This is a genomic window from Enterococcus sp. AZ179 (genome assembly GCF_050498885.1).
Classification (GTDB): domain Bacteria; phylum Bacillota; class Bacilli; order Lactobacillales; family Enterococcaceae; genus Enterococcus_D; species Enterococcus_D entomosocium.
The window spans coordinates 3,331,102-3,388,378 of sequence record NZ_JBMHEO010000001.1; the positions used below are offsets into that span (position 1 = coordinate 3,331,102).

Genomic DNA, 57,277 nt, shown 5'->3' on the forward strand with positions numbered 1-57,277 from the left:
TCAAGAAAGTGAGAACAATGCACCGATCGCTTTTCTAAAGGCGATCAAAGCGGAGAAAAACAGTTTCATGACGGATTCAGAACAATGGCTGATCAAGAGCCTTGTCGAACGGTCACCATTGACTAATAGTGTGATCAATGTTCTGGTTCATTATGTCTTGGTGGTCCAAAACAATGCCGCTTTGTCAGGGAATTATGTGAACAATATCGCCGCCCAATGGTCAGAATTAAAAATCGGCACGGCAGAAGATGCCATCAAACATGTTCGGAGCCTTGTTCGAAGTGCCAAGGAAAAACGCAGCCGACCACAAACTAGCGGCAAAAAAATCATTCGCGAAGAAAAGCTGCCTTCTTGGGCTGAAAAACCAGTGGAAGAGACAGCCTTAACACCAGAGCGACAAGCAGAATTAGATAAAAAACTGCAAAACTACTTGCATAAGAAAGCTGGTGACAAGTAATGGAAGATGTAGGGAAAAACTTAGGAAAACTATTGGATAAACGCAATTACCGTGATCAGTTTTCAGCAATGATGGCAGAGGTTTTACAAGATCCTGATGTCAAAGCGTTTATTGCCGAAAATGAAGAGGTATTGACCGAAGCAGATATTCAAAAAAGCTATGCGAAACTGTATGAGTTCGTCCAAGAAAAGCGGAAATTCCGCATCAATGATCCATCCATGATCGCACCGGGCTATGAGCCGCGCTTAGCATTAAATTTTCATTTTATTGACGTCACCTATGTACCAACGAAAGAACTACTGGCATATCAAAAACAAGAAGAAATTCGCAGTCGCATCAAAGCGATGGATATGCCTAAAGATATACAAGAAGCAAGTTTTGCAGATTATCAGCAAACGCCTGGCCGAATGGAGGCCATCGCAGCTGCCGTTGATTTTATTAGTGAGTTGACAGCCAATCCACAGGAGTTTCATAAAGGACTTTACTTTGTGGGAAGTTTTGGGATCGGAAAAACCTATCTGCTTGGCGCGATCGCCAGAGATTTAGCGGAGGCAGGCTACACGACGACATTGGTTCACTTCCCGACATTTGCAGTAGAGATGAAGCAAGCAATCGGCAAAGATCAGGTGGGGGATAAGCTGAACGCAGTGAAAAAAGCCCCAATCTTAATGATGGACGATATCGGTGCTGATGCGATGAGCAGCTGGATTCGCGACGAAGTCTTCGGTGTCATATTGCAATACCGCATGCAAGAACAACTGCCGACCTTCTTTACTTCGAATTTTACTATGCATGAGTTGGAACAGCATCTTTCGGTGACGCAACGAGGTGAATCCGAACCATTAAAAGCCAAGCGCATTATGGAACGTATCCGTTATTTGACACAAGAAATTCAAATGACTGGTAAAAACCGACGAAATGATGGCCAATAACTGACTATTACTGGAGGAAGAAGATGATGACAAAACAGGTAATAATAGGATTATCCTTTGCAGCAATGCTGCTTTTAACAGCTTGCGGCAATCAGGGAAACAGCGCTGCAAATGGGGAGACTGGAACTTCTGAAACTAGCGAGCAGACCAGTTCCGTATCAAATAGTACATCAGAAACGGAAACAGCCGCAATTTTTACTGGTGTTATCCAAGAAGATGCGATAGCAGGATCGGATGATACCTTTTCACTCTTTTTGAAAGAGGTGGCGGCAGTGGAAGATGACGATCAAGTCGTCCAAAGTTTTCAAAATGATGGGGTCATCCTACATGTCCCAGTCGAGGCTTATTCAGGAGATCTGGAGGAATTGACGGAAGGTGCTACCGTCCAGGTGACGTTGCAAGGCATACCGATCATGACGATGTCGATCCCACCGCAAATTCCCGGTAACTCGATTCAAAAGGTTGAATTAGTGAACGATTAATGCAATGTGCGCCTTGGCAATGGCACCACAGTCAAGACGCACATTTTTTTCTATTTATGGAAAGCGTGTTATACTACAAAAGAAGGAGTGACAATATGAACGAACATGCATTATCGGATCGTTTGGCTTGCGTGGGCGAACAAATTCCCGACCAAGCACGTTTCGCCGACATCGGTTCCGACCATGCTTACTTGCCTGTTGCATTGATGCTGCAGAACAAAATCTCTTATGCTGTAGCTGGAGAAGTTGTTCAAGGACCTTATGATTCTGCCAGCAAACAAGTGCGTAAGAACGGGTTAGCTGATAAAATCGTGGTTCGCTTGGCAGATGGACTGGACGCGATTCAACCTGAAGACAACATCGACACCGTTGTCATTGCTGGAATGGGCGGCACACTGATACGTTCGATTTTAGAAGAAGGTAGCCGGAAAAATCGCTTAGCGGGAGTCAAACGCTTGGTCTTACAACCGAATGTTGGGGAACGGACTTTGCGAGAATGGCTCGTTAGCAACAACTTTATAATCATTCATGAAGTACTTTTAGAAGAAAACGACAAAAACTATGAAATTATCGTTGCCGAAACTGGAAAAACGACGTATACGTCCCAGCAATTATTTTTTGGTCCTTTTTTATTAAAAGAAAAAAATCCAGTTTTCCTTAAAAAATGGCAACATGAATTAAAGCAACGACAACGCGTCATCAAAGAGTTAGAGAAAGCCAAAGAACCACCTGCTGAAAAAATCAATGAATTAAAGGATCAGATCGAATGGATCAAGGAGGTGTTGGCATGATTTCTGGTCAAGAATTTATCAAACGCTTTGAAGCATACTGCCCTTTATGGTTGGCAGAAGAAGGCGATCCTGTTGGTCTACATGTTGGCACATTAAACAAACCGCTCGAGCGAGTCATGATGACTCTTGATGTACGTCCAGAAGTGGTTGCAGAAGCCATCGAGAAAAAGATCGACTTGATCATCGCCAAACACCCACCGATATTTCGGCCTTTGAACCGCTTACTGACAGATGATCCACAACAAAAGATGCTAATGGATCTCGTCAAGCATGATATTGCCGTTTACGCCGCCCACACCAATATGGATATTATTGAAGATGGTTTGAACGATTGGTTTTGTGAACTATTAGAAGTTGAACCCGACACGTATTTGAAGCAAACCCATCAAGTAAAAATGAAGAAGCTAGCTGTTTTTACCCCTGTTGAATCGGCACCAGCGTTACGAAAGGCATTAGGTAAAGCAGGTGCTGGTCAGCAAGGCAATTACCAAAATACCAGCTATTCCTTGATTGGCACCGGTCGCTTTACGCCACAGCAAGCGGCACATCCTGCCATTGGTGAGATTGGAAAAGAAGAACAGGTGCAAGAAGCGAAGATCGAAGTCATTTTTCCAGAAACGATCGAGAATAAAGTGCTTTCGGCAATGATCGCTGCTCATCCTTACGAAGAGCCAGCTTATGATCTGTATGCCTTAGACAATTTGCCGAAAACCTATGGAATCGGACGGGTTGGCAACCTCGCTGAGCCTCTTTCCCTTGATCAGTTTGTCGAACGTGTCAAAGAGCGCTTTGGTTTGACTGCTTTACGCCTCGTCAGCTTTCCTGGTGCACCTGAAAAAATTCAGCGAATCGCCATTTGCGGCGGCAGTGGCCAATCGTTTTATTCGGATGCCTTACGCCATCAAGCGGATGTGTACATCACTGGCGATATCAGTTACCATTTCGCCCATGACATGCAAGCCAATGGGTTGATTGGGATCGATCCAGGGCACAACATCGAAAAGGAATGTATTCCTCGGTTTATTGAGAAATTCAACCAGTGGAAAGCAGAAGAGAACTGGGCTGTGACCTTTGTTCCTTCCACCACTTCAACAAATCCATTTGACTATAGATAGGAGAATCTTTTATGTACGAAAATTTATTGCCTCGCTTTTTGAATTATGTAAAAACAGAAACTCGCTCTGATGCGACAAGCACGACAACACCTTCTACCCAAACACAGGTCGCGTTTGCCAAAGAACTGCAAAAAGAACTTGAAGAATTAGGATTAAGCGATGTTCATTACAATGAATCAAATGGTTTTGTGATCGCAACATTACCAAGTAACGTGGATCATGACGTACGCTCCATCGGTTTTATCGCCCATATGGATACCGCCGATTTTAATGCAGAGAATGTTGATCCGCAGATCATCGAAAATTACGATGGCGAATCAACCATTAAATTAGATAAAGAAGGAAAATACACATTAAACACAAAAGATTTTCCGAATTTAAAAAATTATGCTGGGGAAACCTTGATCACTACTGATGGTACTACTTTATTAGGTTCTGATGATAAGTCAGGTATTGCAGAAATCATGACAGCCATGGAAATTTTACTTAAAAACCCAACGATCAAACATGGGGAAATCAAAGTCGCATTTGGCCCTGATGAAGAAATTGGGGTTGGTGCAGATAAATTCGATGTTGAAGATTTCAATGTTGATTTTGCGTATACAATGGATGGCGGTCCAGTAGGAGAATTGCAATACGAGACCTTTAATGCGGCGCAAGCTGAAATTACGATCCAAGGAAAAAATGTCCACCCAGGAACTGCTAAAGACACCATGATCAACGCTTTGCAACTAGCAGTCGATTTTCAAAATGCGCTACCGGCTGATGAAGTTCCTGAGAAAACCGAAGGGACAGAAGGGTTCTTCCATTTGATGAGTCTCAGCGGCTCAGTAGAAGAAGCGAAAATGGCATACATTATTCGAGACCATGACCGGACCCGTTTTGAAGAAAGAAAAGCACAATTATTAGCGGTTCAAGAAAGCTTGAATGCCCGCTTTGATGAACCAAGAGTACACGTTCATCTATATGATCAATACTACAACATGAAAGAAATCATCGAAAAAGATATGAGTATCATTGATCTAGCAAAAGATGCGATGGAAGCAGTGGGAATCACTCCGATAACAGAACCTGTTCGTGGTGGAACCGATGGCTCGAAAATCTCCTATTTAGGGATTCCAACACCGAATATCTTTGCTGGTGGAGAAAATATGCACGGACGTTATGAGTTCGTCTCACTACAATCAATGATGAAAGCGACCGATGTGATTGTGAAAATCGCCGAACTGAATGCTCAAGCATAAACGTTGATTTTTGATTTGTTGGAATAAATGAAAAACTCTTGGGCTGGGAACTCTTCACGCAGGTCTTGCGTAAGACCCGGCCTTTTTAGGATGTGAATAGGATGAAAATTCTCGTTTTATACAATGATACAGCGGGGAAAAGTGAAGCAAAAGAAACAGCAGAAAAATTCCAAGCCTATGTGAAAGAACAAGGCGAAGAGCATCAAGCGTTCTTGCAGGCCTCAAATCCAGACGTGGATCCCAAAGACGTTCGAGAGGCTGCCGAAAAACACGCAGTCGATACGATTGTGATCATTGGTGGAGATGGGACGATCCATCATGGATTGCAAACCTTTAAAGAAAAGTTAGATGTGTTGAAGGTCGGCATCATTCCTGGTGGAACCGTAAATAATTTTGCCAGAATGTTGGGGATACCGGTGAAGCCCGAAGAGGCCTTCGAGACGATCTTAACGGGGGTTGAGCGATCGATCGACTACGGGACGGTCAATGATCAAGTCATGATCTCGACCATGACCATTGGTCTTCTGGCAGATACCGCCGCAGCTACTTCCCAAGAAGAAAAACAGCAATATGGGCCGTTAGCGTTTATGAAACGGTTCATTCATCTGTTGATCAAAAAGAAACAATACAAATTAGAAGTCATTGCTGACGAACGGAAATGGCAGGGGAAAACTCAATTACTGACGATCGTCATGTCGAATTCAGCAGGTGGGTTTAAGAACTTCGATGAAGAAGCAAAGCCTGATGACGGATTGTTTCATATCATTCTTTTGCCAAAACTGAATATTTTACGATTTATTTTGTATTTACCAAGAATTATTCGTGGTAGAATTGCCAAAGTACCAAGTGTTGAATATTTCACTGCCGCAAAGGTCTCAATAAAGGCCAAAGAAAAAACGGTTCATACTCGAACCGATGGCGACCCAACGGATGATCTACCGATTGAGATGAAAGTTATCAAACATGGTTTGACGATGCTGGTACCTGAAGAAGCACAAGAATCAAAATAATGATCCCTACGATCAATCATATGGAGGAAATGGATGAATGCACTGATTTACAATCCATTGTGGTTTTATTTAATTGCAGTCAATCTTTATCTTTTCTGTCTGATGGGGTATGATAAATATCAGGCAGTGAAACAAGGTTGGCGGGTTCCCGAAGCAAATCTCCTTTTTATGGGGGCGATTGGCGGAGGATTAGGCGGTTTAATTGCGCAACGCGTATTTCGCCACAAAACAAGAAAGAAGAAGTTTCACCTCTTTTTTGCTTTTGGCACCGTTTTTGCTATCCTGCTGATGGTCTTTTTTGCATAAATTCGGTATAACAAGCAAGGAGTTAATATGAAAACTAAAGTGAAGTTCGCCCTTAATTTACTTTTACTAGTAGGGATTCTGGGTGTGATGTATTTTTTTGTCCGTAACTCGATGATGGATATTTTGGCGGGGCTAAGAGAGACCAGCTTTCTCGTCGTCTTACTGGTTATGGGGCTTGGCACATTGTACCTAGTGATTGAAGGACGAACAGTCAAAGAGATTGCCGTGACTTTCCAACCGGAATTCACAACCAAGGCGGGGTTTCTGACCGTCTGTTACAGTGGTTTTTATCGGATTGTGACGTTTGGGGCAGGCACCTTAATCTCAGAGGTGAATTTTTACCGTAAAAATGGCTTGCAGTTGTCACAGGGCGTTGGGGTCACCACCTTACACATGGTGATGTATAAGTTCGCCATATTGACTTATGCAATCGCTGGGTTGATCATTCAATTTTCGCTATTCTATGACAATGCACCCAATATGATTTGGGTAATTTTAGCGGGGATCGTACTCGTTTTTTTGATCATTGCCGCTTTGTTAGCACTTTCGGTCAGCATCAACATCCAAGTCTTTTTCGTGATCGTCAGCAATAAGCTGTTCAAAAGTGCGACATTAAGAGGATTGGTTGACAAATGCAACACCCAAATTTATTCTTTACGAGAAACAGTCAATGCGATTATTACCGACCGCACCGCTTTCTTGCGCATCTATTTGTGGAATCTTTTGAAGATGCTGCCTTGGTATGTGATTCCTTATGTGATTCTTGTTGTGCAGCATCCAGAGATCGATTTCTTGTTGACGTTATCCTTCATCAGTTTTGCCGTCGTCTTGTCCGGGGTGATTCCAACACCGGCAGGGATCGGATCATTTGAATTTATTTATATGCTGCTTTTTGGTCCATTAGTTGGCACGGTCGATGCTGCGTCTTCCATGCTACTGTACCGTTTAGCAACATTCATTTGGCCCTTCATAATTGGTTTTGCTTATGTAATGAAAGAAAAACGCAAAGATATTAGCCAAGAGTTGACTGAATTAAGAAAAGAAAAAGTGGAAAGTTAAAAACACGCTTATCTTCGAATAGAGGATAAGCGTGTTTTTTTTAGTCTTTCAAATCAATGATCCGATCAACAAAGGATTCATAAAACTCGCCTTCATGGGAAACAATCAAAACTGTTCCAGGAAAGGCCGCTAGGGTTTCTTCCAAATTGTTTTTCGTATCTTGATCGATATGGTTGGTCGGTTCATCAAGAATCAAGAAGTTACTTTTGATCAACATCATTTCGGCTAGTTTGACTTTTGTCTGTTCACCACCACTTAATAGCTTCAATTCTTCCTGGGCTAATTGGCTAGGTAAACCTGCCCGAGAAAGTTGCCGTCGCAATTCTTTGTTGGTGGCCTTCGGAAAAAGATCCTCAAGGTATTGAAGAGGGGTCTGCAATGGATATTCCCAGTCAAGGTCTTGAGAAAAGTAATTGAATTTTGTATGCTGTGGGTAAGAAACGGATCCCTCAATTGCTGGGATCACACCAAGAATCGTTTTGATCAATGTTGATTTACCGATCCCATTAAATCCCCGTATAGCAATTTTTTCGCCATAGCGGATCGTTAGGTTGATCGGGGAGAGTAATGGCTTTTGGTCGTATCCAATGACTAGATTGGTGGTTTCCAAGGCCAAGGTGGTAACGATTGGTGCCAAATCAAATCCTAAATGGGGTTTAGGGACATCTTGCGGTGGGGTCAAACGATCAATTTTTGCCAACTGTTTTTCACGACTCTTTGCCATCGTTGAACGAGAACCAGCTTTGTATTTACGAATATAGCTTTCGGTTTTCTTGATATGCTCTTGTTGTGCTTCGTATTGCTTCATATAGCTTTCATTTTGCAGCGTTTTTAGTTTTAATGCTTTGTCCAAATTCCCCGTATACTTAGAAAGCTTGCCAAATTCGATATCAATGATATGGGTCGTGATTTCGTTAAGGAATTGACGATCATGAGAAACGACTAAATAGGTACCGGTAAAGTCCTGTAAAAACTCAACCAGCCATTTGATATGCTCATCATCTAAGTGGTTGGTCGGTTCATCTAAAATCAGCATGTCGGGTTTTTCTAGCAGCATTTTTGCTAAGATTAGTTTTGAGCGTTGACCACCACTTAAGGAAGCGAGGGGGGTATCCATTCCGAGAACCGAAATACCTAATCCTTCTGCTAAATCATCGATCAATGTATCCATTTGGTAGAAATTTCCTTGATCCAATTGATTTTGCAATTCGCCCGCTTTTTCTAAAAGCTTATCGTCGAGGCTTTCGCCATATGCAGTATAAAGATCGGCAATCTGTTGTTCTTTTTCGAAGTCTTCTGCAAAGGCAGAGCGCAAAAAATCACGGATCGATTGCGTTTCATCAACATTGACGTATTGATCCAAATAGCCCATTTTCAAATTTTTCGGAAATTGGACGAAGCCATCATCGGGGAGAATTTCTCCTGTAATGATTTTGATTAAAGTACTTTTGCCAGCGCCGTTCCGTCCAATCAAACCGACTTTTTCACCACGGTTGATTTGAACGGAAACGTCTTCGTAAAGCAATTTGTCGCCAAATTGTTGGCTAATATTCGTTAATGTTAACATCATTTCCTCCATATAAAAAAGCTGTAAACAGTAGACGTTACAGCTAAGTAGATAATCTTACTGAATAAAAATCGCCAAAGAGCGATCAAAACGATCAGGAAAATCGATTGTTCCTGACCAATCATGACCTAGCATACCATTGCTGCTTCCCATCTGTCAATTTTCATGAAAGAATACTGAAAAAAATCTTGATGTTCGAGGGAAATCTTTTGACCATTACTGACCAACGTTGTATAATAAAAGAGTAGAAAAAAGCATACTGCTTGCAGTGTACTTATTTTCTGACTACCATTTTGGGAGGGAAAAGTATGAACCCAGAAAAAATGACGACTACATTACAAAGTGCTATCGCTGAAGCCCAGCAGATTGCCATGACCCGTCACCATCAAGAAATTGATATTCCACATTTATGGAAGATTTTATTGCAAGCCAATCAATTCGGCCGCAATTTTTACACGGACACAGGTCTCGATGTCGATGCTTTTGAAAAAGAAGTTGACCGACTATTAGATGAACTGCCTTCGGTTGAAGGAGGAAATGTTCGTTATGGTCAATCTATGAGTCAAAATCTGTTTCATCTTTTGTCTGAGGCAGATCAATTAAAAAATGAATTTCAAGACGAGTATCTTTCCACAGAAATCGTCCTTTATGCGTTGATGAAATTGAAAAATCATCCATTGACGGTGTATTTAAAGAAACAAGGAATCAGCGCGAAAGAAATCAAGCAAACGATCGAAACATTAAGAGGAGGGGATCGTGTGACCTCACAAAATCAAGAAGAACAATACAAAGCTTTAGAAAAATACGGCGTTGACCTGGTGCAACAAGTCCGCAGCGGAAAAATGGACCCAATTATCGGACGAGACGAAGAAATTCGCGATGTGATTCGCATCCTTTCTCGGAAGACAAAAAACAATCCCGTTTTGATTGGTGAACCAGGGGTTGGTAAAACAGCCATCGTTGAAGGATTGGCACAACGGATCGTGCGAAAAGACGTCCCAGAAAACCTAAAAGACAAAACGATCTTTTCTCTGGATATGGGTGCCTTGATCGCAGGTGCTAAATTCAGAGGTGAATTTGAAGAGCGTTTGAAAGCTGTCTTACAAGAAGTGAAAAAAGCCGATGGACGGATCATTCTCTTTATTGATGAGATCCACAATATTGTAGGTGCTGGTAAGACGGAAGGCAGCATGGATGCTGGAAACTTACTAAAACCAATGCTGGCACGGGGAGAATTGCATACGATTGGCGCAACCACCCTTGATGAATACCGTCAATACATGGAAAAGGATAAAGCTTTGGAACGTCGTTTCCAAAAAGTGCTGGTACAGGAACCAACCGTTCAAGACACGATTTCGATTTTACGTGGCTTGAAAGAACGGTTCGAGATCCATCATGGCGTCAACATCCATGACAACGCGCTTGTTGCTGCGGCGACCTTATCTGATCGGTATATCACGGACCGCTTTTTACCAGATAAAGCCATTGACTTGATCGATGAGGCGAGTGCCACAATTCGGGTGGAAATGAATTCGATGCCTACTGAGCTCGACCAAGTTACCCGTCGTTTGATGCAACTTGAGATCGAAGAAGCCGCATTGAAAAAGGAATCCGATGATGCATCGAAAAAACGCTTAGGCATTTTACAAGAAGAATTGGCGGAATTGCGTGAAGAAGTCAATACCATGAAAATGCAGTGGGAAACGGAAAAAGAAGAAGTCAATGCAGTTTCCAACAAACGGGCAGAGATCGATAAAGCCAAGCATGAGTTGGAAGATGCTGAAAATAACTATGATTTGGAACGGGCAGCTGTTCTTCGTCATGGGACGATTCCACAACTGGAAAAAGAACTAGCTGAACTGGAAGAAAAAAATCAAGATGAAGGCATTCGGATGGTCCAAGAATCAGTGACCGAAAATGAGATTGCCCTAGTCGTTGGACGTTTGACAGGGATTCCTGTTGCGAAATTAGTGGAAGGCGAACGGGAAAAACTGTTGAAATTAAATGAGACCTTGCATCAACGAGTGATCGGACAAGACGAAGCCGTCGATGCCGTCAGTGATGCCGTCATTCGTTCACGAGCTGGCCTGCAAGATCCAAATCGACCATTAGGTTCCTTCTTGTTCTTAGGTCCGACCGGCGTCGGTAAGACCGAATTAGCGAAAGCGTTGGCGGTCAACCTCTTTGATTCAGAAGAGCATATGGTTCGGATCGATATGAGCGAATACATGGAAAAACATTCGGTGTCTCGCTTAGTCGGTGCCCCTCCAGGCTATGTAGGGTTTGAAGAAGGTGGACAATTGACTGAAGCTGTTCGACGCAATCCATACACGATCGTCTTATTGGATGAGATCGAAAAAGCCCATCCTGATGTTTTCAATATCTTATTACAAGTGCTTGATGATGGCCGTTTGACAGATTCAAAAGGGCGAGTCGTTGATTTCAAAAATACAGTCTTGATCATGACTAGCAATATCGGCTCTCAAGTCTTGCTAGATGGCGTGACCGCAGAAGGGACGATCCCAGAAAACGTTGCTGAAAATGTCCGTAATCTCTTGAGAGGGCATTTTAAACCAGAATTTTTAAATCGGATCGACGACACGATTTTGTTCACACCGCTTAGTCTAAACGATGTGACAGGCATCGTCGACAAGATCGTCGCACAGCTTTCACAACGACTGGAAGTCCAAGATATTCTGCTGACGATCACTGAAGAAGCCAAATGTTGGATTGCTGAAAATGCTTATGAGCCAGCATATGGTGCGCGACCTCTCCGTCGGTTTATTACGAGAGAAGTCGAAACCCCATTGGCAAAAGAAATCGTTGCCGGCAGAGTCTTACCAAAGACTCAAGTCACGATCGAATTATTGAACGAACAGCTGGTTTTTGAAAATACGCCAATTACCGAGTAATAAAAAGATAAAAAATGGATAAATGCAAAACGATGGTTGCCGTTTCATTGGCAGCCGTCGTTTTTTTGCCGCTCAACATAAGACAAAATAGTTCCCCTTGCTTGTTGTTTGGAGGAAATTCGCACTTCGATTATACTGTTCTTATGGAGTAGGAGAGGAATGAAAAGATGAATACTTTTTTTGAAACGTTGAATGAGCGAAAAGGGGAATTGCTGACAGCTGTCTTTGAGCATTTGTCATTGTCAATCATTGCGCTGCTGGTGGCGATCGTTATTGCTGTCCCGTTAGCCATTTGGCTGGTTAATCATAAACGGGCAGCGGAAGTCGGCCTACAAATAACGAGTGTATTACAAACGATTCCATCACTGGCACTGTTAGGTTTATTGATTCCATTTGTGGGGATCGGAACGCCGCCTGCGTTGATTGCACTAGTTATTTATGCGTTATTGCCGATCTTTCAAAATACCTATATTGGCCTTTCGGAGATCGATCCATCAATCGAAGAAGCTGCGGCGGCATTTGGCATGTCTCGGATGCGACGATTGATCAAAGTCGAATTGCCGATTGCCTTGCCTGTCATAATTTCTGGGATTCGCACAGCGCTGGTCTTGATCATCGGAACAGCAACCTTGGCCTCTTTGATTGGCGCTGGTGGACTAGGTTCCTTTATTTTACTGGGGATCGATCGAAATGCCCCTGAATTAACCTTGATCGGCGCGATCGGGTCTGCTTTACTGGCTATTATTTTCAGTACGTTGATCCGTTATCTACAACACCTGAAACCGCGCTATACCTTGATTACGCTGGCAGCGATCATCTTGCTGATTGGCGGCGTTTCTTTTTCACAGAGCGGATTTTTCGCGCCGAAAACCATTACCATAGCTGGGAAGTTAGGGTCTGAACCTGATATCTTGATCAACATGTACAAAGAATTAATTGAACAAGAAGATCCTGGTGCACAGGTTGAATTGGAACCTAACTTTGGGAAAACTTCTTTCTTATTCAGTGCTTTAGACAATGACCAAGTCGACATTTATCCAGAGTTTACTGGAACTGTGTTGGAGAGTTTAGTGGATGTACCGGAAAAAACCGCTAGTCAAAAACTTGACTCTGACGAAACCTATACCGAAGCAGTCAATCTGTTAAAGGATCAGTTTGAGATGACCTTGCTTCAGCCGATGGCGTATCAAAATACCTATGCGTTGGCTGTGAAAAAAGAATTTGCTGAGGAAAATGGACTAACCACGATCTCTGATTTGAAGAAAATCGAAAATAAAATCAAAGCCGGCTTTACCCTCGAATTCATTGATCGGACGGACGGTTATGCGGGCATCCAAGAACTCTATGGGCTAGATTTTCCAAGTGTCCAAAGTATGGAACCAGCATTGCGTTATCAAGCCATCAATAATGGCGATATCAATCTACTGGATGCCTATTCCACGGACAGTGAATTGCGTCAATATGGCTTAGTTATTCTAGAAGACGATCAAGAACTATTTCCACCTTATCAAGGAGCGCCTTTGATGAAAGAAGCCTTTGCCAAGGAACATCCAGAAGTCGTCCGTGCATTGGAAAAGTTGGCAGGTAAAATCACCGAAGAACAAATGAGTGAAATGAATTATCAGGTCAATGTCGAAGGAAAAAATCCAGCAGAAGTCGCGCGTACCTTCCTGATAGATGAAGGATTAATTAAGGAGGGACAAGAATGACACGAATTATTGAATTTAAAAACGTCAGTAAAAAGTTTGATCAAAAAATAGTGATCGATCAATTAGATCTGAGCATCAATAAAGGGGAAATCTTTGTTTTGGTCGGTCCTTCTGGGAGTGGGAAAACGACGACTTTGAAGATGATCAACGCGTTGTCAGAACCAACGGATGGCGATATTTACTTCAAAGAAAAACGAATCAAAGAATACAATATCCAAAAAATGCGTTGGCAAATGGGGTATGTTCTCCAACAAATCGCCCTGTTTCCGACAATGGATGTGAAGCAAAATATTGAAGTGATCCCAGAGATGTTAGGGTGGTCGAAAAAAGATCGCTCAGAAGCCGTGGATCGTTTGCTGACACAGGTCAAACTTGACCCAGAGCAATACCGCCATCGAATGCCTAAAGAGTTGTCAGGAGGAGAACAGCAGCGGATCGGGATTTTAAGAGCGTTAGCTGCTAACCCAGAAATTATTCTGATGGACGAGCCCTTTAGTGCTCTTGATCCAATTTCTCGAAATTCCTTACAGGAGTTAGTCCTCGATTTGCACCAAGAGCTTGGGACGACGATTATTTTTGTCACGCATAACATGAAAGAAGCGGTAAAACTAGGTACGCGCATTGCTGTCATGAATCAAGGGAAGATCGTCCAATGTGATACACCGGAAGTGATTGTCTCGCAACCAAAAACTGCTTTTGTGAAAAGTTTTTTTGAAGAGACCGGTGAAGACGAAGCAAAACTGGTCACTGCAGGGGATTTGATGCGGATGAACTTTTTCAGCGATGAAGTCAACCCAGTGGCTCCTCAAATCGCTGCATCTACTACTTTAAATGAGTTGTATACCTTATTTGCAACTCATGACACGGTAGTGATTGAAGAAGAGCAGAAACTCGTAGGGAGTCTAAGTCGAAAAGATGTGTTTGCTTTCTTGAGTCGTGATCGAACGTAAAAGGTTCTTTATGGCCACTAGAAATGTCATATTTTTTTAAAAATCGATGATTTCTCTTGCTCAATGTAAAAATTCCACGTAAGATTGAGGAAGATATCTTTTGTCAGAATGCCAGAAACGAGCTTTGATAATGACAAAAGATGCAGTAAAGGAGCGAAAGAGCAGCTATGGTAAAAATCCTAAAAGAGAATTGGTTACTGCTTTTCTTTATCGTCGCCGTGGTTCTCATCCGTTTGTTTGTCCTGACGCCAGTTCAAGTCAGTGGCCATTCTATGGATCCAACTTTGGCCGATAAGCAGCGTTTGATTGCATCAAAAATTTCTTCATATGACCGCCAAGACATCGTGATATGTGTTGAACCAGATGATCCAAGCAAAATTGCTGTCAAGCGGCTGATTGGTTTACCCGGTGATACGATTGAGATGAAAGATGATGTCCTAACAATCAATGGAGAAGTATACGAAGAACCCTATTTAGATGAGTTTAAAGAGAAATTTGCGGACGATCAATTACAAGACGAATATTCTTATCGCGAAATGTTTCAGCAGATCGCCGCTGGTGCAGAACACTTTACCGACGATTTTACGGTAACTGTTCCTGAAGGCAGCTATTTTGTGATGGGAGACAATCGTTTGATCTCTCGGGACAGTCGTAGTTTCGGGGTCGTAACAGAAGATCAAATGGAGGGGAAAGTGCTGCTGCGTTTTTGGCCTTTGAATCAAATCAAACTTTTCTAACCACAAAAAAACATTCTTGCCAATGCAGCGAAAACGCCGCAACTGGCAAGAATGTTTTTTTAGATGACCCAAGCGACAAATGCAACCATTGAAAAGAACATTGTCCAAACCGCAATAATAGCTGATGCGATAAAAATAATTTTGATTGATAAAGGTTGGACAAATTTTCGGGCATCTTTAGAGAACGCATAGGTGATCGATGAAAAAATCAAGCAGCATAAAATAAAAAACACTGTTAGAACCATAAGCCTCTCCTTTACTGACGCAATGTCAAATGAATAATGTAATTATAACAGACCATGGTTTTTTGGGGAAATAAAAATGATTAAACGAGGGAATTTTCTTGTAGTTGTAACCGTTTTATAGGGAAGTGTAAGAAAGGTCGAACCTTGTTAGACAGCGAAATTATAAAAATAAGCCGTGTTATTTAAGTGTTTTTATAAATTTTTCTTTATCAATAAAAGAACAAAAGAAAAAAGCTTGTTGAAAAACGATGGTTTCAACAAGCTTTTAAAGGTTGGTTATGATAATTTTTTAATCCGATAACTTTCAAAGTAATCAGGTTTGCCTCGTCCTTGAACATACGCGATCACGCCCATCAAAGCAGCACCAATCGTGTTGGTTAGTAAATCGCCCATCGTATCCATCAATGCTTCACGACCAATAAACGGGGTGCCATCTAAGGTTGCATAACGTTGGAGATTCATTCCACCAACAGAGTCGCAGATGAATTCCCAAAACTCCCAGAAAACACCACACGAGCCAGCAAAAGCAAAGCCCATCAGTAAAAATAACCAAGGCGAAACTTTTGAAACGGGCACTTCTTTTAGTAAGAGACAGATCAATCCATAGCCTACAGCCGTCAAGACCATTGGGCTTACCGCATGCAGAATTTTATCCCAGAAAGCAATGGTTTCGATCAAATGTAAGATCGTCCCCATGAATACGGAGATCAGCAAGAAAAACCAATAAAAGTAGACGGTGGCATTTGGTAGCTGGATTTTTAAGAACTTTTTACTCATTTCTGGGACAAAGATCAATAAAATCCCAAGTAAGGCTTGACCCAAGAAAATCAGTCCTTGTGTTTGCGGATAGACGCCACGGAAAAATTCCCACAAAGAAAAACAAAACACGAGAATACCGAAAATAGTGAATACCTTTTGCAGTCGCTGATAATTTTGCCCCATTTAGTTGTCCTCCGAAAGATAGTCTGCTAAGCCAGCTACAAGTGCTGCTTCAGAGGAATAAATCTCACCGTTTAGCTTGATCAAACCCACCGTATAAAGATTGACATAGTGGAACTGATTTTCCGCAACGGTTTGTAATGCTGCCAGCTTTTGCTGATTATCGGAACCTTGTTGGCGACTATCCGTATAAAGCCCTAAAACAGGAATGCCTTTTGCATAGGCGACGCCAATCTCAGAGGCAACCCCAGCATCGATGGTCAAACCATCCAGCAAAGCGATCATCAAATCGCTTTCCAGTACTTTTTCGGTATCTGCCAACGCAATCATTTTGCTATCCGCGTAGGCGGACTTATCATTGATCGCGGCATTTTCTTGAGGTAAATAAATCTCCAGCTGCGGATACTGCTGGCGAATCGACGCAACAAGTTCGGCGTTGTAGCGAAGGTCACTAGCAGCAAACAGGGGAGCAGCAAAATATAGTTTCATTCAAAAACACTCCTTAATCATTCATAGTTGTACGTTTTGTTGATTCGTTGTTTAGAAATAATCACTGAAATAGGCTTCCATATCAGGGATGATCGATTCTAGTAATGCCAGTGTTTCTGAATCGGTATTTAGCCGTTCCACACGCTCTAAGTAAGCTGGACGGCGGTAATTCATCAACAGACACGACAATGTCTGAATATCCAACTGGACCGCTTTTCCGATGGCTTCTCTTGAAACCACGATCTCCCCGTGATTGTATTGGACACCGAAGATTCCGTTGTTCCAATCGGCAACTGGGTCAGAAACAACAAAGTGAAAGGGTGTTTGAAAGGCTTCAAATGGGAAGTTTTTCAAAAACTGTTCAACATCGACGATCCGCGCCATGTAATAAGGCTCAATGGTTTCTTTGATTTGGCTATCATCCAGGTAGAAGGACAGGGGTTCATTTGAATAAATGTCTCCTTTGACCCAATAGACCATTGAGAAATGAGCAGAGATAAAATTCCAAAGACCATTGCGGGCTTCTTGATTTAAGTAGAACATTTCCTTTACATGGAAGACTTCTTCGGCTACCCAATAAAAAAGTACACCAGTCGGATGACCACTGGCATTGTAATAGACAGCCGCGGTGCGCTCTTCTTCATTTTCATAGCGCCAATACTCTTCCCAGTGAAAAGAGGTCCGCTGCAAGGCGCCATGGTTTTCCCGGGAGAATTGGTTATAGACAGTAAAGACATCAGGGTCATCCACTTCTTTGCGCTCTACGATCCCAGGGACTTCTTTGGTTTTCGGAAGCTGGGTATCACGAATTTTGAAGGTCAGCTTGTCGGACATAATCTCCCAGCCTTTGCGACGATAGTAAGGCACATTGTATGGATAAAGGTAGGAGATCCATTGCTGATCTTCCCGCATGGTTTCTAAGGCAAGCTTGATCAAGTCTTTCATCAGGCCATGTCCGGCATATTCAGGGTAGGTCCCAACACCGGTCACTCCGCCCATTTTGATCAATTTGCCGTGTATATTGACTTCACAAGGATAAACGGCGATTTGCGAGATCAACTTGTCTTCATTGAACCAGCCAAAGACCTTGGAAAGCTCTAAGATCGGGCGCTTAGATTTAATCATTTCCCGTTTGCTCTCATAGCCGCTTTCTTCAATATCCGATTCAGTGATCTGAAAAACGTAGCTTAACAGTTCATTGAACTGATCAACGTCTTTTTCATCCACTGCTCGAATATGTAGATTTTGATGAAAATTATTGTCCATTCTTTCAACTCCAATTTATTTGCTAGCTCTAGTATAGCAAAACCTGAATGAATATGTCTAAATAACGGTTAAGAAAAATACTTTAACTATTGGCGTTTCGTTGGTATAATAGAAAAGCTGACTAAAAGAAATGAGGAACGTATCCATGAACATAGAAGAAATGAAAAAACGACAGGAGAAGATTCGTAATTTCTCCATTATCGCCCATATCGACCATGGGAAATCAACACTGGCGGACCGTATTTTGGAACAAACCCATACGGTGACGTCTCGGGAAATGCAAAACCAATTATTAGACTCCATGGATCTTGAACGTGAACGAGGAATCACGATCAAATTAAATGCTGTGGAACTTAACTATACCGCCAAAGATGGAGAAACCTACATCTTCCATTTGATCGACACCCCAGGGCACGTCGATTTCACCTATGAAGTTTCCCGCAGTTTGGCCGCTTGTGAAGGCGCCGTACTCGTCGTTGATGCGGCTCAAGGGATCGAAGCACAGACATTGGCAAACGTCTACTTGGCGTTAGACAATGATTTAGAGATCCTACCAGTTATTAACAAAATAGACTTGCCAGCTGCCGATCCTGAGCGAGTACGAACAGAGATCGAAGATGTTATAGGTATCGATGCCAGTGAAGCTGTTTTAGCTAGTGCCAAAGCAGGTATTGGGATCGAAGACATTTTGGAACAAATCGTTGAGTATGTCCCAGCTCCAGCAGGTGATATTGAAGCACCGTTAAAAGCGTTGATCTTTGACTCCGTGTACGATTCCTATCGTGGGGTGGTCTTAAACGTCCGCATTATGGACGGGATGGTCAAACCTGGAGATAAAATCAAAATGATGAGCAATGGCAAGACCTTTGACGTCACGGAAGTCGGTGTCTTTTCACCCAAAGCTATTCAACGAGATGCGTTGATGGTGGGCGATGTTGGGTATATCACTGCTGCCATCAAGACTGTTAAAGATACGCAAGTCGGAGATACGGTGACTTTAGCCAACAATCCAGCAGCCGAAGCATTGGAAGGCTACCGCCAAATGAATCCAATGGTTTATTGCGGATTGTACCCAATCGATACCTCACGCTACAACGACCTTCGAGAAGCATTGGAAAAATTACAACTGAATGATGCAGCATTGCAATTTGAGCCAGAAACCTCTCAAGCGTTAGGATTTGGGTTCCGATGCGGCTTCTTAGGCCTATTACACATGGATGTCGTGCAAGAACGGCTAGAACGTGAATTTAACCTTGAGCTGATTACGACTGCACCATCCGTAATCTATCACGTCAACAAGACAGATGGCTCAATGGTCGTCGTTGATAACCCAGCAGAATTTCCTGAACCAGTCACGATCGACAATGTACAAGAACCTTACGTCAAAGCACAAATCATGGTCCCTAATGATTACGTCGGTGCTGTAATGGAATTGTCCCAACGCAAACGGGGAGACTTTGTCACGATGGATTACTTGGATGATTATCGAGTAAACGTCGTTTATGAGATCCCACTATCGGAAATCGTCTTTGATTTCTTTGATAAATTGAAATCCAGCACCAAAGGGTACGCATCACTCGATTACGAAATGTCTGGTTACCGAACTAGCAAGCTAGTGAAGATGGACATCTTGCTGAATACTGAAAAAGTCGATGCGTTAAGCTTTATCGTTCACCGTGACTTTGCTTATGAACGCGGTAAAGCCATCGTTGAAAAACTGAAGAAACTGATTCCACGACAACAATTCGAAGTGCCAATCCAAGCAGCCATCGGACAAAAAATCGTTGCGCGTTCAGACATCAAAGCCTTGCGTAAAAACGTATTGGCGAAATGTTATGGCGGTGACGTTTCTCGGAAACGCAAACTTCTGGAGAAACAAAAAGAAGGGAAGAAGCGGATGAAACAAATCGGCTCTGTCGAAGTACCGCAAGAAGCCTTCATGGCAGTTCTTAAGATGGATGAGGATGAACCGAAGAAGTAACTCGTTTCAATTTGAAAAGTCTAATAAAGCAATCTTTTCTTGTGTTAGAAAAAAGTGATTTAACCGTTTATAAAATTTAAACAGTTATACGGATTGTCACTGTTGAATAAAAGGACAAGAAAAAAATCTCTTGCTTGAGAATTTTTAGTTGTCAGCGTATGAAAGAGCATCTCATAAGGAGGTGCTTTTTTCATACCATTACATAAAAATGAATGAATCCATAGAGGAAAGCATTTAAAGAAAAGCAGATTATCCAATCGTTCAACTCTGGAATATTTAGCGATGAAGAAAATTCTTTTCAAGCTGCTATTGAAAAAAGAAAATGGGTTGAGTGACCTATCTTAGCAGTGTGATAAAGTTTTGAGTATGATACAAATGTATAAGAGAAGTAGCTCAAAAAAAAGTCTCGGCTATTAACAGAGATAAAGAAATAGCAGCGTATTAATTACTTCTCTCCTGAAACACTATCAAAAAACTAAATTGAGATGCCACTTTTAAATGATCATCAAGAAAGCACGCTAGAAAAAGAGAAGAAGCTTTATTTCTTGACGGCGATCACCAAACCGTTCTACTATCAAATTGATAGCCCTCCGTATGATTCGATAATTAAATGAAGGGTGAGCAATCGACGCCAGCTCACTCAAATATCGTCAATGGAAAATTCAGAGAGTAACTAATTTTTTGGATGCAAAATCCGTATTGAAATGACATCGATCATCAGAGGGAAACAAACATGTTTTACGGGTATTTGAACTTTAAGAATGAAATGTTTCTGTAGTTGATCTAAGTAGCAGGCCGATAGATCAAGCTGTTTTACATCCACGAGTAAAAGAAAAGAGGAACGGAAATGAAGTAGGCAGTTACTGGTGCCACAGTGAATTTAGGCAGTCGAGTAGTGAAAGAATTTAGTCGTTTGGTCGATAAGAAAGAAATATTTGCTCTTGTGCATACACTGTCTCTATGAGCAATAGTCAGAGCTGCAGAAAAAGCAAGTGAATGACAACGCTATTTCTTATGAGTGGTGTCGAAAGATGTGAAGACGTAAATCAATTTCATTTGTAACGAAAAAGCCCACTGAGATGTCAGTATCTCAATGGGTTTTTTGGTTTTATAAAAATGGCTCAAGAAAAGATTTGTTTTCCGGTCGTTTGCTTTCCTCTAAACTTGCAATACTTGTTAATAGAGAGAACAGATTGATTTTCGCCATTTTTTCTTCGACAGTTACTTGCAATTCATTATACGCACCATCCAGTACTTCTTGTATATTTGCACCAACAATGCAGTCTGGATTCGTTTTAGGATCGACTTGAATGAGATTTGTGTTTCCATGAATACTTTTATATATATCAAGTAGACTAATATCTTTGGGGTCCTTTGCTAAATAGGGCTTTGGTTTCCCAGTAGTTGTTCGAATCAGTCCAGATTTTTTTAAGTTTGCCATTATTTTTCTGACATTTGCAGCATTAGTTTCTACACTTTGAGCAATCATCTCACTTGAGAGCATATTAGTATCTTTATAGATGACGATATAACACATAATATGAATTGCATCACTGAGTTGAATAGAATATTTCAAGTGAATTCAGTCCTTTTTAGATTTTCTTCTTGACTTATCTTAACATACTATTTATTATATAGGTGTATCTTATAATTGTACAGCAGAATGTGCGAACTAAAAAGGAGTGTTTTATATGACATATTTAGTAACAGGAGCTACTGGTGGTTTTGGAGGATATGCACTTGAATTCTTGAAAGATTTAGTTTCTAAAGATCAGATCTATGCTTTGGTACGATCTGAAGAAAAAGCAGCTACACTAAAAGAGAAAGGCTACAATGTAAGAGTAGGGGATTATTCTGACATCAATTCGTTGAGTAACGCTTTTGACGGCATTGACCGCTTGCTTTTTGTGTCTGGCGCACCAGGCAATCGTCAAGAAGAACATGCTAATGTGGTTAAGGCAGCCAAAGACGCTGGTGTTCAGTATATTGCTTATACAAGTTTTGCTGATGCAGATCACTCAACAAGTGCATTAGCTGCTGATCACATCTTTACTGAAAAACAAATCAAAGAAGCGGGAATTGCGCATACATTTTTACGTAATAACTGGTATTTAGAAAATGAAATGCCGATTATTGGCGGTGCGTTAGCTAGTGGGAAATTCGTTTACGCAGCTAAAGAAGGCAAAACCGGCTGGGCTTTGAAGCGCGAATATGCTGAGGTTGCTGCAAAAGCACTAGCAGGAACAGAATACCCTGAAATCCTTGAATTATCGGGCAGCCCTATTACTTATGCTGAATTAGCAGCAGCTTTAAAAGAAGCAACAAGGAAGGAAATCGAAGTAGTTTCATCTGATGATCAAACCTTTGTAGATAGTTTGACAGCAGGCGGTTTACCACAACCTGTTGCAGAAATATTCTTGTCTTTCCAACATGATATTAAAAATAATCAATTAGATGTGACATCTAGTGACTTTGAACAAGCTTTGGGTAAGCCTTTGACGAGTCGCGTAGAAGCAATCAAAGAGTTGTTAAATTAGTCTTGCTATTTCCCGATTATCGAAAATAATCGGGAAATTTTTATAAAGAAGGTGTTGACGATGAACCATAGCGAAAAGAGGAAATGGCTGATTAACTATTTATTAGAGGAAAACAGTCACTTAAGTAAAATAGTAGATGCTAGCTCGGATGATCCGAAAGAACAAAATGATTTATTGCGATGCTTATTAAATATAAGAGAAGCGCGACCTATTCATAAGGACTTTATTGACATTCAAAATCAATTTCTTTTAGAAGAAAGAGCTGAAAATCAGATTTTTTCACTAAACGATGCGCAACAGTATACAAAAAACCTTTATCTCTGGCAAGGAGATATCACGAGGTTGGAAGTGGACGCCATCGTAAACGCTGCAAACGCACAGCTACTAGGATGTTTTGTTCCATTACACAGGTGCATCGACAATGCGATCCACTCTGCAGCAGGTATTCAATTAAGACTAGCATGCAAAGAAATCATGGACGCACAAGGGCATTTGGAAGAAACCGGCTATGCAAAAATCACCGACGGCTATAACTTGCCTGCAAAAAAAGTGATACATACTGTTGGGCCAATCATAAAAGATACCGTAGCTAAAGAACACGTATCCTTATTGGCTGACTGTTATCGTCGCGTCTTGTTGCTTTGCGAAGAGTATCAATTGAAGAGCGTCGCTTTTTGTTGTATCTCAACAGGAGAATTTCGTTTTCCCAATGAGTTAGCTGCAGAGATCGCTATCAAAACAACGCAAGAATATGTAACGCGTGTTCATTCACCTATAAAAATTATTTTCAATGTGTTTAAAGACATTGATAAGGAGTTGTACCATGAAAAACTACAACAATTATCAGAAAGTTTATCAAAAGATAACTGAAGCAGAGGCAATCGTTATCGGTGCTAGATCAGGCCTTTCTGCTGCTGCCGGGTTAACCTATTCTGGTGAACGGTTCAAAAAATATTTCAGAGACTATATTGATCATTATTATTTAACCGATATGTATTCTGCCGGATTTTATCCCTTCGATTCATTAGAGACGTATTGGGGTTATTGGAGTAAACATGTTTTTCATAATCGATATCAGCCTGAGGCTTTGCCGCTATATAAAGAGCTTCTATCTTTGGTAGAAGAAACAAATTACTTTGTCATTACTACTAATGTAGATCATCAGTTCCAAAAGACGGGCTTTGATAAGAGACGATTATTTTATACACAAGGTGATTATGGGTTATTTCAATGTTCACGTGCCTGCCATAACAAGACGTACGAGAATGAATCATTGATTATGCAAATGGTCCATCAGCAGAGTCAGTTCAAAATTCCCAAGCACCTCATACCATATTGCCCCAAATGTGGACAACCGATGCGGGTCAATTTACGGATAGATCAATTTTTTGTACAAGATGATGGTTGGGAAAGCGCAGCTAACCGATACAAAGAATTTCTAGAAAATTATTTAGGTACTAAAATCGTTTTTTGGGAGATCGGCATTGGTAACAACACGCCTTCCATTATAAAATATCCATTCCAAGAAATGACGAGGGCAACGAATCAGTCGACCTATATCGTCTGTAACCAACAAGCACAACGCATACCAGATGAACTCATGGATAAAACGATTATTCTGCAAGGAAATATAGTTGAAGCGATCAGAGAAATCGATCATTTTAGATAGGAGCGCATTCATGGACCATTCAAAAATGAAGACAGAAGATTATTTGAATTATTTAAAAAATGAGATTCATTCTACTGTGTTCGCCACATTAGACGAAAACGGAAATCCGGTCACCAGAGTAATCGATATTATGTTGGTGAAAGAAACGAAGCTGTATTTTTTGACTGCAATATCCAAGCCGTTTTATAAACAGCTCAAAATGAACCCGGTCGTTTCCATCACAGGTATAGAAGGAGAAACATCAATGGAATCGTTTTCTATTACCTTACAAGGGAGAGTAAATGAAATAGGCTCTACCTATTTAGATGAAATTTTCGAGAAAAATCCTTACATGGCAAAAATATACCCCTCTGTAGAAGACCGAAATGTTTTACGAGTCTTTGAAATTTATAAAGGCATTATGTCAATCTTTGATTTAAGCAAAAAGCCTATCTATCAAAACGTTAAATCTTGCGGATAACTCAAAGCAAAAGGAGACAATCACATGGCAAATAAAGTATCAGAAGAGGAAATGAACGAAGAAGAGTGGTTAAACTGGTATAAGAAGCAGGAATTACCACAATATCCAAAGCCAGCATTTACTGTTGACAATTTGATATTCAATGTCACGTCGGATGCAGTATACATTTTACTTGTCAAAAGAAAAAATCATCCTTTCAAAGGAAGGTTCGCTTTGCCAGGTGGCTTCGTTAACGAAGGAGAAAATATCATTAAAGCCGCCATCAGAGAGTTAAAGGAAGAAACGGGCGTGGAAGTGCAGGAAGTTTCTTTATTAGGTGTATATGGAGATAAAAATCGGGATCCCCGTGGATGGACTATTTCTGCTGTCTATATAACTGTTCTACAGCAGATGAAGACTCTTTATGCAGGAGATGATGCTTCTGAGGCTTTTTGGTATAGGGTTGATAAGGATAAAGTACTCTATCAATATGTTACGTCAAAAGAACGATCCTCTACGGAGAACTGGGAATCTCTTTTTACTTTTGATCATGCGCAAATCATCCATGATGGATTTAAGTGGTTGAACGACGAATTAAGGCAAAGAGGCCTTTAACAAGTAGAAGCGATGTGGCTTAATTTTTTTCGAGTGGGGATAATTATTTATATGATACAATTGATTGATCGCCGGGCGACTTTTGCCATCTCTTTCCTGATATCCTCTAAAAACCATGGATAGTCAGTTTGGTTCCGATGTAATGAACTACTTCTGAGGATTTGTCAGACTTAAAAGATGATGGCTTCAAATCCTCACTTCTTTCTCTTAGTAATAGTCAGCTTTGTTATAATCCTGTTTTACACAAAAGTAGTTGATTTATCTAGGAATAAGGTGGGTTAGACATAACTGGAATTGATAAGGAGGATCTGAACGAATAATCTACTTTGACGAATCTCATCTAGAAGAATAGAATGAAAGTACCTTCGTGAGAAGGTGCTTTTTTTATAGTAAAAAATGACCAAAAGAACTTAATCTATTTTTTTTATGATTTCAATCTAATGATAGTTGGCTAAGTGATAGAGCTTTGGTTTCATAAAGAAAATCACACGATTTTGATTGGCAAAAGATAGGAGATGTTTTGTGCATGAAGGCATTGTACTTTAAAGAATTTGGCGATTCAGATGTGTTAACTTATGGTGAATTGCCTGATCCAGTCATTCAAGAAAATGAGCTAATGATAGAAATGATGTATATTGGGTTAAATTATGCAGATATTTATCGAAGAAAGGGCAGCTATCATATTGAATCCCGAGACCCTCTTATTAATGGCTATGAAGGTGTAGGGAGGATTGTTAAAAAAGGAAGATCAGTCTCTAAGTTTCAGCTAGGGGAAACGATTCTTTTGTGGATGTTCCTTTTGCTAATGCAGAATTGGTGGCTGTTCCTGAGGAAAATGCCATCCATATTCCATCAGGTATACCATCTAAATTAGCAGCCAGTATTGGTCTGCAAGGGTTGACAGCTGATTTTTTAGCTCATGATCTTGGCAATAATGTGAATAATAGTAAGGTCTTCGTCCATGGGATAAGTGGTGGTGTTGGACAAATTTTATCGCAACTATTAACCGCAGATGGTCTAGAAGTTTATGGCGTCACTTCCACGGAAGAAAAGCGACAACTGGCTTTAGACCAAGGAGCAAAACAAGTCTTTTTAAGAAATACAGAATGGCAAGAAACCTATACTTCTTTCTTTGATACCGTTTATGATGGCATTGGGCATACATTAGCCGAAAGTGTCGACTTGCTCAAAAATAGAGGGAAGGTTATCTTTTTTGGCATGGCCGGCGGAAATCCGCCAGCGATCGACTTTATTCCCTTGTTATCAAAATCAAAAAGTATTTTGACAGGGGATCTGTGGGATTACTTGACAAGTTTTCAAGAGCGGGAGAGAAGAAGCACCCGACTGTTTACTTACTTTAGCAAGGATCAAATGAAAATCAGTCAACCAACCATTTTTTCCTTAGCTGACGGAAAAGCTGCCCATGATTATTTAGAATCTGGAAAAAGTGTCGGAAAAATTTTGCTGCAACCATAAGAAAGTAAAAAAGCTAAATGACTTTATCATAAAAGATACACCGAATGTTTGCTAATTCACTAAATTATCTTTTTATATAATCGATACTTTTCTTATGATAAATCATTAAGGATAAAAATAAGTATAAAATGAGTAGAATATTGCAAAAATCTAATGTTTTCTATTTCTTAAGTGAGAATCAGATAAAACTTTGTGATAAACAGTACATTTAATTTGAAAATATTTAATTACAGCAGTAAGATAAATATATCAAATACTTAAGGAGTGATATCTATGACAAACTATGAAGAAAAGGAAGCAAAAGCATTGGTAAAGATTGCAGAGGTTCTTGATAAGTTAGATAAGAATTTAGCTGAATTAGACACACTAGTCGCTGACGCAAAAAAACATAGTATGAAGAAATGGATCGTTGAGAAAAAAGCGATTCACGAAATCAAAAAGATCGCACACGAAGCCGGTAAGTATGAAAAGTACGATGAAAAAGCACTACAAAAAGAAATTGATGAAGTTGAGAAGTATATGTAATTGAAGATAATATTAATAAGCCCATGCTCTTATGAGTGTGGGCTTATTTGTGTTAGTGTTTTTGATGGTGGTTATCTAGTATGCAGTTTTTATTAGAATTCATTAGGCGTATCGTCCAACTCTAGCACCATATTATACCAAGCAACACCTGCATGTTGTGATTCTGACAGTCCTTCTAGTTGATAGCCGTGCTTTTTGTAATATGGAATCAATGATTCTAAACAAGTTAATGTGATTCCTTTTCTATTTTGAAGACGACATTGTTGTTCAAGAACTGACAGTAGTTTACTACCAATCTGGCAGTTTCTATAACCAGGAGCGACAGTCAAGCTAAGAATACTTTGGTAGCCACCAAAAGGCTGATTAGGACGAGTACTTTCAAAAAGATCGTCAGAGAGATAACGTTTAGAAATAATGGGCCCCACAACGTAGCCGATCGGACAATCCGTCTCATTTATAGCAACAATAAAACTGTCACTTAGTGTACGTATTCGATCCATCATTGCTGTTTTGGATGCTGCTTCATCCGCTGTAAATCCTGCATTTTCAATCTGCATGATTTGATCAATATCATCTTCTTTTGGTGGTCTGAAAAAAACGTTCATTCAATCACTCCTATACTATTTAGGAATAGTTTATCATATAATGATCCTTTTAAAATCCATCTTACGCGCTTCTATTTTATTTTTGCTTGTCTAACGTTTTTTAACATAAATGCGTTGACTTTTTCGCCACATATTTGAGGAAAATCGAAAGATAAATGGAAAAGTCGTCAACAAATTATTGTTTACGTCTTTTTGAGTGCTTTTGCAGGAATGACTTTTTGTGAGGGAGTTGTGAGAAAGGTGTAAAAATTAAGACAAGTTTTATCTGAGTGTCTTGCCTTAAAGTCCACTTCAAGAAATATACTGAAACTACCATTACTTATGGAAGATGAAAGGAGCAATACGATGAGAAAATGGAGAAAAGGACTTTATCTGGCTATGATCTTTCTTGCAGGATGCAGCAGTGATCCAACGAATGAAGAATTAGACACTAATTCAGGTGAAACAAGCAATCGTGACTTAGTAGCACAAGAAAATGAAGAAATCTCTTTGATTGATAGCACGGATGACATTTTAATTGCCTACTTTACACGACCTGAAAACTTGGAGCAAGAGCCCACAGTCGAAGCAGTTTCTGGAAGTAGTTTTAATGTGATCGATAACACTTTAATAGGAGATGTCCAAGTCATAGCAGAGATGATCGCTGAACAGACAGGAGGTGAGTTATTTTCGATTCAAACAGAAGTAGGTTACCCTAACGTTTACGATGAACATACAGCTTTTGCTACTAGAGAGGTGGAAGAAGATGCTCGACCAATGTTGATGGCTGACGTTGCACAGATGTCTGATTTTGATGTTATTTTTATCGGCTTTCCTGTTTGGTGGAACCGTGCACCGCGAGCTGTTTTAACATTTCTTGAAGCCTATGATCTTGCTGATAAACAAATCATTCCCTTTGCAACCCACGGTGGAAGTGGATTGACCAATAGTCGAAACGAACTTCGAACATTGTATCCAGATTACAAGTTTCTCGAAGGGTTTGCAGCTAGAGCGGGAAGTGTTGAAGATGCTGAACCGGATCTGCTGAATTGGCTCGGTGAACTTGGATATTAGGAACATTCCGGTTTAGTATATATTTCTCGATCAGCTAAAAGTTCATTATGTTTTCAAAATCAAAAGGAACATAATGATATTATGGTGAACCAGTGCGTTTGACTCATGAATCCTTAAGGAAGAGCGGATGGATTAGAAACTTAATTTTCCGTTATTCCTGATAATTTTCAGTTCTCTCAAGTCTATTCGCTCTCTGTTGACTACCACTGTATTATTCAAGGTAGAAAAGGTAAATCTTGACCAAAGAGACGATCGGGAGCATCACATCAATGACCGAGAAAGGCAACACCGGATAGGTCTATTCAGTATACGCGCACTCAAAAATGAATCCTAAGATACCGATAAAATATTATTCCTCCAAATCATTGTAAGGAGAGTCATACCCAGATACTCATATAACCTATACCAAATGTCGCAAAAGTATATAGTTGAAAAACCTGTTCGTTTGTGCGAACAGGTTTTACATGTCATTCCATAAAACGATCTTCTTAAAATTCTACAGTCTTCTCCGCTTTTTTAGCATGATTCGCTGAATTAGCGATTCTTTGTTATTATTAAAAATGAATAGACCAAGAAGTAGGGTGATTCTTTTCATTGCTAAGAGTTAAAATGTTGCAAAAAAGAGGAGGCGATTTAGTGGAATTTCGTTTATTAAAATATTTCTTCACGATTGCAGAGGAAGGGACAATTTCTCAAGCTGCAGAAGTGCTCCACATCACCCAACCGACATTGAGCCGTCAATTAAAAGAATTAGAAGATGAATTAGGAACGGCTCTTTTCATTCGTGATAATCGTACAATGCTCTTAACGGAAGCAGGTCGTTTTTTAAAAAGCCGTGCCGAGGAGATATTGAGTCTAACGGATCAAACCATGCAAGAGTTTGAAGATCGTAAGAAACAGTTGTTTAGTGGTCATTTCACAATTGGCTGTGTGGAAGCAGATAATTCCGACACGCTTTCCTTGATGTTGGAAGAATTTATCAGTGACTATCCAGATGTCCGCTTTCATATTCACAGTGGCACAGGAGATGATATCAACGAGCGTTTAGAGAAAGGCTTATTGGATTTGGCGATTTTGATCGAACCCATCGAAATCGAGAAATACGAAAAAGTCGTTCTACCAAGAAAAGAAACTTGGGGCATGTTGACATCGGCTGATTCTTTTCTCTCCCATAAAGAAGAGATTACACCAGAGGATATCAAAGGGGTGCCATTGCTAGTGTCAAGGCGTCCGGAAGTGCAGCAAATGTTCAGTCAATGGTCAAAAATACCAATAGAAGAATTACCGATCGTTGGAACATATAACTTGATTTTCAATGTCTTTTCCTTAGTAGAAAACCATGTTGGTTCGGCGTTGACCATCAGCGGAGCTGTCGGAGAACGGAGGGATGAAACGATCAAATTTTTGCCTTTAGTCCCTCAAATCGAAACCAGCTGTGTCTTGGTGTGGAAAAGAAATCGTGTGATGTCGCCGGTTGTGACGGCGTTCATTGCCCGCTTTCGTGACGCTTTTGAATAATTGCATCCTAAAAGCCAAAAGAAGTGGAGTGATCCGCTTCTTTTGGCTTCCACCTCTCCCTATGCTTCGTAAGCATAGGGACTTTTTATAGAAAGCATTATTCAACGGCTCCGCTTTGCCTTACTATTAAATATACCAAGAAGAGAAACCAAGGAGGTGACAAAATGCCGGCAATACTTGTGTATTCACGAGCAGGGGAGAATCTTATTGAAGGGCAGCGAAAAAAGCTGATAGTGGGAAATACGCGGGTTCTAGCAGAGAAAATAGCAGAGAAATTACAATGCCCGCTTTATTCTCTTGAACCGACTTATCCTTACCCTGAAAGCTATCAAGCAATGGTCGAGCTAGCAAAAAAAGAAAAGGCGGCTAATGATTTCCCCCTCTATCAAGAGGTATCGACAGCGTTTTTTAAAGAACGGGTCTTGTTTATCGGTTTTCCCAATTGGTGGGGCACATACCCGATGATCCTAGCGAGTTTTTTAAAAGATCACCGATTGGAAGGGAAGATTATTTTTCCGTTTTGTACTCATGAAGGCTCAGGATTCGGCAATAGCATTGAAGACTTTAAAAAGACTTGTCCTGATGCAGTTGTTTATCCTGGATTAGCTGTTCGTGGTTCAAGAATAGAGAAAGCGGATACAGCTATTCGAAATTGGTTAAATCAGCATTTCATTAAAATAGATGAAGGAGTCGTTCGATATGGTCAAGAAACAAACAGCAGGAAGAGATAACTTAGGCAACTTTGCGCCGAAATTCGCGCAACTAAATGATGATGTGTTATTTGGTGAAGTTTGGTCACGTGAGGCAGAGTTGGCTCCTCATACGAGAAGTTTATTAACGATATCGGCCTTGATTTCCGGTGGCAATTTCGAACAATTGACTGCCCATCTGACGATTGGCAAGGAAAACGGGATCACTGCAGAAGAAATTGCAGAAGTAATCACTCATCTGGCTTTCTATGTTGGCTGGCCTAAAGCTTGGTCTGCTTTTAACATCGCCAAAACGGTTTATCAAGAAGAGTTAGCAGAACTGGAGGATAAATAAATGTCAGAACTCGATGCAGCAAAAGAAGCAGGAATCTTTTTATTGGGCAACACAAATGATGCCTATGCGCAATATTTTAGCGGTCAGAGTTACTTGAATCCGTTAGTAGCTGATCCAGCGATTCCAGTCAACGTTGGCAATGTGACCTTTGAACCGGGTTGTCGCAACAATTGGCATCGGCATATCAATGGTGGGTATCAATTGTTGTTGGTGACCGCAGGAAAAGGCTGGTACCAAGAAGCAGGTAAGAAACCGCAAAAACTTACTGTTGGGGATGTCGTAGTCATCAAGGAAGGGGTCAAACATTGGCATGGTGCAGCAAAAAATAGTTGGTTTGCCCATGTAGCGATTACTGCTGGTGCTTCAGAATGGTTAGAAGCAGTCAGTGATGAAGAATACGATCAATTGCCTGACGCATAAGTGATGGTAAGGCAGCCGTACTTGAAGGCGTGTAACAAATCTTATGAGGTCTCACCTGACTGGCAGCCAATACTGTGGCTAGTCAAAAGAGATCGAAGAGATCAATGTGAATGAATGTACGGTCGATTCGATGATTCAACCGGGGTAAATAGGAAAGAAAAAAGAAGCGTCCACTTGCACAACTAACGTGCGAGTGGACGCTTCTTTTTGTTTAGCCAAGATAAAATTCAATCAAGGTTTTTGCAATCAATTTTGTCATAGGATGACCTTTCGTAAAGCTTGATGCCAAATAGATCGTCCTTGATAAGGGAAAATCTGCTAGTTCACGTAAAACGAAAGGTGCCTCATCTTCATAACCCCAAGTAATTTTAGGAAAGAAGGTGATTCCTAGTCCTTGATTGATAAGGGAGCGCAGCGTCGCTGGATCGTCCGTCGTTGAGCCGATAGTCAAACTGATTTTTTTTGCTTCAAAAGCTTCGTCGATGGTTCTACGCAGCGGGCTGTTTTCAACCAGCATCAGCAGAGGCACGTGTTGGATATCGGCAACTTGCAAGTCTTTTTTTTCTGCCATGGGGTGCTTTTTGGGGATCGCCAATAAGATGGGTTCCGTGAATATCGGCAGATTAGTCAAGCCGTTCTTTGGCTCTGAGGTAATGTAGAAGGCTTGTTCTTTGTTGGTCTCCTTACTGCCGTGCTGCTTGATCGAAAGTTGGATCTCAGGGTGCTTTTCAACGAATGTCGCCACCAAGTTGGGCAAGGAAACAGAAGCGACTTCAGAGTAGATCGTCACTGCCGGGACCATTTCTCCATTTAAGGCTTGGATCGCACTCATTCCTTCGTCGAAACGTGCTAACGTCTCAACGACATAGGGATAAAATTCTTCAGCATACATCGTCAACTCGATATGCCGACCGGCATGATAGAACAAAGGAACGCCTAGTTCACTTTCTAGGTGTTTCATGGCACGGCTCAAGGCAGGTTGTGAGATGTATAATTCTTGTGCAGATTGGGTAATATTTTTCGATTCGGCTACTTTTTTAAAGTAGCGTAAATGATCAAGGTTCATCAGATACTCCTCTTTCCATACCTTTTGGTTATGGATATTCACGAAACTGGTATTTTTTATTATAACAAACTTCCGTTATTATGACACAGGAAAGAGAAATTGTTTAGGAGGTGTTTCATGAGTACAGGTTTCTTATACCCAGGACAAGGCAGTCAGACCAGCAAGATGCTTGAGGACGTGCCTGCCAGTTATTTCCATCGGCTAGAACAGGCGACAGGCTTTGATTTACACCCTGTATCGGAGAATCTCGAACAAGATACCGTCTATATTCAGTTGGCCCTTTTAGTAAAAGCGGCTTTTTACACGGACCAGATGAAAGCATCTGGTGTGCAACCTCAGCTTGTGGCGGGGCATTCGATTGGCGCTTTTTCCGCTGCGTTAGCTTGTGAAAGCTTAAGTTTCGAAAACGCCGCTAGCTTGGTCTATCATCGGGCGACACTGATGAAAGAAGCCTATCCGACTGATTATGCCATGGGGGTACTGGTTGGTGTAACGAGAAGTGAAGCAGAAGCGCTCGTGGCAAATACATTTGATCCTGCTGCTCCCGTCTATTTATCAAATGAAAATTGCCTCATGCAGCATACGATCTCTGGTCATCTCACAGGCTTGCACAAGACGCTGGCTCAAGCGAAAGACTATCATGCACAAACCGCCAAACTTTTAGCAGTGCCTGTGCCGTCCCATTGTGTGTTGATGACAGAACCCGTGAAACGGTTTGCGCCATTTATGAACACGGTATCCCTTGATGTGCCTATCTGTCCGTACCTCAAAAACACGGATGGTCGGATGACCATGAATCCTGAAGAGATCCGTCGTGATTTGCTGCAAAATATTGCTTTTCCGGTGCAGTGGAACAAGATCATGGATGTTGCCTACGAAGCAGGACTTGATTTGGCTCTTGAATTTCCTCCGGGCAATACCTTAACAAAACTGATCCAAGCAAAATTTGTTGAAAACAAAGGGATTCGTGTGATCAATTTGGATCAACATGGCATGGATGATGCTTTATTCCTATATCAAAAATGGAGATGAATACAATGGAAAAACCTGCAAGAAACTGGGCAAGTAAACGTGAAAAGAAAGCCCAAACCATGAAAAAAATCGAGCATCTTCTCGATGGAAAATATGTCCCAACGGAAGCAATCATTGAAGTCTTAGAACAGTTGATCCGTCCGGGAGACAAAGTGGTCCTTGAAGGCGACAATCAAAAACAAGCAAGCTTTCTATCAGAAAGCTTAGAACAAGTCGATGCTCAAAAAGTCAACAATTTGCATATGATCATGTCAAGCATCTCCCGGCCAGAACATTTGACGATATTTGAAAAAGGCATTGCAGCGAAAATCGATTTTTCTTATGCAGGCGCACAAAGTACGCGCGTTGCCCAAATGATTGAAGACAAAACCATGAAATTAGGGGACATTCATACGTATTTGGAATTATATGGTCGCTTATTTATCGACTTGATTCCGAATGTGGTCCTTGTGGCGGCGGACAAAGCCGATCGCCAAGGAAATCTTTATACAGGTTACAATACGGAAGAAACGCCAACGATCGTCGAAGCAGCAGCCTTTAAAGATGGGATTGTGATCGTCCAAGTTAATGAAGTGGTCGATCGTTTGCCGCGGGTCGACATTCCCAGCGATTGGATCGATGTCGTCGTGGTAGCAGACCAACCGTATCAATTAGAAGCGCTCTTTACGAGAGATCCGCAAAACATTACGGAATTACAAATTTTGATGGCGATGATGGCATTAAAAGGAATCTATGCAGAACATGAAGTACAATCGTTGAATCATGGGATCGGTTTTAATACCGCTGCGATCGAGTTACTTTTACCAACCTATGGAGAAACCCTTGGAATCAAAGGAAAAGTAGCGAAAAACTGGGTCTTGAATCCTCATCCAACGATGATTCCAGCTATCGAATCTGGTTGGGTCGAAAGCATCCACAGTTTTGGTGGGGAAGTTGGTATGGAAAAATACATTGCCGCTCGTCCAGATGTATTCTTTGTCGGAAAAGACGGCACGATGCGCAGCAATCGAGCATTATCCCAAACTGCAGGTCAATATGCCATCGATATGTTTATCGGTTCGACCTTACAACTGGATTATCAAGGAAATTCTTCTACAGTGACGAAAGGCCGCTTATCTGGATTTGGTGGTGCACCAAATATGGGGCATAATCCGGGGGGCCGTCGGCATTCGACTCCAGCTTGGCAATCCTTGCGGGATGAAACAGATCCTTTAGCAAAAGGACAAAAATTAGTCGTTCAAATGGTTGAAACGTATGGTTCCAATAAAAAACCTGTTTTTGTAGAAACGTTAGATGCGTTGGCTGTCCAAAAGCAAGCTGGTTTAGCCAATGCCCCAATTATGATCTATAGCGAAGATACGACGCATATCGTGACAGAAGAAGGCATCGCTTATCTTTATAAAGCAAACTCAAAAGAGGAAAAACAAGCAGCAATCGCAGCCATCGGTGGTGTAACCCCACTAGGAATGACCAGCACAAAAGCTTCTCTGGATGCCTTGCGCAAAGCGGGAATCGTGAAATTACCAGAAGACTTAGGGATCAAACGCAGTGATGCCAAACGATCATTGCTAGCAGCTCAAACCGTTGATGATTTGATCGAATGGTCCGATGGGTTGTATGAACCGCCAATGAAATTCAGAACGTGGTCTTAATAAGAGCAAGAGGAGAGAAGAAGAGATGGAAAAATTAGCTTATACGTATCAAACAACGAAACCAGTCACCAAAAAAGTCCATGTTGGCGTGGTTGGTTCTGGTGACTTGGAAATTCTGCTTTTTCCAACGGACAAACAAGAAACCACCGTTTCAGTTTGTACAGGAAGTGATGGCTTTGGCGATGTGTGGCAAAATGTCTTGACACGTTTTTTTGAGCGCTATCCAATCAGTGCGCAAATAGTGATCAACGACTTTGGCGCCACTCCCGGTGTGGTTTACCTACGATTAACCCAAGCAATGGAGGAACTAGCAGATGAAGAATAGTTTTGTAGAATTAAATGCCCGAGAACGGGTGCACGCCTTATTGGATGCCAAGAGCGGTCGTGAATTGATCGATCCATTCGACCAAATGATCGCACCCAATCTGGTGGCTCAAGACATCGTGCCACAAAGCGATGATGGGATCGTTGTTTGCCGTGGAACGATTTCTGGAGAAAACGTGGTCGTGATCGCTATGGAAGGAAAATTCCAAGGTGGCGGGATCGGTGAAGTTTCTGGTGCTAAAATCATCGCGGCATTGACTCATGTGTTGGAAGAAAACCAAAAGGGCAATCCGATCACACCGATCATCATCCTCGATACTGGTGGCGTACGCCTCCAAGAAGCGAATTACGGCTTATTGTCGATTGCAGAAATCGGCAATTTGATCGTTGCAATAAAATCGTATGTGCCAGTGATTGGATTAGTGCCAGGTCGGGTGGGTTCTTTTGGCGGTATGTCGATTACCTCAGCACTTATGAGCTACTTGATAGCGACGAAGAAAGCCCGTATCGGTTTGAACGGTCCTGAAGTCATCGAACAAGAAGCTGGCGTGAGAGAATTTGATTCCAGTGATAAAGATTTGATTTGGAACACCATTGGCGCCAAACAACGTTTGGAAGCACAAATGATTGATGAACTAGTGACTGACAGTGTCGAATCGATCCAAGAAGCTGTGATTGCGGCGATGGTTGAAAAGAAAGACAGTCATCGCAGCGAAAAAAGTGGTTTTTATCTTTCTCTTTTAAACGAACTTGATCTATCAAAGCCGCTGACTATCGAGGCATACAATAAGGCTCTTGCAACGCATAAAGCAACTGAAGTGGCACCTATTACTGTAACAGAAGGCCAAGAAGCTGCTGCTGACAGTATCGGTTATCATTGGTTTTCAGCATTGACGAATCTGCAGTTACCAACCTCAACTAGTGCAACAGTCTATGCAGCTGCATCTGACCTTTTTACTGAAGAAGTCGTTGTTACAGCGATCGTGCCAAACGCAAATAATCCGATGTATCGGGTACGCAATGGAGAAGTTGGTTTAGTCGAAGGGTACGAGATGGGCCATCTGTTAGAAACTGTTTATCACGAAGACAAAGATAAAGCAATCAAACGGCCAATCGTTGCGGTCATCGATGTCCCTAGCCAAGCGTATGGCTATAATGAAGAATTGATTGGTATTCATGCAGCTTTAGCAAATAGTGCGGCAGCTTATGCCAAACTACGCCAAGCGGGTCATCCAGTGATCGGTTTTATCGCTGGTAATGCGATCTCTGGGGCTTTCTTAGCGCATGGCTTGCAATCAAGTCGTCTGATCGCACTAAATAGTGAAAAAATCACTGTTCAGGCAATGTCAAAAGAAAGTGCAAGTCGGGTCACCAAACGGTCGATTGCCGCGATTGAAGCCGCTGCGGAAAAAGTACCAAGTATTGCTTATGATATCAAAAATTATACGAAACTTGGGGCAATCTTCACTTTCTTATCCTCCATTACGGATCAGTCTGTCACCTCTGAAAGCAAAGCGACTGTAATTGAAGCGATCAATGAGGCGATTGATGATGTGCGTAAAACGAATGACACGATGTTGACCAGTCGCTACACCAATCCGATCGCTAAAAAGAGCGGCCGGCTGGAAACGAATAACGTATTTGAAAAAATGAATGCAGAATGGAATGAGTAACGAATGAACCGTGCCCACGATATCGTTCAATTAGATAAAGAAGTTCTTGATATGATTGATATTCCGAAATGGTTTTCTGAAAAAGAACAGCTTTTTGCGACCGTCCGTCGTGGGAAACCCAGCAACCCTAGCTATTTACCCGTGGGGTTGCGCGGGGAAAAGCGGCAAGAACGGTTTGCCTTTGAGGCACCCTGTAACATGATCAAACGAACGATCCATCCTTGGGAATTGACCAGTCGTGAGAGCTTCCGATTCAATGAAGTAGCCAATTATCCAGTTTACCGCAGCTATCAAAAAGCACGGCTTTTATTGAAGTACTATTCTTGGGGAATTGGTGGCAGTTTGGGTTTTGAATTAGCTGCAAAACAGGCAGCAATCAAGCCGACAAGTGATTTAGATCTGTTGCTTTATGCCGACACGAAAGAAAAGCTGCCATTGGAACTATTGGAAAAGCAGGCAGCCTTTTTTCAACAGATCGATGTTCAAGTTATCACAAAACAAGGCGGGTTTGCCTTAAAGGAGTATTTGGAACATCCATCAAAAAAAATCTTAGTAAAAACAGACGAAGGGCCAAAACTCACCACTGAGATTTGGTAATTATTAGAAAAGTGAGCGAAAAACATGTTTGAGAACAACGATTTAAAAATCAACATCAGTGATTTCCAAAAAGTATTTGCCGTGACAGCAGTAATGATGCAAACGATTTTGACTTTTGCCTTATCCAATACCCAAGATGAAAAGACTGCAGCATTCATCGGTACCTTTTATGTCTTGGTGAAATTTACCGCACCCCTGTTTATTTTTGCTATTGTTTATAACATGGTTAAGACAAGTCAACATCTGTCTTATCTAGAATTTTTGAAAGAAAAGTTTTTTGAACTTGTCGTGCCATATGTGCTTTGGACGACGGCTTATTTATGGCTCTTTCCCGCTGTCCAACAAGGAAAACCTTATACTGATACAGCAACGTTTTTACTGAAATATGTGACGGGGGATGCGGCGCCACACTTGTGGTATACGATCATGATGCTGCAGATCCAATTGTTGATGCCGTTTTTTGTCTGGTTAGGCTACAAAGTGTTGACGAAGAAAAAAGCTGTTTGGCCAGTATTGATCGTCGCAACTGCTTTGTATGTCGCTTGGTATGTGTTTTATGATCGCCAAGTTTTTGAAGGACCGCATCATGAAAGCTGGTATTTATTGGATCGGTTTGTCTTTAGCTTTGTGATCTATGGGATCTATGGCGAAGCCGCTTTGATTTATCACGAAACCGTCTATCGCTTCCTATACAAGATTCGCTATGCTTTCTTGCCAGTGGGTTTAGCATTGGGGCTATTATCTGCCAATCATCTGCTACATTATGCAGGTGATCTAAGTTTCGCTCATGCACCGTATTTAAATACATTGCAAAGCTTATATAGCTTAGTATTGATTTTTGCAGTCTTTATGTTTGGGTCAACTATGATCAAGAACAATGCCCCTCAGTTAGGGACATTTAAGTGGCTATCTACTTATGCGTATCGAACCTATCTTGCCAATGTTTTTGTCTTTCAAGTTTTGTTGCTATGCTTCAAAGATTTGTTGCTGCAACTGCCAATGGGCATCATGATCATCGTCGCTTATTTGGCAACTGCCAGCTGTGGTTTTTTAACAAGCTATGTTTTGCATGTTTTATGGGTAACGATCAAAGGTCAAATCAAAAAATAGAGGAGGAGTTGGATGTTTGCATTTGCTGTAGAAGAAAATTGTCGACGACTCGCCCAATTGGTAGAAGAAGCCTTGATTGCAGAAGTGACATTGTCCCCAAAACCTGGGTTAGTGGATGCCATTGATTCAGGTGCCCATCACGATATGGATCAAGCACTCTTTCTGCGATCAGCTCGAGCATTGACGCCATACTTTGAAGAAATGGCCTTGGTGTCTTGGGGAAGCAGCATGTCTCAAGAGTTGCGGGAAGCAATCGCTGCAATCGGTCGGAAGGCAGAACAGGGGATGTTGGCAGCCACTGGTGGCATCAACACTCATAAAGGAGCCATTTGGGCATTAGGCTTGCTCATCAGCGCCGTCAGTAGCCAACTTAGTCGCAAACAGCGGATTTTTTTGCCAGAAGTCTTTTCTGACATCCAGCTTCTCACTGCATTTCCTGATCGTGCGCTGACTCAACAAACGGAAAGTCATGGCAAAACTGTTCAAACCAAATATGGACATCTCGGTGCGTATGGGGAAGCTGCTGCTGGGTTCCCCCATGTTCAAATCGCTCTAGCGGATTATTTTTCTCGGGATTGTTCCAATGAGACTGAAAAAAGGCTCCACATGCTGTTGGCGATCATCGCTACACTGGACGATACGTGTATTTTATACCGCAGCAATCAAGAGGTACTGGCACTGGTTCAGCAACTCGCACAAAAAGCCAATCAGCAAGCGTTGCCGAACCCAGCATTTCATGCACTAGCAGCCTTCTGCCAGTCAGAAAATGTGTCTCCAGGCGGCAGTGCTGATCTGTTGGCTGCCAGCTTCTTTTTATTGTCCATTAACTCGGTTTTACCCGTAAACGAAGGAAAGACCGTTTACCAATAACTCTTTTCCTTAGAAGAAAGCCAACGATTCTTCTAAGGATTTTTTGTTTCATTTTTTCGCTCGTTTAAGAAAAATAAAATCTCTTGCTATTTACATAGTTTAATGATTAGATAATTCTTAGGCACTACTGAAATGCTTCATTGCTTCATTTCAACGAAAAAAGGAGTTACAGATGAAATACTATAATGCTTTTCTTCAAAATCTTGTGTTGCGGCGCTGGACGGTCTTGTTTATGCTTGCGGGCATTCTTTTTTTGTTTCGCAGTATGATGACCATTCTTTTGCTGACCTTTATCTTTACGTATTTGATTTATCGGCTGGTTCTTTTGCTCCATCGAAAAAGTCATCTGCCCATCAAGCTTACGAGCATCCTGACTTACAGCTTGATTGTTTTTATTCTTTATTTAGTAGCAACAAATTATGTACCAATCATCATCAAACAATCCGTCCAATTAGTCAATTCCGTTGCTGATTTCTACCAACGGACAGACTCCAATAATGAATTGATCGAATATGTCTTGAATTTATTGCAAACCAGTGAATATATTCAGAAATTACAAAGCGGCGTTCTAGTCGTGATCAATTATCTGTATAATTTCGGTGAGTTGGCATTGACGGTGCTGATCTCATTTCTGCTTAGTTTCTTCTTTATGATCGATAACAAAAAGACCGTTGCGTTTTCTCGGCTGTTTTTGCAAGGGCGAGGGGCGTGGTTCTTTGAAGATGTTTACTATTTAGGAGCTAAGTTTACGCGTGCTTTCGGAAATGTGATTGAGACGCAGTTGGTGATCGCCTTAGTTAATACAGCAATCACTGTCTTCGCCTTAGCGGTGATGGGCTTTCCGCAGCTGTTGAGTTTGGCGTTGATGATTTTCTTTCTCAGCTTGATTCCTGTTGCTGGTGTGATCATCTCGTGTATTCCATTGACGTTTATTGCCTATTCCATCGGCGGATTTAATGACGTGATCTATATTCTTTTGATCATAGTATTTGTTCATGCGTTGGAATCCTATATCTTAAATCCCCGCTTGATGGCCAATAAAACAGAGATTCCGATGTTTTACACGTTTATTCTCCTGTATCTTAGCGAACATCTCTTTGGTTTGTGGGGCTTGATCATTGGGATCCCATTGTTTACTTTCTTTTTAGATTTAATGAATGTGAAAGAGATTCCGCGATTGCGTAAAAAAACCGATGACACCTTGCAGGACCAATAAAATGATTGCTGTAAAGGATGGCAATTGATAGAAAAACCATCTCTGCCGATGAAAGGCGAGATGGCTTTTTTATTTCGCAGCAATTTTTTTCGTAAAGGAGACAAAGCAGATTGCTGAAGAGGTGCTTTGAAACCTGCCTGTTTGGGAATACCCCAAAGAATGATAAAAGTGAACCAGCTTGGGTTCTTGCAGGATCGTATTCAAATGTATCGTATCTGTTTGTACGTTCCTTTCAATCAAGGTCATTGCTTGTCTACCGATCCCGCGGTTCTCGTAGGAGGGAAGAAGGGCGATGGAAGATAGCTTCGTCGTATGCTCCTGCTCAACCGTCAGTTTTAGGAAGCCCACGGTTTTCTGAGCGGTCATGATTAAATAATAAGTGGTATTCGACGCAGAAAACTTTGCGTTTAGCTTCTCAAAACTTTGTAAATAGGGAGAAGTTTCTCCATCTTGATAACGGAGAAAGAGAGATTTGAAGGCAGCTTTTTGTATCAAGTAGATAGAAAGTAAATCGGAAAGCTTCGCTTCTTTAAGCTGAATGAGCATGCACACCTCCATAAAAAGTCAGACATCATTTGTTGAAAGACATTGATTCGGTATAGAAGGTCCTGATGAAAAAGCCATCGAAGAGCAGTCTTTCATTGGCTCGTTTCCGTTTTGATCCTTCCCTCAACCAGAGGTTCAAAAACGAAGAGATCCGCAGGGCTTCGTGCCAACGGTGTTTTATTGAAAAAGATCATTTATCGATGTAACCAAGTCGTCATAGGTTTGACCGGTAGCGATTGCATAAACGGAAAGCAAAAAGACGAGGGCTGCTGCCAGCACGTAAAAAATTCGGAGGCGATAACCGACACCTGTCCGGCGATTTTTTACAAAAGTAAAAATCGTCACAGCTAGATAAGCGAAGGTCAATAAACAAATAAGATAAGTAATAATTTCTGGTGTCATGGGCGTTTTCCTTTCTTTTTCTATTTGTATAAAAATATACTCAATAAATATAATATAACCATTTCGATACCGTCAAAGAAAGCGCTCAATTTTTGATACAAAAAACTGACCGAGTGGTAGCCACTGGTCAGTTCTATTCAAAAACGATGGGGCATGATCTTAATTGTCTTTTTTTTCCGCATCTAGCAAGCTTCTTAGTTCATCTGCTAAAGCGATACAGGCAATACTATCCGTTAAGGACATCAGGGAATTTTCGAGTTGTCCTTGTGCAAGAGCGGTGTGAACTGCTTGAATCTCTGAATGGAAATCATCGATCTCGTACCCAATATCATAGACCGTGTCTTCTTGGTCAATCGTCACGGTAAAAGAAGCGGGGCGATGGAAGTTGGGGATCGTGATTTTCCCTTTTGTTCCTTGTAATTCCGCCACCGTCTCTTTTGTTTGGTCAAATCCAGTCTCAATCACTGCAACAAAGTCTTCACTGACAAAGCGTGCTTCAACATAGGTATCAACCCCAGTTTCATAAAGGCTGTAATCGATCATTTCGGCAGTTAAATTTTCTGGTGAAAAATCTTGGATAAAGGCTAAGTTATAGATCCCCATATCCAGTAAAGCACCCCCTTGTTTTGGCAGATAATGGTAAGAACTGCCTTCGACTGGTAAATGGCGGCGAAAAGTAGTCGTGACACTTGTTAGCTCACCGATATGACCACCATCCACAAGTTCTTTTAGTTTGCGATACGCTGGGGTGAAGCGTGGCTTCATGGCTTCCATAAAGAAGACTTCGTGTGCTTGGGCTTGTTTTTGTACATCGCGCATTTCTTGTGCAGTCAAGGTTGCTGGTTTTTCACATAAAACAGCTTTTTTTGCTTGAAAGGCTTTGATGATCCATTCATAGTGATACAAATGCGGCAAAGCAATATAAACGACATCGATAGCTGGATCATCTAATAGGTTTTGGTAGTTATCAAAGACGGCATCACACGGAAATTTTGCTTGAAACGCTTGCGCTTTTTCCATCGTACGACAAGCAACCCCATAAAGCTGGGCATCTTGAAAATTTTCTAAACTTGCAGCAAAGCGATTGGCGATATTTCCGGCACCAATAATTCCCCAATTGATCATTTCATTTCCCTCTTTTCTTCAGTTGACGGGTATTCTGAGAGAATCCCTGATTCCAAAACAGATTGTTTTTTTCTTAACTCGACAATATTTTTTTGATATTCTTTGGCATACAGCAAGGCAAACAGTGAATCTAAAATATACTCAAAGGCGACCTGTGAAGAAAAGGTACCGACTTTGAGAAAATCACGTTCATCATGAGAAGCGATGATCGCATGGGTCGCTAATGGGATGATTTTCGCATGGGCGTTGCCAGAGATTACGATCACTGGTACCCCAACATCACGAAAGTGTTGCATGATTTTTTCGTATTGTGTATTTTTCCCACGATAGGTAATAAACACGGCACAATCATTTTGCGTGACGTTCGATGCATTCCACGCATCATCCCCATATTCATCCGCAATGATCAGATACTTATTGATTTTGACCAACTTATTTTGAAAACTTCTTGCCCGGATCTGAGAATCACCGCGAGCAAATAAGAAAATCCGCTGCGCAGCTTCCAACGATTGCACCACTGCTTCCATCGTTTCTGGAGCGACCTGAGCGTGGGTTTTGTGGATCGAGTTGATCGTTAGATCGGCCATTTTTTTCATAATATCAGGTGTTTGATCCTTGGGCGAAAAGGGAAAATTCGCGTCAACAAAGGTTGGGTTGAACATCTGATTATGGGCAATTTCAGCCAGACCTAAGCGAAAACTTTTAAATCCTTCATACCCCATCTTTTTGGCTAGACGAATGACGGAAGAGTGGGATGTGTATGTATGCTTAGCGATGACTTCAATCGTCAACGAAGGCACATCATTGATATTTTGCAAAATATAATCGGCAATCCGCTTCTCCGTATTGGTCAATCCTTCTTGAAGCCGTAATTTATCTCCTAATAACATCAAACCACCTCTTTCTAATCATAGCCTAGGACAAAGAAAACCAAAAGCAAAAACTGTGCCTTTTTGGCAATTTGGTAAAAATGTTCAGAACCACTCAACAGTTTGCGAAAAAGTCTGGTCAAAAGAACCTGTTTTTGGCAAAAGACTTCCCATTTCGAAGGATTTCATCAATAATCAAGCTATCAATTCATAGGAGGCGTTACAATGTTAACTATCGCATATCTCGGAAACGGAAAAAGCACCAATCGCTACCATCTGCCTTTTTCAACCAAGCTGCAGGATAAGATCAAAGTAAAGACGATCTATTCACCAAGCGGCAAGCTGACCTGGCCAACACTAGAAGGCGTTCATTACACCTCTGACTTAGAGGATATCTACCGTGATCCTGAAATTCAATTAGTTGTGGTCACGACCCCCAGTCATTTGCATTATGAATTAGGCAAGGATGTCTTGCTCCATGGGAAAAATGTCTTGATCGAAAAACCTTTTACGGAAACTTCGGCACAAGCAAAGGAATTGTTCGCACTGGCGCAAGAGAAAGGCTTATTTGTGCAATGCTATCAAAATCGCCGCTTTGATTCCGATTTTTTGACTACGCAAAAAGTGATCGAAAGCGGCGTGCTCGGAGATCTCTTAGAAGTAGAGATGCATTATGATTATTTTCGTCCAGAGATTCCACGGTCAGTGACCGAATTTTCATTGAATACTAGCTACTTGTACGGACACGCTTGTCATACACTGGACCAAGTGATCTCCTATTTTGGACAACCAGACGATGTCCATTATGAGGTTCGGCAATTGCTTGGAAAAAATCGCATGAATGATTACTTCGATTTGGATCTGTTTTATGGTCGAATGAAAGTCTCTGTCAAATCTAGTTACTTCCGATTAAAAGAGCGGCCTAGTTTTGTCGTTTATGGCGAAAACGGCGTTTTTGTAAAACAAACGAAGGATCGACAAGAAGAGCATCTAAAACAGTTTTATCTCCCAGATCATGCCGATTTTGGGATTGATTTGCCAGAGCACTATGGCACACTAACTTATATGGATGCTAACGGTGACTACCATGAAGAAAAAGTCATCTCTGAAATTGGTGATTATAGCCGTGTGTACGAGGGCGTCTATGAAACGATCATCCATGGCAAAGAGAAAATCGTGAAAGACGAAGAAACGATTTTACAAATCGAAATGCTAGAAACAGGCATCAATCAAATGATCACTGAGTCATAAGGCAGAGTGATTACGAGGCTTTTGACAAACAAAGCGCCTGAAGGCATCAACTGACTCAACGTAAAGGAGTAGATACGAATCGAATCTTCAGAAATCCTGCAAGAAGAACAGCAGCTGCAGTTTGCTCATTTTGACAATGACCTCGCATTGCGATTGGTAATTGCCATTGATCAGTACGTTAAAAGGAACTACCCGAAGCCTGTAGGGATCAAAGTTGTTCATCATGGCTTGCCGATCATTCGATTTTTAATGGCAGGGCGAAAAGAAAGCCCTTGGCTTGAAAGAAAAGAACGAACGGTACTAGAAAGCGGGCATAGTTCACTATACGTCTATGCGCAAAAAGATAGAGATATACAATTTGCTAAATGGGCACAAGACGAACATTATGCAGTTTGTGGTGGTGGTTTTCCAATTATCGAAGATAGAGAAGTCACTGGTGCTATCTGTGTGTCAGGTTTGGCCCATTTAGAGGATCATAAAGTGATCACCGAGGTATTGAAACAAATGATCTAAGAAGATAGAAAAGGGGAAGCAAGATGAACTTAGCGATTTTAGGGGCAGGCATGATCGTCCATGATTTTTTGACGGTGGCAGGGGATGTCCCGCAGCTTGAACTGTCCGCTATTTTTGGGACAGAAAATGATTTAGAGAAAATGAATCACTTAAAACAGCAATACGGGATTCAAACCGTCTATACAGAGTTAGGGGCATGTTTGGCGGATCCCTCCGTTGACACCGTGTATGTCGCATTGCCCAATCATTTGCATTATTCCTTTGCCAAAGAAGCGATCCTCGCTGGCAAACACGTCATTTGTGAAAAGCCATTTACGTTGCAGGCACGAGAATTAGTAGAATTAACAGAATTGGCTGCTGCCCATGGGGTGCTTTTGATGGAAGCCATCACGAATCAGTACTTAGCCAACTACCAAGGAATAAAAGCGCAGCTTGAAACATTGGGAGAGCTGAAAGTGATTGAATGCAACTATTCGCAATATTCTTCTCGTTATGATTCATTCAAAGAGGGAACCGTTTTACCTGCATTTAACCCAAAAATGGGTGGTGGGGCATTGATGGATATCAATATCTATAATATTCATTTTGTGGTCGGGCTTTTAGGAAAACCTAAAAGTGTCCGCTATTTTGCTAATGTCGAAGAGGGGATCGATACTTCTGGCATGCTGTTTTTAGACTATGAACAAACAAAAGTCGTTTGTATTGGCGCCAAAGATTCGACAGCGACGATTCGCTCAACGATCCAAGGGACGAAAGGATCGATCATCGTCAATGGGCCGACGAATATGCTTGCCAGCTATGACGTTGAACCGGTCAATGGGGAAAAAATCCATCAGGATCAAAGCGTTCACGGACATCGTATGTTTGAAGAATTCGCCCGTTTTGCACAAGCCATTCACGAAAATGATCATGTCTTTGTCAAGGAACGCCTTGCACATAGCAAGCTGGTGATGGAAGTAGTGGAAAAAGCATTGGCAGATGCCCAGATCGTATTAGGATAATCGCATCAATGTGGAAAGACACCAGCTTCTTAGAGAAGTTGCTGGTGTCTTTGTCTGTTGTCTTATTTTTTCTTCTTTAAACTCAATAAGGTTAGTGGGATACCCAAGGTGAGATAGCCGACAATTGTCATCAAACAGACGACCAGCCAAAAGTTATCTACTGCTAGAAACGCAATCAGGCCATAGGCCACCAGAATCGAGAGGAAATAAAAAAGAAAGAGCTGAAAAAAACGTTTAAAACTCACAGTCATTCATTCTCCTTTGTCGTTAAACTGACAAGAAAAGTATACCATATCAAACGCAATTTTAAGGGATGATTGTGATCATTCGCAGGAGCCGTTAAAGGCGAATTGTTTTGTGGGCTGACCGTGATTCGCTATACTTGAAGGGAAGAGAAAGAGCAGGATTTTTTTAAGAGAAGGAGGAGACAGATGAAAAAGGTGGATGTACTGATTATCGGAGCGGGTCCAGCTGGTACGGCTGCTGCCTACGGGTTAAAAGCCAAAGGAAAGACAGTGGCGATCGTCGAAGCTGATTTATGGGGTGGCACGTGCCCCAATCGCGGGTGCGATCCGAAAAAACTACTGATGCGAGGCGTAGAAGTCAAAACAGAGGCGAAACGTATGCAAGGCAATGGCGTTCAAGGGCAGGTAGCCATTGATTGGCCGGCACTGATGGCGTTTAAGCGCTCGTATACTGATCGTGTGCCGGAGTCAACCAAACAAGGGTTACTAGCAGAAGGAATCACTACTTACTACGGACAAGCCGCTTTTCGTGATGCCCATACGGTCGTCGTGGACGCCGAAGAGATTCAAGCAGAAAAAATAATCATTGCGACAGGACAGCGTCCAGCCGTACTACCAATCGTCGGCAAGGAGCATTTACAAAACAGTAGTGATTTTCTTTCCTTTGAAAAGATGCCAGCAACGATTGCTTTCATAGGTGCTGGATATATTACCTTCGAATTGGCGATGATCGCTCAAGCAGCAGGTGCTGAAGTTCATGTGATTCATCATAATGACCAGCCACTAAAAGGATTTGAAGCTGAATTGACCGCAGAAATGGTTCGTTCAATGCAGGACCAAGGTGTTTCGTTTCACTTTAACCAGAACACACAGCGAATCATGAAAGAACAAAACCACTATACAATTCAGACACAAGCGTTGTCTCTCACCGTAGAAGCAGTGATTGGTGCCACGGGACGCAGACCCAATAGCGATCAGCTGCAACTGGAAAAGGCAGGGGTAGAAACGTCAAAACAAGGGATCGTTGTAAATGAGTTTTTGCAGACTAGTCAAACACACATCTACGCAATCGGAGATGTGCTAGCGAAAAAGCAGCCAAAACTGACGCCTGTTGCTAGCTTTGAAGCCGCCTATCTTGTCGAGCATATAGATGACCAGAAAACGCCCATCCGCTATCCGCTAATCCCTACGCTGGTTTTTGGTGCGGAAAAACTGGCAAGAATCGGAATCAGTGAGCAAGAGATTGCCGATCATGCCTCAGAATATCATAGCGAGGTGATGGATCTTTCTTCTTGGTACACCTATCGACGAATCAATGATCAAGAGGCAAAAATCAAATTGGTTTATGACACATCTGATACAATCGTTGCTGTCACGATTTTTTCTGCATTGGCGGATGAGTTGATCAACCACTTCGTTTTTGTGTTGGAAAATCAGCTATCGAAAGAAGCACTGGCACAAATGATTTTTGCCTACCCCACACCTGCTAGCGATTTGTCCTATTTTCTATAAATAAACAAACAAGCCTGCGCTAGTTTCCGCTAGCACAGGCTCTAAATTATTATGTCCGTATTGACTATAGTCTGCCAACCTTAAATGAACCTTAAAGTTAGGCTGGGTTTCATTTAAGCAATGTCTTTGTTTTCTAGTAACCCTAGGTTTAGGCTTTTTTTGAAAGCCGACGGACAGCAACAATCAGTACGATCGATGACAAGAAGAGTCCGATCAAATAGATGATGAAAATAAAATCCGGCTCATAATGCCGATAATTGAATATTTTTATCATAAAAAAGAGAAACGGGATCGCTGCAATAAGGGTTGAAACGAAACGTTTCCGCCATTGTATGAAAAACGATCCAATCACTAGAAAAAGACAAAATGGGACCCAGAAGATCAGATGTCCGATAAGTTCGATTTTTCACACCTCCTAGCAAGTAAAATCATCATAACGTTTCTTCCTAAAAAGCAAGCGTGAATGAAAAAATAATCCCATTAGGCACGTATGAAATTATGAGTGGAGTCTTCTGAAAAGTTCACAAGAAATCTGAGAATTTCAAAAGGAAATGAAAATCGAGCAATTAGGAATGTCCCAATAGTCCGAGACAAGAAAGCACCTGTTGCAGCATTCGTTTTCACTTGAATCCTGCAAGAGGTGCTCTTCCGTAGAAAATCTGGTGCTTTATTCAATTGATATCAAAGAAATGATTAGGAAGGAACGGCAGTCTTTTTTTATGGCAAGATATTCTTACTATACAAAAGGGAAATGATCATACCTATATCCAATAGATCCTTATAATAAAATCCTTTCAGTGGACCAAAGTGTAAGAAAAATCCGAGAATCAGTAATACAAACAGCAGCAGGAAGAGCAGGTTGAAAATGGTCATCAAGCGAAAACTGAAATGCCAATTACTCAAGAAATACTGATATTTGGCTGCTCTGTAAATTTTGTTTTGAATTGGAATTTTCTTGAGTGCAGGGATCGATTCATGATAGGACGTAAATAATTCGTAGTCTTTTTTCGTCAGCACTTCTGAGAAAATGTGCGTCCCCGCTTGAAAGTCGAAATAGCCCCAATGGAATTGTTCTTTATCCTCTGGTGATTCGTGCTTCATCAGCTTTCTTGGCTTGATGGTGAACGCCTTGATGTTCTCATAGGGGTAACTGAAATAGGTGTTACTTTCTAAATAGTCGATGATGACCAGAAAAAGCATTCGGGTTTCTGTGAAAACCAACAAACGATTGCCGCGGGTATCATGAAAGATGTCACGGTATGCTTTTGCTTTCTCAGTTGTTGCATACGCATAGGCGCCAAGCCCTTGGTTGGCGAAGGCGAGGTTTCCATCTGGCGTCAAAGGCAGATAGCCAAGAATCGTTTCGTCTTTTGCTAAAAGCGTCCGAAGCTCCTCTAATAGATCTTGCAAGAAAACATATTGTTTGGACAGCTCGAAGGTTGTTGCTTTTTCTTGTTCAGTTACTTTTATCAGTGATTTATTTTCATTTAAGACTAACTGTTTAAAATCCATCGATAGTCATCCTTTCTTTTAAGCGTTTGCGGCCACGGGAAAGACGATTGTAGATTGCTGAGACATTTAAGTCCGTCTGCTCTGCGATGGTTTCGGGTGATTCCTGATAAAAATAGTAGAGCAGAAAGATCCTTTGATCAAGGGCTTCAAGGTCTTCAATAAAGCCCAAAAAGTTTTCCTTTGTTAAAGGTGATTCTTCAATAGCTAGTTCCTGCTCATCAACAGGTTTTTCTTCCAATGAGCGCTTGTTCAACTTTCGCTTTTGGTCAATCGCACGACTACGACTGATCACAAGCAGCCAAGTAATCAAGCGGCTTCTGTCAGGTTGATACGCAGCAATCTTTTGCCAAACCTCGTAAAAAACTTCGTTCGCTACATCTTGGCGCTCGCTCACTTCATGCGGTTGGGAGAGGACACTATGAATCGTCCTCAGCATGCTATCACCATAAACAGCTAACAGTTCTTCTAAGCCGGCATAGTCTTTCTTTTTGATTCGTTTAATGATTTCTTCATCCTGCACCTTTTTCACCCCTTCACACTATATACGAAGAATTTTTGTCTTTTCTATCAGAAAAAGAAAAAAACCTCTGTTAACGAGGTTCATGTTCTTTGGCCATAAGATCTGTTGCTAAGCGCTGTGCCAAATACTCCCAAAGAATGCCACCAAAAAAAGCGCCTATCATATAAAGAGTGGCTGCTTGCAGCTCCAATGGATTATTTGCTAGCCGGAAAGAAAACAGCGAGCCGATGATGAATAGGTAGCTGCCAAAAAGCACTTGCCGCCACGAGCGTTTTTTAACAAACTTGCTAATGAGAAAGGTTGAAAGGATCATCAAGAGAATTTGGATGAATGCCAGAGAAGGAAAAAGTGCAAAGTCAGAAACAACCATTTCCCTCAATTGTTGAATCAAGAAAAAGAAAGCAAAGAGAATGAGCCCGCGTGAGAATATACTAAGCCGCAAGGAAGATATTTTTTTTCGCATTGGTTTACTCCTTGAAAGGTTTTCTTTATTATAGCAAATTTTTAGTTAAACAATGTAAAAAGATGAACGAGAAGGTCTGCAAAAAACTTCTCCTAAGTATGCGCTCTTTTAGTATACTTGAAAGAAACGAGTGGATGGACTCGATACATGAGGAGGATTGCATGCCAATGATTCTTTTTGCACCTGCGGTATTCAACTTGGCTGAAACGACACGGATGATCGAAGTCGCTAAACAAATGCAAGGAAATCACCACTGTGAGTTCTTTGGTTTTTCAAAGACCTTTGCTTCACTTATCATTGAAAGTGGTTTTACGTACCATTTATTGACGCCGACTCTGACAGAAAAACAAGAGGAACAGATCATAAAATTAGATCAACTGCGCTCATTCAAAAATCCCTTCACCAAAGAGATGGTTGCTGCGCGTATCCTGAGCGAAAAAAAACTGGTCGACAAGCTTGCTCCTCAGGTGATTGTAACTGGATCGAATGTCACGATCTTTCTATCTGCTCGCAGCAAACAGATTCCCTTAGTCTACGTAAAACCCTATGCGATGAGTGATCCCTTTTTTCGATCAGATAGCGCGTTTATCCCTTCTAGTTTGCGTTTCTTCGGACCGTTAAGGAAACCACTTTGGTATTGGACAAGAAAACAATTGGTAAAATCCCGCTGGATGCCCCGAGCATTCAAACACGCTGCCCAAACAGAAAAACTTTCTATGCCTGAAACGAGCTTACGAATGATGGACGCTGATTTAAATCTCATCACCACTCCTGAACGCTTTATAACAAAAGAGCTGCTGCCAGATAATTATCGAATCGTGGGGCCGATTTTTGCCAAGATGGGGGCGTCCTTGCCAGAAGAAGTGTTGACTTTTATTGAACAAAAGCGGCGGGAAAGAAAACGAATCGTTTATTTTGCAATGGGCAGTTCGGGGAATCCGCGCATGGTGCGAAAAATCTTAGCTTTCTTACAAAACCGTTCGGAACTAGCGATCATTGCTCCGGTTACTCATCTACTCAAGGGGAAACACAACGTCTCAAAGAATTTGTTCCTGACCGAATATCTGCCAAGTCATCTATTGCATGAGCATATCGATTTTTCTTTTATCCATGGTGGGGAAGGGACTGTTCAAACAGCTTGTGCCTCTGGGAAGCCGTTTATCGGAATCGGGATGCACTATGAGCAAAGCTGCAATATTCAGTACTGCGTGGCGTATGGCAATGCAATTGCACTGACAAAACCAGTAACTGAGAAAAAGCTGGAAACTGCTCTGACAGAGGTTGGAGATCTGAAGATTTGCCAACAAGCCTGCCAGCTAAAGAATCATTTCCCGACAAATGGTCCTCAGAAGGCGATGCAGGAGATTGAGCACTTTTTAGAAATAAACAATAGTGATTATCATTGAGATAATCACTATTGTTTAATAGAGATCTAATAGCATCAGCAAACCTGGGACCCACGTAGTGAAGATACCGCAAGCGATCGCAAAATAATGAATCTTACGACCAAAGTTTACCTTCACGATCGTATCCAAAAAGCCGCAAAACCATAATGCTCCCCATGTTAACCAAATCAGTGCAAAAAGGGGATCTTGCTCCCATTGCCAAGAGACCCAGGCAAAAGGCAAGGTATTGATGGCTACGAATAGCGCAAAAATTCCATAAATCCGTAGATCCAAACCAAAGAGATAAATAATTCCTACTAGTAAATACGTGAAGGCAAAGAGAAAGCCTGTGCCTGCTTCATAATAAGCACCTTGGAGCATATAGATTAGATTGATAATGAAAGATAACGAACCTGTAAAAAGATTAATTAAAGCAAGTGAACGATAGTCAATGTGAAGTAAACTTCCCCAGCCGTTGATTATCAAAGTAATTCCTACAAAAAATAAGCCGATCCCTAACATAAAATCCTCCTTTACTTAAATTTAGAATAACAAATTCCAAGAAAAAATAATACCTTTATTTATTTTTATGTCAATAAAAAGGAAAATAATTTTCAAATTTACTATTTTTTGCTGTTAAATTTGATAAAATCAATAACAAAGAGCGCTGCTTGCCGATGTTTTTCTCGTTAAGGGGAAAATTCCAGCGTTTAAAAGGAACTTTAACTCGTTGGAAGAATGGGAAAAGAGAGAGGAACAATAGATTTTCAGTGTATTAATTGGACAAAAAGCTGACGAGGCAGTAGCTTATCGGTTTTTACGAATTTGCAGCAGTGAAGACTGTTTTGCGGAAAGGAGGAATTATGCCGAGAAAAGATCGAATCTTACTTTTTATTGACGAATATATGCAAGCTCAAGGTTGCGCACCTACCATACGAGAAATCTGTGCCAATGAAGAGATAAAAACAACTTCTTTGGTTTATCGTCATTTATTGCGTCTTGAAAAAAGAGGCCTGATTTACCGAGCTTATCGCTTTAAGTCACGTTCGGTTCGTTTTACAGACGAAGGGAAGGCCTATGTCAAAGTGTTGCGACAAGCACAAGCCAACGAAGAATAAATAAAACCAAAATAAAAAAGCCTAAGGCTTTTTTATTTTGGTGCACGGTAGCCGGCAGCTTCCGCTTCAGCGATGGTTTTGAACCATTCTTTCGGGTTGGTAGTATCCTCGTAGTATTTAGATCCGGGCAAATGATAGATGCCGCTTCTTGATCCTTTGATCAAACCGTTTCCTTGTTGATCGACATATTCTTTCTGTTTTTCCTCTGTTTCACTGCTTTGAGAAGTGGCTGTTGTCGTGTTGTTTTCACTACTTGTAGCATTCTCCGGCTGCGTCATATCTTCGTTGGAAATCTCGCTGCTACCATCCGCATAGTTGATTGTGACACCATCTTGGATGTTGAAGATATAATAGTTGAATTGGATCGTATCCTCGCCAATAGATTGGGCTTGCATCTGTACCCCACGGGCAACCAGCTCGTCATCGCGATAGATCGGGGTGACGGAATATCGGACATAATGATTTTTATCTTGCTTGAGATAATAGTTGATATCCATTTCTAAGCGCAACATCTCGGGATTGTTCAACTGACTTGTCCCTGTGATCAGATTCTTCCAGTTTGCATTTTCGCCAGCTAAAGCAAAGCCAATCAAGTGGGTTCGATTATATAAATATTTCCCATTAGGGAGCTGTTTATTACGCCAACCTGTCGGTTTTACACTGGAAATATCGCCACGCTTTTCCGTGGGCATCAAGGATTGATTCAACATTGCTTCAGCAGAGGTCGCACGATTGAGGTGATCGAGGTCGCCGTATGCTTCCCAGGCGCCATTTTCAAGGGAAAGATCATCTTCTGAAAACTCAGGAATGTTCTGATTGACTTCAATCGTTTGGGTGCCTTGGTAAGTTAACTGTGCCAGCTCATCTGCACGAATATCCTTAGCAGAAGTGATTGCCACTTCTGATGATGGTGTTTTGTGATTTGGGAATAGATCATTACTGTGTAGGAGACTAAATCCGACTGCTGCGAGTGCGAGAAGCGCAGTGACCGATCCGATAAATGTTTTTTTCTTTGCCATCTTTTTTTGCCTCTCTTTTCATTGATGTATAGTTAGCATAAACGGGGAGTAAAAAAACTGCAACCCATTCATCATACCATTTGCATGGAGCGTTTTACAGAACTTTCAGGTTTCTTTTGCTTTTTGATCTCAAATGTTCTTAACCCACTTTCTTTACCAAGGGAACATGCCTGAATGGTTTTTTTTATTTGCAAGTCAAATTTTTCATGTTTTAAAAAAACTATGTGATATAATGAATAAAGTTGTTGCTATTTCCCTTTGATGCTTGTTTTAATAACAGGCATCTCCAGCTGCGGAACGAAATTTCAGCTGTATAGCACGCAACCTTCAAACGAAAGAAATCTGGACAATTTTCTGAACGATTTCCTTTCTTTCTTTGAGCAAAATTACAGGAGAAGGAGTGTATCCCATGAACCAGCAAGAAACCATCTTACATTATTTAAATCAGAAAGACTCTGAAAAATTAAAAGAACTCGTATCAGGAATGGAAGAGCTGCCGCTGTTACAATTGTTCAGCAATTTATCCGCGGATGAAAAAGTGATCGTTTTCCGACTATTACCAAAAGATAAAGCACTTATCCTGTTTGAAGATTTGACACCAGCTACACAACAACACTTATTACGCTCTTTCACCGATGAACGGGCAACCGAGTTTGTGAACGAAATGGCACCAGATGTCCGAGTAAGACTCTTGGATGAGTTGCCAGCGACCGTAACACAAAAACTTTTACAATCAATGGCACCGGATGAACGTGCTGCAACAAACCTCTTATTAGGGTATGAGGCTGAGACTGCTGGACGTTTGATGACACCGGAATTCATCACATTGAAAAAAAATATGACGGTCAATCAAGCGTTAGAAAAAGTGCGAATGCAAGCCAAAGAAAAAGAAACGATTTATACGCTTTATGTTACTGATCAAACGAAAACATTAGAAGGTGTTTTGTCGCTGAAAGATCTCTTAATGGCGCAAGGGGATCAACTCATCAGTGAAATCATGTCCCAAAAAGTTATTTATGTTACCACGGACACGGACCAGGAAGAAGCGGCACGTTTGCTAAATGAACTAGATATCATTGCGCTACCAGTCGTAGACAAGGAATCGCGAATCGTTGGGATCATCACTGTCGATGACGCCATCGATGTCATCGAGCAAGAAACGACAGAAGACATGTTTAATGCCGCTGGTTTAGTCGATGTTGCTTCTAATGAAGCAGACCGTAGTAACGTTCTGATCAACGGCACCCTTTGGCAAATTTGGAAAGTCCGATTGCCGTTCCTAGTGATCACTTTGGTTGCCGGTCTTTTAGCTGGGGTAGTCATTGATGAATTTGAACAAACATTGGAATCGGTGGCAGCCGTTGCGATTTTTATCCCTTTGATCATGGATATGGGTGGAAACGTTGGTACACAGTCCTCAACTGTTTTTGTTCGCGGGATGTCATTAGGGCATATTGATCTTTCGACCTTCACTCGCCATTTCTTTAAAGAAGTTTGGATCGGCTTAAGTCTAGGTTTGATCGTAGGGGTCATCTCTGGGGCTGCTGCATCACTTTGGCAAGGAATCCCGATGTTAGGTGTGGCTGTTGGTATTTCGTTAGTTTTTGCCATGACCTTAGCCGCAGCACTTGGCTTCTTAGTCCCGTTTGTACTGATTAAACTAAACATCGACCAAGCAGCCGGTTCGGCACCGATCATCACATCGATCAAAGATATCGCCGGCTTGTTTATCTACTTCGTTTCAGTAAATGTTCTTTTGGGTCATTTGCTTTAGCATACTGTCCGTTCCGGTGGTATAATAAAGCGACATCACATGATGAGCACAACATAGAAAGGGGAAATGTCTTATGACAAATCAAATGAAGCAACATCAACTCGGAGGTTTCTCTTTTTAAGTGCGGCCTCCTAACTAACTGGAGGGAAATCATGGAAAAACAAGGAATTGTGGTCTTTCAGGCCAAAGATATTGCAAAAGTCCGCTTGACCACAGGAGAAGAATGTTTAGCAACGGTTTCAGGAAAATTTCGCCAACAGGCACTAGCGCCAAAGGATTATCCGATCGTTGGTGATTTTGTACAAGGACAGGTGTACGATCAAGATCATTTCTTGATTGATGCTTTGCTGCCACGAAAAAGTTTTTTACAACGAAAAGTAGCTGGAAATC

59 protein-coding genes and 1 pseudogene (2 of these 60 running past the window's edge) are annotated in these 57,277 nt (G+C 41.4%); 42 read left to right on the plus strand and 18 right to left on the minus strand.

Features of this window, described 5'->3' with window-relative positions; all coding sequences use genetic code 11:
- From IGI88_RS15620 to IGI88_RS15660, 9 genes are all read left to right on the plus strand, one after another.
- A protein-coding gene (locus tag IGI88_RS15620; RefSeq protein WP_429960762.1) for a replication initiation and membrane attachment family protein crosses the window boundary here: on the plus strand, positions 1–457 show its 3' portion. 920 nt of this gene lie to the left of the window's left edge; 457 of the gene's 1,377 nt are visible here — the last part of the coding sequence; the start codon falls outside the window, past its left edge; it ends in the stop codon at positions 455–457.
- Positions 457–1,389 (plus strand): primosomal protein DnaI, encoded by a 933-nt coding sequence (dnaI, locus tag IGI88_RS15625; RefSeq protein WP_008380067.1) that lies wholly within the window; start codon positions 457–459, stop codon positions 1,387–1,389. The genes IGI88_RS15620 and dnaI overlap by 1 nt, the downstream gene beginning before the upstream one ends.
- 23 nt (positions 1,390–1,412) lie before the next feature.
- Positions 1,413–1,871 (plus strand): hypothetical protein, encoded by a 459-nt coding sequence (locus tag IGI88_RS15630; RefSeq protein ID WP_008380064.1) that lies wholly within the window; start codon positions 1,413–1,415, stop codon positions 1,869–1,871.
- Positions 1,872–1,966: 95 nt separating this feature from the next.
- Positions 1,967–2,662, plus strand: a complete 696-nt coding sequence (locus IGI88_RS15635) for a tRNA (adenine(22)-N(1))-methyltransferase (RefSeq protein ID WP_008380063.1) — start codon at positions 1,967–1,969, stop codon at positions 2,660–2,662.
- Positions 2,659–3,777, plus strand: coding sequence for a Nif3-like dinuclear metal center hexameric protein (locus IGI88_RS15640; RefSeq protein ID WP_301280254.1), 1,119 nt, complete (start codon positions 2,659–2,661; stop codon positions 3,775–3,777). Before IGI88_RS15635 ends, IGI88_RS15640 begins: the two co-directional genes overlap by 4 nt.
- 11 nt (positions 3,778–3,788) lie before the next feature.
- Positions 3,789–5,021, plus strand: coding sequence for a peptidase T (pepT, locus tag IGI88_RS15645; protein WP_301389208.1), 1,233 nt, complete (start codon positions 3,789–3,791; stop codon positions 5,019–5,021).
- 101 nt (positions 5,022–5,122) lie between these two features.
- Positions 5,123–6,031: a diacylglycerol/lipid kinase family protein gene (locus IGI88_RS15650; RefSeq protein WP_016611838.1), complete on the plus strand. Its 909-nt coding sequence runs from the start codon at positions 5,123–5,125 to the stop codon at positions 6,029–6,031.
- Positions 6,032–6,064: 33 nt separating this feature from the next.
- Positions 6,065–6,337 carry a DUF1294 domain-containing protein gene (locus tag IGI88_RS15655; RefSeq protein ID WP_005235800.1) on the plus strand — a complete coding sequence of 91 codons (273 nt, stop codon included), beginning with the start codon at positions 6,065–6,067 and terminating at the stop codon, positions 6,335–6,337.
- 27 nt (positions 6,338–6,364) lie between these two features.
- Entirely contained in the window at positions 6,365–7,396 is a 1,032-nt protein-coding gene (locus IGI88_RS15660; protein ID WP_429960763.1) for a lysylphosphatidylglycerol synthase transmembrane domain-containing protein, read from the plus strand.
- Positions 7,397–7,436: 40 nt separating this feature from the next.
- Here the strand turns inward: IGI88_RS15660 and IGI88_RS15665 are convergent, their stop codons facing one another.
- Positions 7,437–8,963 carry an ABC-F family ATP-binding cassette domain-containing protein gene (locus IGI88_RS15665; protein ID WP_087664105.1) on the minus strand — a complete coding sequence of 509 codons (1,527 nt, stop codon included), beginning with the start codon at positions 8,961–8,963 and terminating at the stop codon, positions 7,437–7,439.
- A gap of 308 nt (positions 8,964–9,271) precedes the next feature.
- Between IGI88_RS15665 and clpB the strand changes: the two genes are divergently transcribed.
- From clpB to lepB, 4 genes are all read left to right on the plus strand, one after another.
- On the plus strand, positions 9,272–11,875 hold the full coding sequence (clpB, locus tag IGI88_RS15670; RefSeq protein ID WP_429960764.1) for an ATP-dependent chaperone ClpB: 2,604 nt from the start codon (positions 9,272–9,274) through the stop codon (positions 11,873–11,875).
- Between the two features lie 167 nt (positions 11,876–12,042).
- Complete coding sequence (locus IGI88_RS15675; protein ID WP_429960765.1) at positions 12,043–13,584, plus strand: ABC transporter permease/substrate-binding protein; 1,542 nt, start codon at positions 12,043–12,045, stop codon at positions 13,582–13,584.
- Positions 13,581–14,534 carry an ABC transporter ATP-binding protein gene (locus tag IGI88_RS15680; RefSeq protein ID WP_429960766.1) on the plus strand — a complete coding sequence of 318 codons (954 nt, stop codon included), beginning with the start codon at positions 13,581–13,583 and terminating at the stop codon, positions 14,532–14,534. Before IGI88_RS15675 ends, IGI88_RS15680 begins: the two co-directional genes overlap by 4 nt.
- A gap of 167 nt (positions 14,535–14,701) precedes the next feature.
- Positions 14,702–15,271 carry a signal peptidase I gene (lepB, locus tag IGI88_RS15685; protein ID WP_060792036.1) on the plus strand — a complete coding sequence of 190 codons (570 nt, stop codon included), beginning with the start codon at positions 14,702–14,704 and terminating at the stop codon, positions 15,269–15,271.
- A 59-nt stretch (positions 15,272–15,330) separates the two neighbouring features.
- On the opposite strand, the gene IGI88_RS15690 is transcribed toward lepB, so the two are convergent.
- The 4 genes from IGI88_RS15690 to IGI88_RS15705 all read right to left on the minus strand — a co-directional run bounded on the left by IGI88_RS15690 (position 15,331) and on the right by IGI88_RS15705 (position 18,210).
- Entirely contained in the window at positions 15,331–15,516 is a 186-nt protein-coding gene (locus IGI88_RS15690; RefSeq protein ID WP_005226019.1) for a hypothetical protein, read from the minus strand.
- A gap of 276 nt (positions 15,517–15,792) precedes the next feature.
- Positions 15,793–16,458, minus strand: coding sequence for a hypothetical protein (locus IGI88_RS15695; protein WP_005235817.1), 666 nt, complete (start codon positions 16,456–16,458; stop codon positions 15,793–15,795).
- Positions 16,459–16,944, minus strand: a complete 486-nt coding sequence (locus IGI88_RS15700; RefSeq protein WP_429960767.1) for a nucleoside 2-deoxyribosyltransferase — start codon at positions 16,942–16,944, stop codon at positions 16,459–16,461.
- Between the two features lie 51 nt (positions 16,945–16,995).
- Positions 16,996–18,210, minus strand: a complete 1,215-nt coding sequence (locus IGI88_RS15705) for a GNAT family N-acetyltransferase (protein ID WP_005235821.1) — start codon at positions 18,208–18,210, stop codon at positions 16,996–16,998.
- A gap of 145 nt (positions 18,211–18,355) precedes the next feature.
- Here IGI88_RS15705 and lepA point away from each other — a divergent pair, with 145 nt between their 5' ends.
- Positions 18,356–20,191: a translation elongation factor 4 gene (gene lepA / locus IGI88_RS15710; protein WP_005235823.1), complete on the plus strand. Its 1,836-nt coding sequence runs from the start codon at positions 18,356–18,358 to the stop codon at positions 20,189–20,191.
- A gap of 1,108 nt (positions 20,192–21,299) precedes the next feature.
- On the opposite strand, the gene IGI88_RS15715 is transcribed toward lepA, so the two are convergent.
- Entirely contained in the window at positions 21,300–21,767 is a 468-nt protein-coding gene (locus tag IGI88_RS15715; protein WP_008380035.1) for an Rrf2 family transcriptional regulator, read from the minus strand.
- A 115-nt stretch (positions 21,768–21,882) separates the two neighbouring features.
- Between IGI88_RS15715 and IGI88_RS15720 the strand changes: the two genes are divergently transcribed.
- From IGI88_RS15720 to IGI88_RS15750, 7 genes and pseudogenes are all read left to right on the plus strand, one after another.
- Positions 21,883–22,728, plus strand: a complete 846-nt coding sequence (locus IGI88_RS15720; protein ID WP_429960768.1) for an SDR family oxidoreductase — start codon at positions 21,883–21,885, stop codon at positions 22,726–22,728.
- 60 nt (positions 22,729–22,788) lie between these two features.
- Positions 22,789–23,598 (plus strand): protein-ADP-ribose hydrolase, encoded by an 810-nt coding sequence (locus IGI88_RS15725; RefSeq protein ID WP_429960769.1) that lies wholly within the window; start codon positions 22,789–22,791, stop codon positions 23,596–23,598.
- Positions 23,552–24,397: an SIR2 family NAD-dependent protein deacylase gene (locus IGI88_RS15730; RefSeq protein ID WP_429960770.1), complete on the plus strand. Its 846-nt coding sequence runs from the start codon at positions 23,552–23,554 to the stop codon at positions 24,395–24,397. The genes IGI88_RS15725 and IGI88_RS15730 overlap by 47 nt, the downstream gene beginning before the upstream one ends.
- Before the next feature lie 10 nt (positions 24,398–24,407).
- A complete protein-coding gene (locus IGI88_RS15735; RefSeq protein ID WP_429960771.1) occupies positions 24,408–24,857 on the plus strand; it encodes a pyridoxamine 5'-phosphate oxidase family protein in 450 nt (149 codons plus the stop codon).
- Between the two features lie 24 nt (positions 24,858–24,881).
- The gene (locus IGI88_RS15740; protein ID WP_429960772.1) at positions 24,882–25,451 is read left to right on the plus strand and encodes an NUDIX domain-containing protein; all 570 of its coding nucleotides are present in this window, start codon (positions 24,882–24,884) and stop codon (positions 25,449–25,451) included.
- A gap of 526 nt (positions 25,452–25,977) precedes the next feature.
- A pseudogene (locus tag IGI88_RS15745) lies at positions 25,978–26,927 on the plus strand (zinc-binding dehydrogenase).
- Between the two features lie 273 nt (positions 26,928–27,200).
- Entirely contained in the window at positions 27,201–27,452 is a 252-nt protein-coding gene (locus tag IGI88_RS15750; protein ID WP_429960773.1) for a hypothetical protein, read from the plus strand.
- A gap of 92 nt (positions 27,453–27,544) precedes the next feature.
- On the opposite strand, the gene IGI88_RS15755 is transcribed toward IGI88_RS15750, so the two are convergent.
- Complete coding sequence (locus IGI88_RS15755; RefSeq protein ID WP_087664118.1) at positions 27,545–28,057, minus strand: GNAT family N-acetyltransferase; 513 nt, start codon at positions 28,055–28,057, stop codon at positions 27,545–27,547.
- Positions 28,058–28,402: 345 nt separating this feature from the next.
- Here IGI88_RS15755 and IGI88_RS15760 point away from each other — a divergent pair, with 345 nt between their 5' ends.
- The 5 genes from IGI88_RS15760 to IGI88_RS15780 all read left to right on the plus strand — a co-directional run bounded on the left by IGI88_RS15760 (position 28,403) and on the right by IGI88_RS15780 (position 32,092).
- Positions 28,403–29,110: a flavodoxin gene (locus tag IGI88_RS15760; RefSeq protein ID WP_242691942.1), complete on the plus strand. Its 708-nt coding sequence runs from the start codon at positions 28,403–28,405 to the stop codon at positions 29,108–29,110.
- Between the two features lie 636 nt (positions 29,111–29,746).
- Complete coding sequence (locus IGI88_RS15765; RefSeq protein WP_429960774.1) at positions 29,747–30,628, plus strand: LysR family transcriptional regulator; 882 nt, start codon at positions 29,747–29,749, stop codon at positions 30,626–30,628.
- 164 nt (positions 30,629–30,792) lie between these two features.
- The gene (locus IGI88_RS15770) at positions 30,793–31,359 is read left to right on the plus strand and encodes a flavodoxin (RefSeq protein WP_005235880.1); all 567 of its coding nucleotides are present in this window, start codon (positions 30,793–30,795) and stop codon (positions 31,357–31,359) included.
- The gene (locus tag IGI88_RS15775; RefSeq protein WP_005235882.1) at positions 31,328–31,672 is read left to right on the plus strand and encodes a carboxymuconolactone decarboxylase family protein; all 345 of its coding nucleotides are present in this window, start codon (positions 31,328–31,330) and stop codon (positions 31,670–31,672) included. The genes IGI88_RS15770 and IGI88_RS15775 overlap by 32 nt, the downstream gene beginning before the upstream one ends.
- Complete coding sequence (locus tag IGI88_RS15780; RefSeq protein ID WP_128489504.1) at positions 31,673–32,092, plus strand: cupin domain-containing protein; 420 nt, start codon at positions 31,673–31,675, stop codon at positions 32,090–32,092.
- A gap of 211 nt (positions 32,093–32,303) precedes the next feature.
- Here the strand turns inward: IGI88_RS15780 and IGI88_RS15785 are convergent, their stop codons facing one another.
- Positions 32,304–33,158, minus strand: coding sequence for a LysR family transcriptional regulator (locus tag IGI88_RS15785; RefSeq protein ID WP_034878552.1), 855 nt, complete (start codon positions 33,156–33,158; stop codon positions 32,304–32,306).
- Between the two features lie 117 nt (positions 33,159–33,275).
- Between IGI88_RS15785 and IGI88_RS15790 the strand changes: the two genes are divergently transcribed.
- The 8 genes from IGI88_RS15790 (at position 33,276) to IGI88_RS15825 (ending at position 41,632) form a co-directional block, all read left to right on the plus strand.
- Positions 33,276–34,190 (plus strand): ACP S-malonyltransferase, encoded by a 915-nt coding sequence (locus IGI88_RS15790; RefSeq protein ID WP_005235886.1) that lies wholly within the window; start codon positions 33,276–33,278, stop codon positions 34,188–34,190.
- 5 nt (positions 34,191–34,195) lie between these two features.
- Positions 34,196–35,842: a malonate decarboxylase subunit alpha gene (gene mdcA, locus IGI88_RS15795; RefSeq protein ID WP_034878554.1), complete on the plus strand. Its 1,647-nt coding sequence runs from the start codon at positions 34,196–34,198 to the stop codon at positions 35,840–35,842.
- Positions 35,843–35,867: 25 nt separating this feature from the next.
- A complete protein-coding gene (locus tag IGI88_RS15800; protein ID WP_005226050.1) occupies positions 35,868–36,167 on the plus strand; it encodes a malonate decarboxylase subunit delta in 300 nt (99 codons plus the stop codon).
- Positions 36,157–37,839, plus strand: a complete 1,683-nt coding sequence (mdcD, locus tag IGI88_RS15805) for a biotin-independent malonate decarboxylase subunit beta (protein WP_196044524.1) — start codon at positions 36,157–36,159, stop codon at positions 37,837–37,839. The genes IGI88_RS15800 and mdcD overlap by 11 nt, the downstream gene beginning before the upstream one ends.
- 3 nt (positions 37,840–37,842) lie before the next feature.
- On the plus strand, positions 37,843–38,436 hold the full coding sequence (locus tag IGI88_RS15810) for a malonate decarboxylase holo-ACP synthase (RefSeq protein ID WP_016611804.1): 594 nt from the start codon (positions 37,843–37,845) through the stop codon (positions 38,434–38,436).
- Between the two features lie 24 nt (positions 38,437–38,460).
- Positions 38,461–39,546 carry an acyltransferase family protein gene (locus IGI88_RS15815; protein ID WP_016620113.1) on the plus strand — a complete coding sequence of 362 codons (1,086 nt, stop codon included), beginning with the start codon at positions 38,461–38,463 and terminating at the stop codon, positions 39,544–39,546.
- Positions 39,547–39,558: 12 nt separating this feature from the next.
- The gene (locus IGI88_RS15820) at positions 39,559–40,416 is read left to right on the plus strand and encodes a triphosphoribosyl-dephospho-CoA synthase (protein ID WP_196044526.1); all 858 of its coding nucleotides are present in this window, start codon (positions 39,559–39,561) and stop codon (positions 40,414–40,416) included.
- A 172-nt stretch (positions 40,417–40,588) separates the two neighbouring features.
- Positions 40,589–41,632, plus strand: coding sequence for an AI-2E family transporter (locus IGI88_RS15825; RefSeq protein WP_008379977.1), 1,044 nt, complete (start codon positions 40,589–40,591; stop codon positions 41,630–41,632).
- Between the two features lie 69 nt (positions 41,633–41,701).
- Here the strand turns inward: IGI88_RS15825 and IGI88_RS15830 are convergent, their stop codons facing one another.
- From IGI88_RS15830 to IGI88_RS15845, 4 genes are all read right to left on the minus strand, one after another.
- Positions 41,702–42,178 (minus strand): GNAT family N-acetyltransferase, encoded by a 477-nt coding sequence (locus tag IGI88_RS15830; protein ID WP_008379975.1) that lies wholly within the window; start codon positions 42,176–42,178, stop codon positions 41,702–41,704.
- Positions 42,179–42,355: 177 nt separating this feature from the next.
- Positions 42,356–42,580 carry a hypothetical protein gene (locus IGI88_RS15835; RefSeq protein WP_139960268.1) on the minus strand — a complete coding sequence of 75 codons (225 nt, stop codon included), beginning with the start codon at positions 42,578–42,580 and terminating at the stop codon, positions 42,356–42,358.
- A 159-nt stretch (positions 42,581–42,739) separates the two neighbouring features.
- Entirely contained in the window at positions 42,740–43,705 is a 966-nt protein-coding gene (locus IGI88_RS15840) for a Gfo/Idh/MocA family protein (RefSeq protein WP_139960267.1), read from the minus strand.
- Entirely contained in the window at positions 43,702–44,595 is an 894-nt protein-coding gene (locus IGI88_RS15845; RefSeq protein WP_005235904.1) for a MurR/RpiR family transcriptional regulator, read from the minus strand. The genes IGI88_RS15840 and IGI88_RS15845 overlap by 4 nt, the downstream gene beginning before the upstream one ends.
- Positions 44,596–44,799: 204 nt before the next feature.
- Here IGI88_RS15845 and IGI88_RS15850 point away from each other — a divergent pair, with 204 nt between their 5' ends.
- The 3 genes from IGI88_RS15850 to IGI88_RS15860 all read left to right on the plus strand — a co-directional run bounded on the left by IGI88_RS15850 (position 44,800) and on the right by IGI88_RS15860 (position 47,339).
- Positions 44,800–45,825 (plus strand): Gfo/Idh/MocA family oxidoreductase, encoded by a 1,026-nt coding sequence (locus IGI88_RS15850; RefSeq protein WP_086316136.1) that lies wholly within the window; start codon positions 44,800–44,802, stop codon positions 45,823–45,825.
- A 114-nt stretch (positions 45,826–45,939) separates the two neighbouring features.
- Complete coding sequence (locus IGI88_RS15855) at positions 45,940–46,338, plus strand: heme-binding protein (RefSeq protein WP_080555181.1); 399 nt, start codon at positions 45,940–45,942, stop codon at positions 46,336–46,338.
- Positions 46,339–46,361: 23 nt separating this feature from the next.
- Positions 46,362–47,339 carry a Gfo/Idh/MocA family protein gene (locus IGI88_RS15860; protein WP_086299430.1) on the plus strand — a complete coding sequence of 326 codons (978 nt, stop codon included), beginning with the start codon at positions 46,362–46,364 and terminating at the stop codon, positions 47,337–47,339.
- Between the two features lie 62 nt (positions 47,340–47,401).
- Here the strand turns inward: IGI88_RS15860 and IGI88_RS15865 are convergent, their stop codons facing one another.
- Positions 47,402–47,590, minus strand: coding sequence for a hypothetical protein (locus IGI88_RS15865; protein WP_005226063.1), 189 nt, complete (start codon positions 47,588–47,590; stop codon positions 47,402–47,404).
- Between the two features lie 180 nt (positions 47,591–47,770).
- Between IGI88_RS15865 and IGI88_RS15870 the strand changes: the two genes are divergently transcribed.
- Positions 47,771–49,096 carry a dihydrolipoyl dehydrogenase family protein gene (locus IGI88_RS15870; RefSeq protein ID WP_429960775.1) on the plus strand — a complete coding sequence of 442 codons (1,326 nt, stop codon included), beginning with the start codon at positions 47,771–47,773 and terminating at the stop codon, positions 49,094–49,096.
- Positions 49,097–49,813: 717 nt separating this feature from the next.
- On the opposite strand, the gene IGI88_RS15875 is transcribed toward IGI88_RS15870, so the two are convergent.
- The 3 genes from IGI88_RS15875 to IGI88_RS15885 all read right to left on the minus strand — a co-directional run bounded on the left by IGI88_RS15875 (position 49,814) and on the right by IGI88_RS15885 (position 51,591).
- Complete coding sequence (locus IGI88_RS15875) at positions 49,814–50,608, minus strand: hypothetical protein (RefSeq protein ID WP_005235915.1); 795 nt, start codon at positions 50,606–50,608, stop codon at positions 49,814–49,816.
- A complete protein-coding gene (locus IGI88_RS15880; RefSeq protein ID WP_429969534.1) occupies positions 50,598–51,137 on the minus strand; it encodes a sigma-70 family RNA polymerase sigma factor in 540 nt (179 codons plus the stop codon). Before IGI88_RS15880 ends, IGI88_RS15875 begins: the two co-directional genes overlap by 11 nt.
- Before the next feature lie 61 nt (positions 51,138–51,198).
- The gene (locus IGI88_RS15885) at positions 51,199–51,591 is read right to left on the minus strand and encodes a hypothetical protein (protein WP_008379958.1); all 393 of its coding nucleotides are present in this window, start codon (positions 51,589–51,591) and stop codon (positions 51,199–51,201) included.
- A gap of 161 nt (positions 51,592–51,752) precedes the next feature.
- Here IGI88_RS15885 and IGI88_RS15890 point away from each other — a divergent pair, with 161 nt between their 5' ends.
- Positions 51,753–52,997, plus strand: coding sequence for a glycosyltransferase (locus IGI88_RS15890; RefSeq protein ID WP_086332390.1), 1,245 nt, complete (start codon positions 51,753–51,755; stop codon positions 52,995–52,997).
- Between the two features lie 15 nt (positions 52,998–53,012).
- Here the strand turns inward: IGI88_RS15890 and IGI88_RS15895 are convergent, their stop codons facing one another.
- A complete protein-coding gene (locus tag IGI88_RS15895) occupies positions 53,013–53,498 on the minus strand; it encodes an AmiS/UreI family transporter (RefSeq protein WP_005235922.1) in 486 nt (161 codons plus the stop codon).
- Positions 53,499–53,839: 341 nt separating this feature from the next.
- Here IGI88_RS15895 and IGI88_RS15900 point away from each other — a divergent pair, with 341 nt between their 5' ends.
- Entirely contained in the window at positions 53,840–54,094 is a 255-nt protein-coding gene (locus IGI88_RS15900) for a LexA family protein (protein ID WP_016620130.1), read from the plus strand.
- A gap of 32 nt (positions 54,095–54,126) precedes the next feature.
- On the opposite strand, the gene IGI88_RS15905 is transcribed toward IGI88_RS15900, so the two are convergent.
- Positions 54,127–55,113, minus strand: coding sequence for a DNA/RNA non-specific endonuclease (locus IGI88_RS15905; RefSeq protein WP_016611790.1), 987 nt, complete (start codon positions 55,111–55,113; stop codon positions 54,127–54,129).
- A 409-nt stretch (positions 55,114–55,522) separates the two neighbouring features.
- On the opposite strand from IGI88_RS15905, the gene mgtE reads away from it, so the two are divergent.
- The gene (mgtE, locus tag IGI88_RS15910; RefSeq protein ID WP_016611788.1) at positions 55,523–56,887 is read left to right on the plus strand and encodes a magnesium transporter; all 1,365 of its coding nucleotides are present in this window, start codon (positions 55,523–55,525) and stop codon (positions 56,885–56,887) included.
- Positions 56,888–57,039: 152 nt separating this feature from the next.
- Positions 57,040–57,277, plus strand: the beginning of a protein-coding gene (gene rsgA, locus IGI88_RS15915; RefSeq protein ID WP_016611787.1) for a ribosome small subunit-dependent GTPase A. The gene runs 704 nt beyond the window's last position; the window shows 238 of its 942 coding nt (coding positions 1–238); it begins with the start codon at positions 57,040–57,042; its stop codon lies off the right edge, out of view.

Coding starts and splice junctions, on each gene's coding strand:
- IGI88_RS15660 (WP_429960763.1), top strand. CDS start 6,365: ATGAAAACTAAAGTGAAGTTCGCCCTTAATTTACTTTTACTAGTAGGG.
- IGI88_RS15725 (WP_429960769.1), top strand. CDS start 22,789: ATGAACCATAGCGAAAAGAGGAAATGGCTGATTAACTATTTATTAGAG.
- IGI88_RS15760 (WP_242691942.1), top strand. CDS start 28,403: ATGAGAAAATGGAGAAAAGGACTTTATCTGGCTATGATCTTTCTTGCA.
- lepB (WP_060792036.1), top strand. CDS start 14,702: ATGGTAAAAATCCTAAAAGAGAATTGGTTACTGCTTTTCTTTATCGTC.
- IGI88_RS15825 (WP_008379977.1), top strand. CDS start 40,589: ATGAAATACTATAATGCTTTTCTTCAAAATCTTGTGTTGCGGCGCTGG.
- IGI88_RS15890 (WP_086332390.1), top strand. CDS start 51,753: ATGCCAATGATTCTTTTTGCACCTGCGGTATTCAACTTGGCTGAAACG.
- IGI88_RS15800 (WP_005226050.1), top strand. CDS start 35,868: ATGGAAAAATTAGCTTATACGTATCAAACAACGAAACCAGTCACCAAA.
- IGI88_RS15895 (WP_005235922.1), bottom strand. CDS start 53,498: ATGTTAGGGATCGGCTTATTTTTTGTAGGAATTACTTTGATAATCAAC.
- IGI88_RS15865 (WP_005226063.1), bottom strand. CDS start 47,590: ATGACTGTGAGTTTTAAACGTTTTTTTCAGCTCTTTCTTTTTTATTTC.
- IGI88_RS15690 (WP_005226019.1), bottom strand. CDS start 15,516: ATGGTTCTAACAGTGTTTTTTATTTTATGCTGCTTGATTTTTTCATCG.
- IGI88_RS15870 (WP_429960775.1), top strand. CDS start 47,771: ATGAAAAAGGTGGATGTACTGATTATCGGAGCGGGTCCAGCTGGTACG.
- IGI88_RS15655 (WP_005235800.1), top strand. CDS start 6,065: ATGAATGCACTGATTTACAATCCATTGTGGTTTTATTTAATTGCAGTC.
- IGI88_RS15810 (WP_016611804.1), top strand. CDS start 37,843: ATGAACCGTGCCCACGATATCGTTCAATTAGATAAAGAAGTTCTTGAT.
- IGI88_RS15905 (WP_016611790.1), bottom strand. CDS start 55,113: ATGGCAAAGAAAAAAACATTTATCGGATCGGTCACTGCGCTTCTCGCA.
- mdcD (WP_196044524.1), top strand. CDS start 36,157: ATGAAGAATAGTTTTGTAGAATTAAATGCCCGAGAACGGGTGCACGCC.
- IGI88_RS15840 (WP_139960267.1), bottom strand. CDS start 43,705: ATGATCAATTGGGGAATTATTGGTGCCGGAAATATCGCCAATCGCTTT.
- IGI88_RS15900 (WP_016620130.1), top strand. CDS start 53,840: ATGCCGAGAAAAGATCGAATCTTACTTTTTATTGACGAATATATGCAA.
- IGI88_RS15730 (WP_429960770.1), top strand. CDS start 23,552: ATGAAAAACTACAACAATTATCAGAAAGTTTATCAAAAGATAACTGAA.
- IGI88_RS15705 (WP_005235821.1), bottom strand. CDS start 18,210: ATGGACAATAATTTTCATCAAAATCTACATATTCGAGCAGTGGATGAA.
- mgtE (WP_016611788.1), top strand. CDS start 55,523: ATGAACCAGCAAGAAACCATCTTACATTATTTAAATCAGAAAGACTCT.
- IGI88_RS15835 (WP_139960268.1), bottom strand. CDS start 42,580: ATGACACCAGAAATTATTACTTATCTTATTTGTTTATTGACCTTCGCT.
- IGI88_RS15860 (WP_086299430.1), top strand. CDS start 46,362: ATGAACTTAGCGATTTTAGGGGCAGGCATGATCGTCCATGATTTTTTG.
- IGI88_RS15775 (WP_005235882.1), top strand. CDS start 31,328: ATGGTCAAGAAACAAACAGCAGGAAGAGATAACTTAGGCAACTTTGCG.
- lepA (WP_005235823.1), top strand. CDS start 18,356: ATGAACATAGAAGAAATGAAAAAACGACAGGAGAAGATTCGTAATTTC.
- IGI88_RS15720 (WP_429960768.1), top strand. CDS start 21,883: ATGACATATTTAGTAACAGGAGCTACTGGTGGTTTTGGAGGATATGCA.
- IGI88_RS15815 (WP_016620113.1), top strand. CDS start 38,461: ATGTTTGAGAACAACGATTTAAAAATCAACATCAGTGATTTCCAAAAA.
- IGI88_RS15885 (WP_008379958.1), bottom strand. CDS start 51,591: ATGCGAAAAAAAATATCTTCCTTGCGGCTTAGTATATTCTCACGCGGG.
- IGI88_RS15740 (WP_429960772.1), top strand. CDS start 24,882: ATGGCAAATAAAGTATCAGAAGAGGAAATGAACGAAGAAGAGTGGTTA.
- pepT (WP_301389208.1), top strand. CDS start 3,789: ATGTACGAAAATTTATTGCCTCGCTTTTTGAATTATGTAAAAACAGAA.
- IGI88_RS15680 (WP_429960766.1), top strand. CDS start 13,581: ATGACACGAATTATTGAATTTAAAAACGTCAGTAAAAAGTTTGATCAA.
- IGI88_RS15785 (WP_034878552.1), bottom strand. CDS start 33,158: ATGAACCTTGATCATTTACGCTACTTTAAAAAAGTAGCCGAATCGAAA.
- IGI88_RS15875 (WP_005235915.1), bottom strand. CDS start 50,608: ATGGATTTTAAACAGTTAGTCTTAAATGAAAATAAATCACTGATAAAA.
- IGI88_RS15630 (WP_008380064.1), top strand. CDS start 1,413: ATGATGACAAAACAGGTAATAATAGGATTATCCTTTGCAGCAATGCTG.
- clpB (WP_429960764.1), top strand. CDS start 9,272: ATGAACCCAGAAAAAATGACGACTACATTACAAAGTGCTATCGCTGAA.
- IGI88_RS15830 (WP_008379975.1), bottom strand. CDS start 42,178: ATGCTCATTCAGCTTAAAGAAGCGAAGCTTTCCGATTTACTTTCTATC.
- IGI88_RS15635 (WP_008380063.1), top strand. CDS start 1,967: ATGAACGAACATGCATTATCGGATCGTTTGGCTTGCGTGGGCGAACAA.
- IGI88_RS15790 (WP_005235886.1), top strand. CDS start 33,276: ATGAGTACAGGTTTCTTATACCCAGGACAAGGCAGTCAGACCAGCAAG.
- IGI88_RS15750 (WP_429960773.1), top strand. CDS start 27,201: ATGACAAACTATGAAGAAAAGGAAGCAAAAGCATTGGTAAAGATTGCA.
- mdcA (WP_034878554.1), top strand. CDS start 34,196: ATGGAAAAACCTGCAAGAAACTGGGCAAGTAAACGTGAAAAGAAAGCC.
- IGI88_RS15700 (WP_429960767.1), bottom strand. CDS start 16,944: ATGAAACTATATTTTGCTGCTCCCCTGTTTGCTGCTAGTGACCTTCGC.
- IGI88_RS15665 (WP_087664105.1), bottom strand. CDS start 8,963: ATGTTAACATTAACGAATATTAGCCAACAATTTGGCGACAAATTGCTT.
- dnaI (WP_008380067.1), top strand. CDS start 457: ATGGAAGATGTAGGGAAAAACTTAGGAAAACTATTGGATAAACGCAAT.
- IGI88_RS15755 (WP_087664118.1), bottom strand. CDS start 28,057: ATGAACGTTTTTTTCAGACCACCAAAAGAAGATGATATTGATCAAATC.
- IGI88_RS15850 (WP_086316136.1), top strand. CDS start 44,800: ATGTTAACTATCGCATATCTCGGAAACGGAAAAAGCACCAATCGCTAC.
- IGI88_RS15845 (WP_005235904.1), bottom strand. CDS start 44,595: ATGTTATTAGGAGATAAATTACGGCTTCAAGAAGGATTGACCAATACG.
- IGI88_RS15640 (WP_301280254.1), top strand. CDS start 2,659: ATGATTTCTGGTCAAGAATTTATCAAACGCTTTGAAGCATACTGCCCT.
- IGI88_RS15820 (WP_196044526.1), top strand. CDS start 39,559: ATGTTTGCATTTGCTGTAGAAGAAAATTGTCGACGACTCGCCCAATTG.
- IGI88_RS15695 (WP_005235817.1), bottom strand. CDS start 16,458: ATGGGGCAAAATTATCAGCGACTGCAAAAGGTATTCACTATTTTCGGT.
- IGI88_RS15780 (WP_128489504.1), top strand. CDS start 31,673: ATGTCAGAACTCGATGCAGCAAAAGAAGCAGGAATCTTTTTATTGGGC.
- IGI88_RS15770 (WP_005235880.1), top strand. CDS start 30,793: ATGCCGGCAATACTTGTGTATTCACGAGCAGGGGAGAATCTTATTGAA.
- IGI88_RS15675 (WP_429960765.1), top strand. CDS start 12,043: ATGAATACTTTTTTTGAAACGTTGAATGAGCGAAAAGGGGAATTGCTG.
- IGI88_RS15650 (WP_016611838.1), top strand. CDS start 5,123: ATGAAAATTCTCGTTTTATACAATGATACAGCGGGGAAAAGTGAAGCA.
- IGI88_RS15735 (WP_429960771.1), top strand. CDS start 24,408: ATGGACCATTCAAAAATGAAGACAGAAGATTATTTGAATTATTTAAAA.